Source organism: Agrococcus sp. GW821-FHT14H11 (genome assembly GCF_058803545.1).
Map to the genome: position 1 here is coordinate 224,279 of NZ_JBXAPA010000003.1, position 55,648 is coordinate 279,926.

The following is a 55,648-nucleotide window of genomic DNA, read 5'->3' on the forward strand; positions in this document are numbered from 1 at the left end:
CGTCGCGATCGCGTCGCAGCCGCCGGTGGGCGACGCGCTGCGGCAGACGTTCGTGCCGGACGAGCTGAACTTCGCCACGATCACGACCATCGTCGGCGGCACGGTCGGCGGCTACATCACGTACGCCGGCGCGCACCGCTACCTCGAGTCGGGCCTCGTCGGCCCGGACCACGTGCAGGGCGTGCACCGCGCGTCGATGCAGGGCATCCTCGTCACCGGCGTGATGCGCTACGTGCTCTTCCTCGCCATCCTCGGCGTGGTCGCGTCGGGCGTCACCCTCGACCTCTCGGGCCAGGCCGCCAACCCGGCCGGCCAGGCGTTCGGGGTCGTGCTCGGCGACGCGGGCCTGCGCATCTTCGGCTTCATCTTCTGGGCTGCCGCGATCACCTCCGTGATCGGCGCTGCGTTCACGTCGGCGACCTTCATGTCGGTCTTCTCGAAGCGCCTCGCCTCGGGCTGGCCGCTGCAGCTCGCGACGGTCTCGTTCATCGTCGTGTCGCTCATCGTCTACCTGCTCATCGGCACGGCGCCCGCGGCGATCCTGGTCTTCGTCGGGGGCTTCAACGGGCTCATCCTGCCGATCGGCCTCGCGATCTTCATGTACATCGGCTGGTTCCGCCAGCGCGACGTGCTCGGCGGCTACCGCTACCCGCGCTGGCTGCTGATCGTCGGCACGCTCGCGACGCTGCTCAGCCTCTACATGGGCATCATGTCCATCGGGCCGATCTTCGCCTTCCTGGGCGTCGGCGTCTGAGCGGGAGGAGCGGCATGACCACGATCGACCTCAACAGCGACCTGGGCGAGAACGTGCCCGACCGGGTCGTCGGCGACGACGAGGCGATGCTGCGCGTCGTCACGAGCGCGAACGTCTCCTGCGGGTTCCACGCCGGCAGCCCCCAGGGCATCCGCGCCACCCTCGCGGCCGCGGTCGCGCAGGGGGTCGCGATCGGCGCGCACCCCGGCTACCGCGACTACGAGGGCTTCGGACGGCTGCCGATGGACGTCGACTCGGCGACCCTGCAGGCCGAGGTCGAGTACCAGCTGGGTGCGCTGCAGGCGCTCGCGTCGGCGGTCGGCGGACGCACGGTCTACGTCAAGCCGCACGGCGCGCTCTACAACGCGATCGCGCGCGACGAGCGCCAGGCGCAGGACGTCGTCAACGCCATCCGCGCGATCGATCCCTCGCTCGTGCTGCTCGGCCTCGCGGGCGGCGTGCTGCTCGACGTCGCCGAGCGGGCCGGCATCGCCACCGCGGCCGAGGCGTTCGCCGACCGGGCGTACACGCCGGAGGGGCTGCTCGTGTCGCGCACCGAGCCGGGCGCGGTGCTGCACGACCCGGCGCTCGTCGCGGCCAGGATGGTGCGGCTGGCGCAGGAGGGCGTCGTGCGCGCCGTCGACGGCACCGACGTCGCCGTGCGGGCGGAGTCGATCTGCGTGCACGGCGACAGCGAGGGCGCGATCGCGATGGCCGAGGCCACCCGCTCGGCGCTCGAGGCGGCGGGCGTCGCGATCGCCCCGTTCGCCGGGGGCGCGCGATGAGCGCGCGCGCCTTCGAGGCGCAGCTCGCCGAGGCGCGCGCGGCGCGCGCCGCCTACCGCGGCGGCGCCGTCGCCCCGACGAGCGGCGTCGCGCACGGGCTCGTGCAGGCGAACCTCATCGCCGTGCCGGCCGACTGGGCGTTCGAGACCCTGCTGTTCGCGCAGCGCAACCCCAAGCCGTGCCCCGTGCTCGAGGTGCTGGAGGCCGGCCGCACCGAGTCGAGCCTCGCGCCGGGCAGCGACCTGCGCACCGACCTGCCCGCCTACCGCGTCTGGCGCGACGGCGAGCTCGCGGAGGAGACGACGGATGCGTCGGCGGCGTGGGAGGAGCACCCGGACCTCGTCTCGTTCCTGATCGGCTGCTCCTTCACCTTCGAGGCGGGACTCGCCGACGCCGGCATCCCGATCCGCCACCAGGAGCTCGGGCGCAACGTGCCGATGTACCGCACCTCGGTCGACTGCGCGCCTGCGGGTCGCCTGCGGGGCGAGCTCGTGGTGTCGATGCGGCCGATCCCCGCCGCGCGCGTCGCCGACGCCGTGGCGATCTCCGGCCGGTTCCCGGCCGTCCACGGCGCGCCCGTGCACGTCGGCGACCCGGCGTCGCTCGGGATCGCCGACCTCGGCGCGCCCGACTTCGGCGATGCGCCCGAGCTGCGCGACGGCGAGCTGCCGGTCTTCTGGGCCTGCGGCGTCACGCCGCAGGCGGCGATCATGGCCTCGCGCCCGCCGTTCGCGCTGACGCACGCGCCCGGCCACATGCTCATCACCGACGCGCCCGACGCGGCGTACGCGCTGTGAGCGCGGCGCAGGGGGCTCGGCGGTGAGGGTGCTGCCCGCCGCCGACACGGCGCTCCTGCTCGAGGCGGCCGACCTCGACGAGGCCATGCGGCTGCTGCCGGCGCTCGTCGCCGCCCGGCTCCCGGGCCTCACGGAGCTCGTGCCGGCCGCGCGCACGGTGCTCGTGCGCTTCGACCCCACGCTCGTCGACGCCCGGGCGCTCTCGGAGCGGCTGCTCGCGGTGGCCCCGGAGGAGTCGCGCGCAGCGGGCCTCGGTTCCGTGGTGATCCCGGTGCGCTACGACGGCGAGGACCTCACCGAGGTCGCGCAGGTGCTCGGCGTGAGCGAGGACGAGCTCGTCGCTCGGCACCAGGCGGCCACCTGGACCGTCGCCTTCACCGGCTTCGCGCCGGGCTTCGGCTACCTCGTCGGCGACGACCCGCTCTTCGACGTGCCGCGCCGTCCGTCGCCCCGCACGCGCATCCCCGCCGGCTCCGTGGCCCTCGCGGGCCGCTTCTCGGGCGTCTACCCGAAGGAGAGCCCGGGCGGCTGGCAGCTGATCGGCCGCACCGACGCGCAGATGTGGGACCTCGACCGCGACCCGCCCGCGCTGCTCGCGCCGGGCACGGCGGTGCGCTTCGAGCGCGTCGACCGCGAGCTCGCCGCACCCGCGGCGCCGCAGCGCGACGCCGTGACGGCCGCGCACGCTGTGGAGGTCGTGCGGCCCGGCGTGCAGCTGCTCGTGCAGGACCTCGGCCGGCCCGGCCTCGCGGCCCAGGGCGTCTCGGCCTCCGGCGCCGCCGATCGGGGCGCGCTGCGGGAGGCGAACCGCGCCGTCGGCAACCCGCCCGGCACCGCCGGGCTCGAGCTCGCCGGCGGGGGAGCGGTGCTGCGGTTCCGCGGCCCCGCCGTGGTCGCGCTCGCCGGCGCCCACGCCGTGGCGTCGCTCGAGACGCCGCACGGCCCGCACGCCGTCGAGCCCGAGCGTGCCGTCGCGGTCGACGACGGCGACGAGCTGCGCATCGGGGGCCTGCGCGACGGCCTGCGCACCGTGATCGCCATCCGCGGCGGCATCGCCCTCGACCCGGTGCTCGGCAGCCTCGCGACCGACACGCTCGCCGGGCTCGGCCCCGCGCCGCTCGCGGCGGGGGACGCGCTGCCCCTGCACGGCCCGGCCGGCGGCACCGCGGCGGTCGAGCGCACCCGGGCCCCCCGCATCCGCCTGCCCCGCCCGGGCGACGTCGTCGAGCTCGGCATCGTGCTGGGCCCGCGCACCGACTGGTTCGCCGACGACGCCCTCGCGGCGCTCGTCGAGCAGGAGTGGCTCGTGACGCCGCGCTCCGACCGGGTGGGCGTGCGCCTCGAGGGCGCGACGCCGCTCGAGCGCTCCCGCGAGGGCGAGCTCGAGAGCGAGGGAGCGGTGACCGGCGCCATCCAGGTGCCGCCCGACGGCCAGCCGGTGCTCTTCCTGCCCGACCACCCGCTCACGGGCGGCTACCCGATCATCGGCGCGGTCGTCGACCGCGACCTCGACCTCGCCGGGCAGCTGCCGCCGGGCGCCCGCATCCGGTTCCGCATCGCGGCGCCGCCCCACTGACCAGGAGGACGACGTGGAGAAGATCCTGATCGCCAATCGCGGCGAGATCGCCGTGCGCATCGCGCGCGCCTGCGCCGAGGCCGGCTACCGCTCGGTCGCCGTGTACGCCGACCAGGACGTCGACGCGATGCACGTGCGGCACGCCGACGAGGCCGTCGCGCTCGAGGGCACGACCGCCGCCGAGACGTACCTCAGCATCGACGCGCTGCTCGCGGCCGCCCGCACCGCCGGCGCCGACGCGGTGCACCCCGGCTACGGCTTCCTCTCCGAGAGCGCCGCGTTCGCGCGCGCCGTCGAGGAGGCGGGCCTCACGTGGATCGGGCCGACGCCCGAGAGCATCGACGCGCTCGGCGACAAGGTCACGGCGCGCCGCATCGCGCAGGAGGCGGGCGCGCCGCTCGCGGCCGGCACCGACCGGCCGCTGGCCGACGCCGACGAGGCGGTCGCGTTCGCGCGCGAGCACGGGCTGCCGGTGGTCGTGAAGGCGGCGTTCGGCGGCGGCGGCCGCGGCCTGAAGGTCGCGCGCACCATCGACGAGGTCGCGGATGCGTTCGGCTCGGCCACGCGCGAGGCGATCGCGGCGTTCGGCCGCGGGGAGTGCTTCATCGAGCGCTACCTCGAGCGGCCGCGGCACGTCGAGGCGCAGGTGCTCGGCGACGGCGCGGGCGGCGTGGTCGTGGTCGGCGACCGCGACTGCTCGCTGCAGCGGCGCAGCCAGAAGCTCATCGAGGAGGCGCCCGCGCCCGGTCTCACCGACGCGCAGCGGGCCCGCATCCACGACGCGTCGCGCGCGATCTGCGCCGCCGTCGACTACCGCGGCGCGGGCACGGTCGAGTTCCTCCTGGGAGCCGACGGCACCATCTCGTTCCTCGAGGTGAACACCCGGCTGCAGGTCGAGCATCCGGTCACCGAGGCCGTCACCGGGGTCGACCTCGTGCGCGAGCAGCTGCGCATCGCCGAAGGGCTCGGCCCGTCGATCCGCGAGACGCCCGCGCCGTCGGGCCACGCGATCGAGCTGCGGCTGAACGCCGAGGACCCGGGTCGCGGGTTCCTCCCCAGCCCGGGCCTCGTCGAGGCGCTGCGGGCGCCGGCGGGCCCGGGCGTGCGCTGGGACGCGGGCGTCGAGGCCGGCGACCGCGTCGAGGCGGCGTTCGACTCGCTCGCGGCGAAGCTCATCGTGCACGCGCCCGACCGCGACGCCGCCCTCGTGCGCATGCGCCGGGCGCTCCGCGAGCTCGAGGTCGTCGGCGTCGCCACCGTGGCGCCGTTCGCCGAGGCGGTGCTCGACGAGCCGGCCTTCTCGACCGAGGGCTTCGCGGTCTCGACGCAGTGGATCGAGGCCGATCTCATGCCGCGCCTCGAGCCCCAGCTGCGGCCCGCGCCCGTCCCCGGCGCCCGGCTGCGCCGCGTGGCGATCGAGGTCGACGGCCGCCGCGTCGTGCTCGGGCTGCCCGACGGGCTGCTCGCGGCGCCCGGCGGCTCGGCGTCGGCTGCGGAGCCCGCCGCGCCGGCCGCGGACGCCTCGGCGGTGACGGCGCCCGTGCCGGGCACGCTCGTGCGCTGGCTCGTGGAGGACGGGGCTGCGGTGGAGTCCGGCCAGGCCGTCGCGGTCGTCGACGCGATGAAGATGGAGACGCGCGTCGCCGCGCACCGCGCGGGCACGCTGCGGCGCCTCGCCGAGGAGGGCGCGTCGGTGGCCCTCGACGAGGCGATCGGGCGCATCGAGGGGTGAGCAGGGACGCCGTCGGGGGATGAGCCGAGCGCGAACACGGGCCGCCGTGTGGGTGGCCGCTCGTAGACTCGTCGGGTGACGACCAGGACCACGAACACCTCCGAGCTGCACGTGCGCGGCGCGCGCGAGCACAACCTCAAGGACGTCGATCTGCGCATCCCGCGCGACGCGCTGGTGGTGTTCACGGGGCTCTCCGGCTCCGGCAAGTCGTCGCTCGCGTTCGACACCATCTTCGCCGAGGGGCAGCGCCGCTACGTCGAGTCGCTGTCGGCCTACGCGCGTCAGTTCCTCGGCCAGGTCGACCGCCCCGACGTCGACTTCATCGAGGGGCTGAGCCCGGCGGTGTCGATCGACCAGAAGTCGACCAACCGCAACCCGCGCTCGACGGTCGGCACCATCACCGAGGTGTTCGACTACATGCGCCTGCTGTGGGCGCGCATCGGCGTGCCGCACTGCCCCGTCTGCGGGGAGCGCATCCAGCGCCAGACGGTGCAGCAGATCGCCGACGAGCTCATGGAGCTGCCCGAGCGCACGCGCTTCCAGATCCTCGCGCCGGTCGTCCAGCAGAAGAAGGGCGAGTTCGTCGACCTGGTGCGCAACCTCGTCGCCACCGGCTACTCGCGCGCCGTCATCGACGGCGAGCTCGTGCAGCTCGCCGACGCCCCGGCGCTCAAGAAGCAGCAGAAGCACGACATCGCCGTGGTCGTCGACCGCCTCGTGGCCGAGCCCGGCATGCTGACGCGCCTCACCGACTCGCTCGAGACCGCCCTGCGGCTCGCCGACGGGCTCGCGACGATCGACTACGTCGACCTCGAGGAGGACGACGAGGGCCGGCGCCGCACCTTCAGCGAGAAGCTCTCGTGCCCGAACCGGCACCCCGTCGCGCTCACCGAGATCGAGCCGCGCACCTTCTCGTTCAACGCCCCGTTCGGCGCGTGCCCCGAGTGCACCGGCATCGGCACGCGCATGGCCGCCGACGCCGACCTCGTGATCGCCGACGAGGCGCTGTCGCTGCGCGAGGGCGCGATCCTGCCGTGGACGCAGTCGGGCAAGGGGCTCTACACCTACTTCGAGCGGCTGCTCGGCGGCCTCGCGCGCGAGATGGGCTTCTCGCTCGACACCCCCTGGCGCGACCTCGACAGCGACGTGCGCCACGTCATCCTGCACGGCACCGAGGGCAACGTCATGGTCCAGTGGCGCAACCGCTACGGCCGGCAGCTGAAGTACGCGTCGGGCTACGAGGGCGTCATGCCCTACATCCAGCGCAAGCACACCGAGGCCGACAGCGACTGGGCGCGGTCGAAGCACGGCGAGTTCCTGCGCGAGGTGCCGTGCCCCGAGTGCGGCGGCGCGCGCCTGCGCCCCGAGGTGCTGGGCGTGCTCGTGCACGGCAGCTCGATCGCCACCGTCGCCGACATGAGCCTCGACGACGCGCACGCGTACATGCACGGCCTCGAGCTCGACGAGCGCGAGGCGCACATCGCGGCCGCGGTGCTGCGCGAGATCCGCGCGCGGCTCGACTTCCTCATCCGCGTCGGGCTCGGCTACCTGTCGCTCTCGCGCGCGGCCGCGACGCTCTCGGGCGGCGAGGCCCAGCGCATCCGCCTCGCCACGCAGATCGGCGCCGGCCTCACCGGCGTGCTGTACGTGCTCGACGAGCCCTCGATCGGCCTGCACCAGCGCGACAACCGCAAGCTCATCGGCACGCTCGAGACGCTCCGCGACCTCGGCAACACGCTCATCGTCGTCGAGCACGACGAGGACACCATCCGCACCGCCGACTGGGTGGTCGACATCGGCCCGGGCGCGGGCGAGCGCGGCGGCGAGGTGGTGCACTCGGGCACCTACGAGTCGCTGCTCGAGCACCCGACGTCGCTCACCGGCGCCTACCTCGCCGGGCGCGAGTCGATCCCGGTGCCCGAGCGCCGCCGGCCGCTCGACCCCGGCCGCAAGCTGCGCATCGAGGGCGCGCGGGCCAACAACCTGCAGGGCATCGACGTCGACATCCCGCTCGGCGTGTTCGTCGCCGTCACGGGCGTCTCCGGCTCCGGCAAGTCGACGCTCGTCAACGACATCCTCTACAAGGTGCTCGCCAACGCGCTCAACGGCGCCCGCCAGGTGCCCGCGAAGCACACGCGCGTCACCGGGCTCGGCCACCTCGACAAGGCGATCCACGTCGACCAGGGGCCGATCGGCCGCACGCCGCGCTCCAACCCCGCGACCTACACGGGCGTGTTCGACAAGATCCGCAACCTGTTCGCCGAGACCTCCGAGGCGAAGGCCCGCGGCTACCTCGCCGGCCGCTTCTCCTTCAACGTCAAGGGCGGCCGCTGCGAGGCGTGCCAGGGCGACGGCACGCTCAAGATCGAGATGAACTTCCTGCCCGACGTCTACGTCGAGTGCGAGGTGTGCCACGGCGCGCGCTACAACCGCGACACGCTCTCGGTGCACTACAAGGGCAAGTCGATCGCCGACGTGCTGGCGATGCCGATCGAGGAGGCCGCCGAGTTCTTCCAGCCGATCTCGTCGATCCACCGCTACCTGAAGACCCTGGTCGACGTCGGCCTCGGCTACGTGCGGCTCGGGCAGTCGGCGACGACGCTCTCCGGCGGCGAGGCGCAGCGCGTGAAGCTCGCGACCGAGCTGCAGCGGCGCACCTCCGGCCGCGCCATCTACGTGCTCGACGAGCCCACCACAGGCCTGCACTTCGACGACGTGCGGAAGCTGCTCGAGGTGCTCGACGGCCTGGTCGAGAAGGGCAACACGGTGCTCACGATCGAGCACTCGCTCGACGTGATCAAGAGCGCCGACTGGATCATCGACCTCGGTCCCGAGGGCGGCTCCGGGGGCGGCACCATCGTGGCGACCGGCACCCCCGAGGAGGTGGCGGAGGTCGAGGCCAGCCACACGGGCGGCTTCCTGAAGGAGATCCTGGGCGCGGGAGTGCGATGAGCCGCGCCCCCGGCTCACGCACGGTCGCGTACAAGCCGGCGCCCGGCACGATCCCCACCGCGCCCGGCGTGTACCGCTTCCGCGACGAGCACGAGCGCGTGCTCTACGTCGGCAAGGCGAAGAACCTGCGGCAGCGGCTCGCGAACTACTTCCAGCCGCTCGAGACGCTGCACGAGCGCACCCGCCGGATGGTGCTGACGGCCGTGCGCGTCGAGTGGACGATCGTCGCGAGCGAGTTCGAGGCGCTGCAGCTCGAGTTCACCTGGATCAAGGAGTACGAGCCGCCCTTCAACGTGCAGTTCCGCGACGACAAGTCGTACCCGTACCTCGCCGTGACGATGCGCGACGACGTGCCGCGGGCGCTCATCACGCGCAACCGCGGCATCCGCGGGGCGCGCTACTTCGGGCCCTACACGAAGGTCTGGGCGATCCGCGAGACGCTCGACCTGCTGCTGAAGGCCTTCCCGATGCGCTCGTGCAGCCAGTCGGTCTACGACCGGGCAGAGCGCACCGGCCGGCCGTGCCTGCTGGGCGACATCGGCAAGTGCTCGGCGCCGTGCGTCGGGCGCGTCACGCTCGAGGAGCATCGCGCGACGGCCAACGACCTCGTCGCCTTCATGAACGGCGGCGACCAGGAGTTCGTCGACCGGGTGCGGGAGCAGATGCAGCGCGCGAGCGCGCGGCTCGAGTTCGAGCGGGCCGCGCGCCTGCGCGACCAGCTCTCGGCGCTCGAGACGGTGCTGGCGCGCACGAGCGTCGTGCTCTCCGACAAGGTCGACGCCGACGTCTTCGGCCTCGTGCACGACGAGCTGAGCGCGGCCGTGCACCTGTTCGCGGTGCGGGGCGGCCGCATCCGCGGCACGAAGTCGTGGGTGGTCGACACCGAGATCGACCTCACCGAGGGCGAGCTCGCCACCCAGGTGCTGCGCATCGCCTACGAGACGGGCGACCCGCCCGCGCGCGAGGTGCTCTTCCCGAAGCAGCCCGAGAGCGTGCACGAGCTCGAGGCGTGGCTCACCGACCGCCGCGCCGACCAGGGGCTCGGCGGTCGCGTCGCGGTGCGCGTCGCGCAGCGCGGCGAGAAGCGCCGGCTCGCCGACTCCGCGGCGGTCAACGCGGCCCACGCGCTGCAGGTGGCCCGCACGAAGCGCACGAGCGACTACGTCACCCGCTCGCAGGCGCTCGCCGACCTGCAGGAGGCGCTCGGCATGGGCGAGGCGCCGCTGCGCATCGAGTGCTTCGACGTCTCGCACCTCGGCGGCACCGGCGTCGTCGCGTCGATGGTGGTGTTCGAGGACGGGCTGCCGCGCAAGGACCAGTACCGCAAGTTCGCGATCGCGCAGACGACCGACGACACCGACTCGATCCACCAGATCATCACCCGCCGCGCGCGCTACCTCGTCGAGGGCGACCCGGAGGACACCGGGTCGCGGTTCGCCTACACGCCGCAGCTGCTGCTCGTCGACGGCGGCCGTCCGCAGGTGCAGGCGGCGAAGCGCGCGCTCGACGAGGCGGGCGTGCGGGGCGTCGCGCTCGCCGGCATCGCCAAGCGGCTCGAGGAGCTGTGGCTGCCCGACGAGGAGTTCCCGGTGATCCTGCCGCGCTCGAGCGAGGCGCTCTACCTCGTGCAGCGCCTCCGCGACGAGGCGCACCGCGTCGCGATCGGCTACCAGCGGCAGAAGCGCTCGAGCGCGATCGAGTCGCAGCTGAGCGGCATCCCTGGGCTCGGGCCGTCGCGCGTGCGCGCGCTGCTCAAGCACTTCGGCTCGGCGAAGCGCGTGCGCGCGGCGAGCCCCGAGCAGCTGCAGGAGGTGGCGGGCGTCGGGCCGGCGCTCGCGCTGGCCGTGGCGCGAGCGCTCAGCGCCGATACGATGGTCGCCGAACCCCAGCGACAGGAATCGGAACCGTGAACGCAAGAGAGATCGTGATCATCACCGGCATGTCCGGCGCGGGTCGCACCACGGTCGCCAATGCGCTCGAGGACCTCGGCTGGTTCGTGGTCGACAACCTGCCGCCCACCATGCTCCGCGCGCTGGTGCGCACCGCCGCCACCAGCGCATCCACCGAGTCCCGCCTCGCGATCGTCGTCGACGTGCGCGGCGGCGCCCTCTTCGACGACGCGAAGCGCTTCGTCGAGATGCTGCGCGCCGAGCACTCCGTGCGGGTGCTCTTCCTCGAGGCGAGCGACGCCGAGCTCGTGCGCCGCTACGAGCAGGTGCGCCGGCCCCACCCGCTGCAGGGCGACGGCACGATCCTCGACGGCATCCGCATGGAGCGCACGCGCCTCGAGGCGCTGCGCGGCATGGCCGACGACCTGCTCGACACGACCGGCCTCAACCCCCACCAGCTGACGCGCCGGGTGGGGGAGCGCTTCGCGCCCGGCGGCGAGCTCGAGGTGACGCTGACGGTGATGAGCTTCGGCTTCAAGTACGGCATCCCCGTCGACGCCGACCTGATCGCCGACATGCGGTTCCTGCCGAACCCGTTCTGGAAGCCCGAGCTGCGGGGCCACGACGGCACCGAGCAGCTCGTGGCCGACTACGTGCTCGAGCAGGAGGGCGCGGCGGAGTTCGCCGATCGCTACCTCGAGGCGCTGCGGCCGGTGCTGGCCGGCTTCGCGCGCGAGAACAAGCTGCACGCCGTGCTGGGCGTCGGCTGCACCGGCGGCAAGCACCGCTCGGTGGCGATGGCCGAGCACCTGGCCTCGCGGCTGTCGGGCACGCCCGGGCTGCGCGTGGCCGTGAAGCATCGAGACCTGGGGCGCGAATGACGAAGGGAGCAGGTGTGGCATTGACCGACGACGTCAAGGAGGAGCTCGCGCGGGTGCGCGTGACGCGACCCCAGACGAAGGCGGCAGAGGTCGCGACCCTCCTGCGCTTCGCCGGCGGCCTGCACGTGATCTCGAACCGCGTCGCGGTCGAGAGCGAGCTCGACTCCGCCGCCGCCGCCGCGAGGCTCGCGCGCAGCATCCTCGAGCTCTACGGCGTGAAGGCCGAGATCGCCCGCATCTCGTCCTCCTCGTCGAGCCGCTCGAGCGGCGCCTACCTCGTGCGGGTCATCGCCGAGGGCGAGACCCTCGCGCGGCAGACGGGGCTGATGGATGCGCGGCGCAAGCCGGTCCGCGGCCTGCCCAACAAGGTCACCACGGGCTCGCTCGAGGACCTCGCGGGCGTCTGGCGCGGCGCCTTCCTCGCCCAGGGCACGCTCTCCGACCCGGGGCGCTCCGCGGCGCTCGAGGTGGCCTGCCCGGGCAACGAGGCGGCGATGGCGCTCGTCGGTGCCGCCGGCCGGCTCGGCGTGCCCGCGAAGTCGCGCGAGGTGCGCGGCACGCACCGCGTCGTCATCCGCGAGGGCGAGCCGATCTCACGCATGCTCACCACCATGGGCGCCCACGAGACCGTGCAGGCGTGGGCCGAGCTGCGGCAGCGGCGCGAGGTGCGCGCCACCGCCAACCGGCTCGTGAACTTCGACGACGCCAACCTGCGCCGGAGCGCGCAGGCGGCCGTCGCGGCGTGCGCGCGGATCGAGCGCGCGCTCGAGATCCTCGGCCCCGACGTGCCCGAGCACCTCGCCTACGCCGGCAGGCTGCGCGTCGAGCACCGCGACGCGAGCCTCGACGAGCTCGGCCACCTCGCCACCCCGACGATGACGAAGGACGCCGTGGCGGGCCGCATCCGACGCCTGCTCGCGATGGCCGACCGCGCCGCGCAGGACCGCGGCATCCCCGACACCGAGGCCGCCGTGCCGGAGGACATCGACGTGTGACGCCCGGCATCCGCGCTCCTGACTCGTGCAGGGGCCGTGGATAGGATCGAGATCGACCAATCGGCGCGCGACGCGCGCAAGAGAGGAGAGCCCCATGGCCGTCTACACCCTTCCCGATCTGCCCTACGACTACGCGGCACTCGAGCCCCACATCTCCGCGAAGATCATGGAGCTCCACCACGACAAGCACCACAAGGCGTACGTCGACGGCGCGAACACCGCGCTCGAGAAGCTGCAGGCCGCGCGCGACGCCGACGACCTGACGAACGTCAACAAGCTCGAGAAGGACCTCGCGTTCAACCTCGGCGGGCACACGAACCACACCGTGTTCTGGAACAACCTCTCCGGCGACGGCGGCGGCGAGCCCGAGGGCGAGCTGCAGGCCGCGATCGGCGAGTTCTTCGGCGACTTCTCGAAGTTCCAGGCGCACTTCACCGCGAACGCCACGGGCATCCAGGGCTCCGGCTGGTCGGTGCTCGCGTGGGACTCGATCGCCTCGCGACTCAACGTCTTCCAGCTCTTCGACCAGCAGGGCAACGTGCCGGTCGGCGCGCACCCGATCCTCATGCTCGACATGTGGGAGCACGCCTTCTACCTCGACTACCTCAACGTCAAGGCCGACTACGTCAAGGCGTTCTGGAACATCGTCAACTGGCAGGACGCCCAGGCCCGGTTCGACGCCGCCAAGGCGCAGACCGCGGGACTCATCGTCCGCTGACCCGAAACGTCACCATGTGACCGGGGCCCCGGGCACGTCGCCCGGGGCCTCTTCTCCACCCCGACAGTCAGGAAACCCATCCCATGACTCTGAAGGTCGCCATCAACGGCTTCGGCCGGATCGGCCGCAACTTCGTCCGTGCAGCGCTTGCCCAGGGCGCTGACATCGACGTCGTCGCGGTCAACGATCTGACCGACAACAAGACCCTCGCCCACCTGCTGAAGTACGACTCGGTCTCCGGGCCGATCGACGCGCCGGTGAGCTTCGACGAGAGCCACATCCGCGTCGGCGACGACGACTTCCGCGCCTTCGCCGAGAAGGACCCGTCGAAGCTGCCCTGGGGCGAGCTCGACGTCGACGTCGTCATCGAGTCGACCGGCCGCTTCACGAAGGTCGAGGAGGCCTCCGCGCACCTGACGGCCGGTGCGAAGAAGGTCATCCTCTCCGCTCCCGCGAAGGGCCCCGCGCCCACGTTCGTGATGGGCGTCAACCACGAGCAGTACGACCCCGAGAACGACCACGTCATCTCGAACGCGTCGTGCACGACGAACTGCCTCGCGCCGCTCGCGAAGGTCTTCCACGAGTCCTTCGGCATCGAGCGCGGCCTCATGACGACGGTGCACGCCTACACGGCCGACCAGAACCTCCAGGACGGCCCGCACAGCGACCTGCGCCGCGCCCGCGCTGCAGCGCTCTCGATCATCCCGACCTCGACCGGCGCCGCGAAGGCCATCGGCCTCGTGCTGCCGGAGCTCAACGGCCTGCTCGACGGCTACGCGCTGCGCGTGCCGACGCCGACCGGCTCGATCACCGACCTGACGGTGCAGACCCGCGACGGCCTCACCGTCGACGAGATCAACGCCGCCTACAAGGCCGCCGCCGAGTCGGGCCCGCTCAAGGGCTACCTGCAGTACACCGAGGACGAGATCGTCTCGAGCGACATCGTCGGCAACCCGTTCTCGTCGATCTTCGACTCCGGCCTCACCAAGGTGATGGGCGACCAGGTCAAGATCTCGTCGTGGTACGACAACGAGTGGGGCTACTCCTGCCGCCTCGTCGACCTCGCCGAGCACGTGGGCTCGAAGCTCTGATCCGCATGGCGATCCGCACGCTCGACACCCTCGGCGACCTCGCCGGCAGGACCGTCCTCATCCGGTGCGACTTCAACGTGCCGCTGCAGGACGGCGAGATCACCGACGAGGGGCGCATCGTCGCATCGCTGCCGACCCTCCGCACCCTGCTCGAGCAGGGCGCGAGGGTCGTGGCGATCTCGCACCTCGGCCGCCCGAAGGGCGCGCCGGAGGCGAAGTACTCGCTCGCGCCGGTGGCGCGGCGGCTGGAGGAGCTGCTCGGCTCGCCGGTCGCCTTCGCCGCCGACACGGTGGGCGAGGATGCGCAGCGCGTGCGGATCGCCCTGCAGGACGGGCAGCTCGCGCTGCTCGAGAACCTGCGCTTCGACCCACGGGAGACCAGCAAGGACGCCGCCGAGCGCGCGGCCCTCGCCGCCGAGCTCGCGACCGGGGCCGACGCGTTCGTCTCCGACGGCTTCGGCGTCGTGCACCGCGAGCAGGCGAGCGTCTTCGAGCTCGCCCAGGCGCTCCCGAGCGCCGCCGGCCTGCTCGTCGAGCGCGAGCTCGACGTGCTCTCGCGCCTGACCGAGTCGCCCGAGCGGCCGTACGCGGTCGTGCTCGGCGGCTCGAAGGTGAGCGACAAGCTCGGCGTCATCGAGCACCTGCTGCCGCGCGTCGACCGCCTGCTCATCGGCGGCGGGATGCTCTTCACGTTCCTCGCCGCGCAGGGCCACGGCGTCGCCGCGAGCCTCCTCGAGGAGGAGCAGCTCGAGCGCGTGCGCGGCTACATCGCGCAGGCCGAGGAGCTGGGGGTCGAGCTGCTGCTGCCGACCGACGTCGTCGTCGCCGAGTCCTTCGCCGCCGACGCGGCGCACGAGACCGTCGCGTCCGACGCGATCGAGCAGTCCCGCTTCGGTGCCTCGGGCATCGGGCTCGACATCGGGCCCGACTCCGCCGCGGCGTTCGCCGACGCCATCCGCGGTGCGCGCACCGTCTTCTGGAACGGCCCGATGGGCGTGTTCGAGATGGAGGCGTTCGCGGCCGGCACGAAGGCCGTCGCCCAGGCGCTCACCGAGGTGGACGGCCTCGCGGTCGTCGGCGGCGGCGACTCCGCCGCCGCGGTGCGCCAGCTCGGCTTCGCCGACGACGACTTCGTGCACATCTCCACCGGCGGCGGCGCGAGCCTCGAGTTCCTCGAGGGCGCACGGCTGCCGGGCCTGGAAGCACTGGGCTGGTGACGAGAGGAATGGCCATGACCACGAGCCGCACCCCGCTGATCGCGGGCAACTGGAAGATGCACCAGGACCACCTGCAGGCGATCGCGCTCGTGCAGAAGCTCGCCTGGACGCTGCAGGACGCGAAGCACGACCACGCGGCGGTCGAGGTGGCGGTCTTCCCGCCCTTCACCGACCTGCGCAGCGTGCAGACGCTCATCTCGGCCGAGCGCTTCGAGCTGCGGCACGGCGCCCAGGACGTCTCGGAGCACGACGCGGGCGCCCACACGGGCGAGGTGTCGGCCGCGATGCTCGCGAAGCTCGACTGCGCCTACGCGATCGTCGGCCACTCCGAGCGCCGCCAGGACCACGGCGAGACCGACGCGATCGTCGGCCGCAAGGCCGCCGCGGCGCTCCGCCACGGCGTCACGCCGGTCATCTGCGTCGGCGAGACGGCTGAGGACCTCGAGCAGCACGGCGCGTCGGCGGTGCCCGTGCAGCAGCTGCGCGACGTGCTCGCCGAGCTGCCCGCGGCCGGCGAGATCGTCGTCGCGTACGAGCCCGTCTGGGCGATCGGCTCGGGCCAGGCGGCCACGGCCGACCAGGCGCAGCAGGTGTGCCAGGCGCTGCGCCAGGCGCTCGCCGAGGTGCGCGGCGACGAGGCGGCGGCGGCGACCCGCATCCTCTACGGGGGCAGCGTGAAGTCGGGCAACATCGCCGGCTTCATGCGCGAGCCCGACATCGACGGCGCGCTCGTCGGCGGGGCGAGCCTCGACGCGGCGGAGTTCGCGGCCATCAGCCGCTTCCAGCACCACGTCGGCACCTGAGCCGCCGCCGCAGCACCCGGCCGCCGGGAATCCCTGCGGTAGGATGCTCGTTGGACTTCCCGTGGCCTGCGCCACGGCATCGACCTCGGTCGAGGATTCGGAAAGAGGGCTAGTGGAGATTCTCCAGATCATCATGCAGGTGATCCTCGGCATCACGTCTGTGCTGCTGACGCTGTTCATCCTGCTGCACAAGGGCCGCGGAGGCGGCCTGTCCGACATGTTCGGCGGCGGCGTCGGCTCGTCGCTCGGCTCGTCGGGCGTCGCGGAGCGCAACCTCAACACCATCACCGTCGTGGTCAGCCTCGCCTGGCTCGCGTCGATCGTGGTGCTCGGCCTCATCACCAAGATCGCGGGCATCTGATGGCCTCCGGTGGCAGCGCGATCCGCGGCTCGCGCGTCGGCGCGGGCCCCATGGGCGAGCAGGACCGCGGCTTCCACGCCGAGCGCGTGGCGGTCTCGTACTGGGACGCGATGGGCAACGAGACGGTCCGCTACTTCGCGGCCGACCTGCCCGAGGACGAGATCCCCGAGGTGATCGACTCGCCGTCGACGGGCCTGCCCGCCGGCCGCGACAAGGAGCACCCGCCGCAGCTCTCGAAGAACGAGCCGTACAAGACGCACCTCGCCTACGTGAAGGAGCGCCGCACGCCCGAGGAGGCCGTGCAGCTGCTCGACGAGGCGCTGCAGAAGCTGCGCTCCGCGGAAGGCCGCGGCTGATCCGCGACCGCCTCGCCTAGCGGCCGTCTTGCTCCAGCAGGGCGGCCGCTTCCTCGTCGAGCAGCCAGAGCGTCTCGACCCGGCCGTGCGCCGCGGCCGCCGGAGCGGCGTCGGGCGAGGCGCCCGACCGCGCGAGCGCGACCGCCTCGGCCTTGTCGGCGCCCGCGACGACGAGCCAGACGCGATCGGATGCGCCGATCGCGCCGACCGTGAAGCTCAGCCGCTCGGGCGGGGGCTTGGGGGAGTCGCGCACCGCGATCACGCCGGTGCCCGGCTCCGCCACGCCCGGCAGGCCGGGGAAGAGCGACGCGACATGCGCATCCGGGCCCATGCCCAGCAGCGTCAGGTCGACGGTGCCGAGCTCGGCCAGCATCGCCGTCGCCGCCTCGGCGGCCTCGTCGAGGGACGCGGAGCCCGCCGCGGGCAGCTCGTGCACGTTGCCCGCGGGGATCGGCACGCGGTCGAGCAGCGCCTCGCGCGCCTGCCGCGCGTTGCGGTCGGGGGAGTCGGCGGCGACGAACCGCTCGTCGCTCCACGTCAGGTGCACGCGCGACCAGTCGACCTCGCGGTCGACGAGCGCCGCGAGCAGCTCGATGCCGACGCTGCCGCCGGTGAGCGCGACGGTCGCGCGCCCCCGGGCCTCGACGAGCTCGGCCAGGAGCGCGACGAGGCGGTCGGCGGTGGCCCCGACGAGCGCGGCGCGGCCCTCGTGCACGACGACGCTCATGCCGCGTGCTCCAGCGTCGACAGCAGCACCTGGCGGTACATGTCGTCGGGCGCGAGCTTGCGGAGCTCCTCCGCGAGCTGGTCCTCGAGCCCGCGGGTCGAGAGCGCGACGTGGTGCTCGGGCTGCCCGGGCTGGCGCAGCACGCCCACCGAGTCGCGCAGGCGCGTGAGCGACGAGTCGCCGCTGTCGCGCTGCAGCTCGACCGCGTGCAGGCCGCTCGAGCCGGTGGGGGTCTCGCCCGCCTCGACCTTCTCGATCGGCACGCCGAGGCGCAGGTGCAGCCACGCGGCCATGAGGTGCACGCTCGGGTTGCCGAGGTCGCCCGAGACGCGGCCGCCGTGCACCGGCTCGAAGGGCGGCTGGTCGAGCAGCGCCGCGAGATGCGCGCGCCAGTTCGTCAGCCGCGTCCACGCGAGGTCGGTGTCGCCGGGCGTGTAGCAGCCGGCGAGCGACAGGATCGCCGCGTGCGGGTCCGCCTGCCTGCCGGAGTCGGTGATGCGGCGCTGCGAGATCTGGCCGAGCTGCGCGGCGGAGGGCGTCTCGGGCATGAAGCTCGGCCACCACGCGACCACGGGCGCGTCGGGCAGCAGCAGGCCCTGCACGATGCCGAGCAGGTGCGAGCCGAGCTCGCCGTAGCACTGCAGCAGCACGACCTCGCTCGCGCCGGCGTCGGCGCCCACGCGCAGCTCGGCGTCGAGGCGCGGCTCCTCGCCGGCATTGACGTGGTCGGGGTTCCGCGAGACGACGATGACGCGCATCGGGTGCTCGCGGGAGGCGGCGTTGGCGGCGCGGATCGCCTCCTCCTCGCCCCCGATCTGCGTGTGGATGACGAGCGTCAGCACGCGCCCGAGCGCGACCACGCCGCCCTCATCGCGGATCTCGAGCATCCGTCGCTGCACCTCTGCGGTGTTCGTGCGGGAGAGTCGGATGATCACGGTCGCCTCCAGTGCCGTCCGTCGCGCGCGAGGAGCTCGTGCGCGCTGCGCGGGCCCCACGAGCCCGGCTGGTACTGCTCCACGGGGCCGCCCTGCGCCTCCCAGTGCTCCTCGATCGGGTCGAGGATCTTCCAGGAGAGCTCGACCTCCTCGTGGCGGGGGAACAGGGGCGGGTCGCCGAGCAGCACGTCGAGGATGAGCCGCTCGTACGCCTCGGGGCTCTCCTCGGTGAACGCGTGCCCGTAGCCGAAGTCCATCGTCACGTCGCGCACGTGCATGCCGGGGCCCGGCACCTTCGAGCCGAAGCGCATCGAGACGCCCTCGTCCGGCTGCACGCGGATGACGAGCGCGTTCTCGCTCATCGTGCGCATGTCGGATGCGTCGAAGAGGTACTGCGAGGCGCGCTTGAAGACGATCGCGATCTCGGTGACGCGGCGGCCGAGCCGCTTGCCGGCGCGCAGGTAGAAGGGCACGCCCGCCCAGCGGCGCGTGTCGACCTCGAGCCGCACGGCCGCATAGGTCTCGGTGCCGGAGTCGGGGCGCATGCCCTCCTCCTCGAGGAAGCCCTTCACGAGCGCCCCGCCGTGCCAGCCGGCGGCGTACTGGCCGCGTGCGGTCGACTCGTCGAGGGGGAGCGGCACGCGCGCGGCGCGCAGCACCTTCTCCTTCTCGACCCGCAGGTCGGCGGCGTCGAACGAGACCGGCTCCTCCATGGCGGTGAGCGCGAACAGCTGGAGCAGGTGGTTCTGGATGACGTCGCGCGCGGCGCCGATGCCGTCGTAGTAGCCGGCGCGGCCGCCGACGCCGATGTCCTCGGCCATCGTGATCTGCACGTGGTCGATGTGGTTGGCGTTCCAGATCGGCTCCCACAGCGCGTTGGCGAAGCGCAGCGCGAGGATGTTCTGCACCGTCTCCTTGCCGAGGTAGTGGTCGATGCGGAAGACGCTGTCGGGCGGGAACACCGACTCGACGACGGCGTTCAGCTCGCGCGCGGAGGCGAGGTCGTGCCCGAAGGGCTTCTCGATGACGACGCGGCGCCAGCGGTCGCCGTCGTCCTCGGCGAGGCCGGAGCGCTTCAGCTGCTGCGTGACGAGCGGGAAGGCGTTCGGCGGGATCGAGAGGTAGAAGGCGTGGTTGCCCATGGTGCCGCGCGTGCGGTCGAGCTCGTCGAGCACCTCGGCAAGCCGGTCGAAGGCCGCGTCGTCGTCGAAGTCGCCCTGCACGAAGCGGATGCCCTCGGAGAGCTGGCGCCAGACCGACTCGCGGAACGCGGTGCGCGCGTGCTGCTGCACGGCCTCGCGGACGACGTCGGCGAACTGCTCGTGCGTCCAGTCGCGGCGGCCGAAGCCCACGAGCCCGAAGCCGGGCGGCAGCAGGCCGCGGTTGGCGAGGTCGTAGACGGCGGGCAGCAGCTTCTTCCGCGCGAGGTCGCCGGTGACGCCGAAGAACGTCATCGCGTTCGGCCCGGGGATGCGCGTGAGGCGCTGGTCGGACGGGTCGCGCAGCGGGTTGGCGCCGGGACCGATCGGCACCGGCTGCACCGCGCCGCCGGCGCCGACTGCCGGGCCGACGCCGGTCGGGGCCGCGTGCGCGGCCCCGACCTCGGTGTCCGTCATCGGCCTGCCAGGGCGAGGAGCCGGTCGAGCCCCTCGTCGAGGTCGCTGAGCGTGAGCGACAGCACGGGCCGGCCGTGCTCGGCGAGCACGCTCGCGTCGCCGGAGGCCTGCGCCTGCAGCAGCTGGCCGAACGTGAAGGGCCTGCCGGGGATGTCGAGGTCCTCGTGCGGCTGGCCGAGCAGCTGCAGGAAGACGCCGTTCGGCGTGCCGCCCTTGTGGTACTGGCCGGTCGAGTGCAGGAAGCGCGGCCCCCACCCGAAGGTGACCGGGCGCCCCGTGCGCGCCGCGAGGGCAGCGCGGAGCCGCTCGAAGCGCGGCTGGCCGATGCGGTCGAGGTAGGCGTGCACCGCGACGTAGCCGCCCTCGCCGAGCTGCGCGAGCAGCGCGTCGACGGATGCCTCGAGGGAGTCGCGCACGACGCCCGCGGTGCCGCGCACCTCGATGCCCGCGTCGACGACGTCGGCGGGGCGCTGCGGCTCGAGCGCGTCGAGCAGGCCGCGGGCGGCGACCTTCGCCGACTCGACGTCGGGCTGGTCGAAGGGGTTGATGCCGAGCAGGCGCCCGGCGACCGCGGTCGCGAACTCCCACACGAGCAGCTGCGCGCCGAGCGTGCCGGCGACCTCGACCTCGCCGTGCTCCACGTGGCTCGCCTCGCGGGCGGAGCCGACGAGGCGCACGACCTGCAGGTCGGGCAGGTCGGCCGAGAGCTCGGGTGCCGACTTCTCGAGCACGACGGGCAGGATGCCCACGCCGTCCTTGCCGGTCGACTCGGCGATGAGCTGCTCGGCCCAGTCGCCGAGGCCCACGATGTGCGTGCCGTCGGCGACGATGCCGAGCTTGTCGCGCAGCGGCCGGGTGCCCGCGATCGCCGCCGCGAGCATCAGGCCGGGGTTGTCGTCGGCGTCCTCGCTGATCTCGGGCAGGGCCGCCACGGCCTCGTCGAGCAGCTCGCGCACGTCGACGCCCGCGAGCCCCGACGGCACGATGCCGAAGGCCGTGAGCGCCGAGTAGCGGCCGCCGACGTTCGGGTCGGCGTTGAAGACCCGGTAGCCGGCGCGCCGGGCGTCCTGGTCGAGCGGGGAGCCGGGGTCGGTGACCACGATGATGCGCTCGGTCGGGTCGATCCCGGCGTCGCGGTACGCGGCCTCGAACGCCCGCCGCTGGCTGTCGGTCTCGAGCGTCGAGCCCGACTTCGACGACACGACGAGCGCGGTGCGCTGCAGGCCGTCGCGGAGCGCGCGACGCACCTGGCCGGGCTCCGTGGAGTCGAGCACGGTGAGGTTGACGCCCGCGGTGCGCGTGATGACCTCCGGCGCGAGCGACGAGCCGCCCATGCCGGCGAGCGCGATGCGGTCGACGCCGTGCTGGCGCAGCTGCTTGCAGAGCGCCTCGATGTCGTCGACGAGCCCGCGTGTCGACGCGGCGGCCTCGACCCATCCGAGCCGGATCGACGCCTCGGGCTCGGCGGCCTCGCCCCAGAGCGTGGCGTCGCCCGAGACGAGGCGGCCGGCCACGCCGTCGACGACGAGCTGCGGCACGATGCGCTCGATGGCCTCGAGCGCGGCGCCCGAGGCGGTGATCGTGAAGGTCATCGCCCCGCTCCCGCCTGGTCGAGGTGGCCCTGCACGGTCTGGACGAGCTCGGCCCACGAGGCGTCGAACTTCTCGAGCCCCTCGGTCTCGAGCAGCTCGACGACCTCGACGTACGAGACGCCGACCCGCTCGAGCTCGTCGAGCAGCGCGCTCGACTCGTCGGCGCGGCCCGTCACGGTGTCGCCCGTGATCGTGCCGTGGTCGGCGAGCGCCTCGAGCGTCTTCTCGGGCATGGTGTTCACCGTCTGCGGGGCGACGAGCTCGGTCACGTAGAGCGTGTCGGGCAGCGACGGGTCCTTGACGCCCGTCGAGGCCCACAGCGGCCGCTGCGTGTTGGCGCCCGCCTCGAGCAGCGTGAGCGCGCGCTCGGTCGCGAACGTCTCCTGCCACGCGCGGTAGGCGAGGCGCGCGTTGGCGAGGCCCGCCTTGCCCTTGAGCGCGGCGGCCTCCTCGGTGCCGATCGCGTCGAGGCGCTTGTCGATCTCGGTGTCGACGCGCGAGACGAAGAACGACGCGACCGAGTGGATCCTCGACAGGTCGTGGCCCGCCTGCTGGGCGCGCTCGAGGCCCGTGAGGTAGGCGTTCATGACGTCGCGGTAGCGGTCGAGCGAGAAGATCAGCGTGACGTTGACGCTGATGCCCGCGCCGATCGTCGCGGCGATCGCCTCGAGACCCTCGCGGGTCGCCGGGATCTTGATGAGCACGTTCTCGCGCCCGACCCGCTCGTGGAGCTGCTTCGCCTGGGCGATCGTGCCCTCGGTGTCGCGGGCGAGCCCGGGCTCCACCTCGATCGACACGCGGCCGTCGCGGCCGCCCGTCGCCTCGTAGACGGGGGCGAACAGGTCGCACGCGTCGGCCACGTCCTTCGTGGTGAGCGCCGTGATGACCTCGTCGACGCCGGCGCCGCGGCCGGCCTGCTCGACGACCGCGGCCTCGTAGCTGTCGCCGGCGGCGATCGCGTTGGCGAAGATCGTCGGGTTGGTCGTGACGCCGACGACGTTGCGCTCCTCGATGAGCGCCGCGAGCGAGCCGCTCGTGAGCCGCTCGCTCGAGAGGTCGTCGAGCCAGATGCTGACGCCAGCGTCGCTGAGCGCCTTGGTGTTCTCGTTCATGGGTGTGCCTCCTCGCCCGCTCAGCGGGCTGCGTCGATGGATGCGCGAGCGGCCTCGACCACGGCCTCCGCCGTGAAGCCGAACTCGCGGAACAGGGTCTGCCAGTCGGCGCTCGCGCCGAAGTGGTCGATCGCGACCGTGCGGCCGGCGTCGCCGACGATGCCGTGCCACGTGAGGGCGGAGCCGGCCTCGACCGACACCCGGGCGCGCACCGCGGACGGCAGCACCGACTCGCGGTACTCGGCCGACTGCTCGGCGAACCACTCGAGCGACGGCGCGGCGACGACCCGGGCGGGCACGCCGTCGGCCTGCAGCTGCTCGCGCGCGGCGAGCGCGAGCTGCACCTCGGAGCCGGTCGCGATGAGCAGCACCTGCGGCTCGCCGCCGGTCGCCTCGGCGAGCACGTACGCGCCCTTCGCGACATTCGACGCGTGGGCGAGCGTGTCGCCCTCTGCCGCGCCGTCGCCGCGCTCGAGCACGGGCAGGTTCTGGCGCGTGAGCGCGATGCCGACCGGGCGGTCGCGGCGCTCGAGGATCGTCTTCCACGCCCACGCGGTCTCGTTCGCGTCGGAGGGGCGCACGACCTCGAAGCCCGGGATCGCGCGGAGCGTCGCGAGCTGCTCGATCGGCTGGTGCGTCGGGCCGTCCTCGCCGAGCGCCACCGAGTCGTGCGTCCAGACGTGGATGGGATGCACGCCCATGAGCGCGGCCAGGCGCAGCGCCGGGCGCTGGTAGTCGCTGAAGATGAGGAAGGTGCCGCCGTAGGGCCGGGTCGGGCCGTGCAGCACGATGCCGTTCAGGATCGACGCCATCGCGTGCTCGCGGATGCCGAAGTGCATCGTGCGGCCGCTCGCGGAGGCGTTGGGCCACGCGTCGGTCGCGTGCTGCGCCGGCGCGAACGAGCCCTTGCCCTCGAGCGTGGTGTTGTTCGACTCGGCGAGATCGGCCGAGCCGCCCCAGAGCTCGGGGATCACGTCGGCGAGCGCGTTCAGCACCTTGCCGGACGCGGCGCGGGTCGACACCTCGGTGCCGGCCTCGAACACGGGGAGGGCCTCCTCGACGCCGTCGGGCAGCGCGCCCGAGAGCAGCCGGTCGAGCAGCGCCTTGCGCTCGGGGTGCGCGCTCGCCCACGCGTCGAAGCGCTCCTGCCACGCACCGCGCGCCGCGGCGGCGCGCTCCGCGGCGTTGCCGCGCGTGTACTCGATGACCGCGTCGTCGACCTGGAACGACTGCTCAGGGTCGAAGCCGAGCACCTCCTTGACGGCCGCGACCTCCTCGGCGCCGAGCTTGGAGCCGTGGATCTTGCCCGTGCCCTGCTTCTTGGGCGCCGGCCAGCCGATGATCGTCTTCAGGATGATGAGGCTGGGCTTGGCGGTCTCGCCCTGCGCCTCGAGGATCGCCGCGTGCAGCGCCTCGACGTCCTCGACGTACTCGGCCGAGGTGGGGTCGTCGCCCTGGCGCCACGAGACCTCGAGCACCTGCCAGCCATAGGCCTCGTAGCGGCCCTTGACGTCCTCGGTGAAGGCGATGTCGACGTCGTCCTCGATCGAGATGGCGTTGGAGTCGTAGATCGCGATCAGGCGGCCGAGCTGGTGGTGGCCCGCGAGCGAGCCAGCCTCGCTCGTGACGCCCTCCTGCAGGTCGCCGTCGCCGGCGATCACGTAGGTGTAGTGGTCGAACGGGCTCTCGCCCTCGGGCGTGCCCGGGTCGAGCAGCTCGCGCTCGAAGCGCTGCGCGTAGGCGAAGCCCACGGCCGAGGCGAGGCCCTGGCCGAGCGGGCCGGTGGTGATCTCGACGCCCTTCGTGTGCCCGTACTCGGGGTGGCCCGGCGTGAGGGAGCCCCACGTGCGGAGCGACTCGATGTCGTGCTTCTCGAGGCCCGAGCCCGTCAGGTAGAGCTGGATGTACTGCGTCAGCGACGAGTGGCCGACGGAGAGGATGAAGCGGTCGCGGCCGAGCCAGCGCTCGTCCGCCGGGTCGCGGTCCATGACCTTCTGGAAGAGCAGGTGCGCGACGGGCGCGAGGCTCATCGCCGTGCCGGGGTGGCCGTTGCCGACCTTCTCGACGGCGTCAGCCGCGAGCACTCGAGCCGTGTCCACGGCCTGCTGGTCGGTGGGGGTCCATGCGAATGCCAATGAGGCTCCTTGTTCGGGCGGCGCGGAGCCGCTGCGGTGCGGACGGATGCGACCCGTCCAGCATAGTGAGCAGGCACATCCGCGCCCGGGTCGGCTCCCGCACCATGACGCCGTGCGTCGGATAGGATGGTGGTCGGCCCTCGGGGCCGCGCCCCCACTCTCCGGAACGGAAGCAGCCGCATGTCGAACGCCACCTCGCACAGCGTGTCGGCGCCCGCGGCGGAGGCGGCGACGGGGGAGGGCGGCCGCTCGCGGCTCGCCCGCAAGGCGTCGGCCTACGTCGCGCTCACGAAGCCGCGCGTGATCGAGCTGCTGCTCGTGACGGCGCTGCCGACGATGTTCCTGGCTGCCGGCGGCGTGCCGCCGATCGGCGCGCTGCTCGCGACCCTGCTCGGCGGCTTCCTCTCGGCTGGCAGCGCGAACGCGTTCAACATGATCATCGACCGCGACATCGACCGCGTCATGCACCGCACGAAGCAGCGGCCGCTCGTCACCGGCGCGCTCTCGGTCGCCGAGGCGCACGTGTTCGCGTGGACCCTCGCGGTCGTCTCGACGCTCGTGCTGGGCTTCTTCGCCAACTGGCTCGCCGCAGGCCTCGCGATCGCCGCGATCGCCTTCTACGTGCTCGTCTACACGATGCTGCTGAAGCGCCGCACCGAGCAGAACATCGTGTGGGGCGGCATCGCCGGGTGCTTCCCCGTCGTGATCGGCTGGGCCGGCGTGACGGGCTCGCTCGACTGGCCCGCCTGGATCCTCTTCGCGCTCGTGTTCCTCTGGACGCCCGCGCACTACTGGCCGCTGTCGATGAAGTACCGCGACGACTACGAGGCGGCCGACGTGCCGATGCTCGCCGTCGTCCGCGGCCGGCCGATGGTCGGCATCCAGGTCATCCTCTACGCGTGGGCGTCGCTCGCGTGCACGCTGCTGCTCATCCCGGTCGCGGGCATGGGGCTGCTCTACGCCGCGGTCGCGGTGATCGCCGGCGCCTGGTTCGTCGGCGAGGCGCACGCGCTCTACGGCCGCGCGATCGCGGGCGCGCGCGAGATCCGCGCCATGCGGGTGTTCCACGCCTCGAACACCTACCTGACGCTCATCTTCCTCGCGGTCGGCGTCGACCCGCTGCTGCCGTTCTGAGCCGGCCCGGCCGGGCTACACCCGGTCGAGCATCTGCAGCAGCCGCCCCTCGCGCAGCGCCCACGGGCTCACGTCGAGCTGCTTGACGCCGAACGCGCGCATCGCCTCGGAGAGCACGATGCCGCCAGCGACGATCTGGAACGTGCGCTCGGGGGTGATGCCGGGCAGCGCCGCGCGCGACCGCGCGTCCATCTTCGCGAGCCGCGGCACCCAGTCGTCGAGCTGGCCGCGCGTGAGCACGGCGCGATCGGCGTCGCCGACGCCCGGCATGAGGTTGCCCGCGAGCCGGGCGAGCGAGCGGATGGTCTTCGACGAGCCGATCACGTGGTCCGGCTTGCCGTAGGGCCGCACCTGCGCGACCGCGTCGTCGAGCACCGCCTTGGCGTAGAGCCGCAGCGCGCGCTGATCGGCGATCGCGGGCGGGTCGGCGTGGAAGAACCCGACGGTGCTCCGGCCCGCGCCGAGCGGCACCGACAGCGCGATCGCGGGCTCCTCGTCGTCGCCGACCGCGACCTCGAGCGAGCCGCCGCCGATGTCGAGCAGCAGGATGCGCCCCGCCGACCAGCCGAACCAGCGGCGCACCGCGAGGAACGTCAGCCGCGCCTCGTCGGCGCCCGAGAGGATGTCGAGCGAGACGTCGGCCTCGCGCTCGATCCGCGCCACGACCTCCTCGCCGTTCGCGGCCTCGCGCAGCGCGCTCGTGGCCATCACGACGAAGTCGTCGAGGTGCTCGCTCCTGGCGATCTCGGCGCACTCGCCGATCGCGGCGACGAGCGCGTCGACGCCCTCGTCGCTGATCGCCCCGTCCTCGTCGAGGTAGCGCATGAGCCGCAGGGTCAGCTTGTGCGAGCGCTGCGGCACCGGGCGCCCGCCGAGCCGCACGTCGACGATCAGCAGGTGCACGGTGTTCGAGCCGATGTCGAGCACGCCGAGGCGCGCGCCGTGCCCGACGGCGCCGATCGCGCCGTCGACCGGACGCCCGCTCATGCCGCGGCCGCCGCGACCGGCTCGCGGAGCGCTCGCGCCGGCTGCGGCCGCAGCGACAGCACCACGGCAGCGCCGATGGCGGTCGCGATCACCGACAGCACCATGTGGATGCCGACGAGCAGGATCGGCAGGCCGAGGTTCGACTGCACGACCCCCACCAGGATCTGCACGAGGATGACGCCGAGGAGCGCGACCGCCCAGCGCAGGTGGGCGCGCGGCCCGCGCTTCGCCGCGACCGCGACGACCGCGAGCACGAGCGCGAGGAGCGCGTACCCGGGCCACGCGTGCACGTGCTGCATCACCGCAGGGTCGAGGCCGTTGCGGGCCGCGCCGCCGTCGCCCGCGTGCGGTCCCGAGCCGGTCGTGAGCACGCCGACGAAGACCACGACCGCGAGCGCGAAGGTCATCGCGTGCACGAGCGCCGACTGCCAGCGGGGAGCCACCCTCGGTCCGGGCGCCCCGACGACGACGCGCCACACGAGCACCGCCGAGAGCGCCACGAGGATGACCGAGAGGAAGAAGTGCACGCCGACGGTGTCGGGGCGCAGCGCCATCCAGACCACCACCGCGCCGATGAGCGCCTGCGTCACGGTCAGCCCCAGCACGAGCGCGGCGAGCGCGACGAGCGCGCGGCCGGCGCGGCTGCGCACCGCGAGCACGAGCATCACGACGGCGATCAGCACGACGATGCCGCCCCACACCCGGTTCGTGAACTCGATGATGCCGTGGATGCCCTGCTCGGGCACGGGCGTGAAGGACTCCGGCGTGCAGTTTGGCCACTCGGAGCAGCCGAGGCCGGATCCGGTCAGGCGCACGGCACCGCCGGTGCCGACGATGACGATCTGCGAGACCAGGGTGGCCCATGCAGCGACGACCAGGGCGCGGGAGCGCTCGAGCAAGATGCACCTCTCATGCCGTTCGCGATAGGATCGAGGGGAGCCCATCGGCTCCGAACCCCTGCGCCGCTCCAGCGGCGAGGCATGTGCGAAGGCCCTTCAAGTATGGCCGAGCGCCGCGGTTCGGGTGGTCGCGCGGAATGCCGAGGAGCACCGCCGGGTTGCACACGACGGATGGAAGGGGGAGCGATGTCCGACGTCCTGATCGACCGGCCCGAGCTCGAGAGCCTGGGACAGTACGAATTCGGCTGGCACGACTCCGACGAGGCGGGTGCCATCGCCAAGCGAGGGCTGAGCGAGCAGGTGGTCCGCGAGATCTCCGAGCTCAAGAGCGAGTCCGAGTGGATGCTCGAGCGCCGCCTCAAGGGGCTGCAGCTGTTCGAGCGCAAGCCGATGCCGACGTGGGGTGCCGACATCTCCGGCATCGACTTCGACAACATCAAGTACTTCGTGCGCTCCACGGAGCGCCAGGCGCAGTCCTGGGAGGACCTCCCCGAGGACATCCGCAACACCTACGACCGCCTCGGCATCCCGGAGGCGGAGCGCTCGCGCCTCGTCGCCGGCGTCGCGGCGCAGTACGAGTCGGAGGTCGTGTACCACCAGATCCAGGAGGAGCTGGAGGCGCAGGGCGTCATCTTCATGGACACCGACACGGCGCTGCGCGAGCACCCGGAGTTCTTCGAGGAGCACTTCGGCACCGTGATCCCGGCCGGCGACAACAAGTTCGCCGCGCTCAACACGGCGGTGTGGTCGGGCGGCTCGTTCGTCTACGTGCCCAAGGGCGTCCACGTCGAGATCCCGCTGCAGGCCTACTTCCGGATCAACACCGAGAACATGGGCCAGTTCGAGCGCACGCTCATCATCGCCGACGAGGGCTCGTACGTGCACTACATCGAGGGCTGCACGGCCCCGATCTACTCGTCCGACTCGCTGCACTCGGCCGTGGTCGAGATCATCGTGAAGAAGAACGCGCGCGTGCGCTACACGACGATCCAGAACTGGTCGAACAACGTCTACAACCTCGTCACGAAGCGCGCCATCGCCGAGGAGGGCGCGACGATGGAGTGGATCGACGGCAACATCGGCTCCAAGGTGACGATGAAGTACCCGTCGATCTACCTGGTCGGCGAGCGCGCCAAGGGCGAGACGCTGTCGGTGGCCTTCGCGGGCCCCGGCCAGCACCAGGACGCCGGCGCGAAGATGATCCACATGGCGCCGTACACGACGTCGTCGATCGTCTCGAAGTCGATCGCCCGCGGCGGCGGCCGTGCCGGCTACCGCGGGGAGGTGCGGGTCGACGCGAACGCCCACCACTCCGCCAACACGGTGCGCTGCGACGCGCTGCTCGTCGACACCATCTCGCGCTCCGACACCTACCCGGCCATCGACATCCGCGTCGACGACGTGGTGCTCGGGCACGAGGCGACGGTCTCGAAGGTCAGCGAAGAGCAGCTGTTCTACCTCATGTCGCGAGGCATGGCGGAGGACGAGGCGATGGCCATGATCGTCCGCGGCTTCATCGAGCCGATCGCCCGCGAGCTGCCGATGGAGTACGCGCTCGAGCTCAACAAGCTCATCGAGATGAGCATGGAAGGATCCGTCGGCTGATGACCGCGACTGACACGACCCCCGCTGCCCTGCGCACCGAGGCCGAGCCCGCCCGGCCCATCCAGACCCGGTCCGAGCGGCCGACGTCGTTCGACCCGGCCGACTTCGGCGCGCCCACGGGCCGAGAGGTCAACTGGAAGCTCTCCGACGTGCGCCGGCTCGCACCGCTGTTCGTCGACGAGGAGACCGAGGCAGGCGACGAGCCCGGCATCGCGTACGACGTCGACGGCATCGCCGAGCGCGGCCTGCTCGTCGAGTCGACCGGCCACGACGCGGCGCCGCGGGGAGAGATCTTCCGCCCCGAGGACGTCGTGAGCGCGATCGCCTGGAAGCGCTGCGCGAACGCGCTGCACATCCTCCTGCCCGAGGGGCAGGAGGTCGCCGAGCCGATCGTCGCCCGCCTGCACGGCCTCGGCGCCGACCGGCACGCGAACGCGCACATCGTGATCGAGGCGCAGCCCGGCTCGATCGGCACCGTCGTGCTGCACCACTCGGGCAGCGCCCGGTACGCGCAGAACGTCGAGATCCTCGTGCGCGCCGGTGCCCGGCTGACCGTCATCAGCGTGCAGGACTGGGACGACGACGCCGTGCACGCGTCGGCCCACCAGGCGGTCGTCGCCGACGGCGGCTACCTCAAGCACATGGTGGTCTCGTTCGGCGGCGGCGTCGTGCGCGTGAACCCCTCGGTGCGCCTCGCCGGGCACCGCGCGGAGGGCGAGCTCTACGGCCTGTCGTTCGCCGACGCCGGTCAGCACCTCGAGAGCCAGGTCTACCTCTTCCACGAGGGCGTCGAGACCCGCGGCGACGTGCTCTACAAGGGCGCGCTGCAGGGCACGGGCGCCCGCTCCGTCTGGATCGGCGACGTGCTGATCGGCTCCGGCGCGACCGGCACCGACAGCTACGAGAAGAACCAGAACCTCGTGCTCTCCGACGGCACGCGCGCCGACAGCATCCCGAACCTCGAGATCGAGACGGGCGACATCGCCGGAGCCGGCCACGCGTCGGCCACCGGCCGCTTCGACGACGAGCAGCTGTTCTACCTGCAGTCCCGCGGCATCGAGGAGGAGGAGGCGCGACGCCTCGTCGTCATCGGCTTCCTCATGGAGATCGTGCAGAAGATCGGCGTGGCCGAGATCGAGGAGCGCCTCGCCGAGGCGATCGACGAGGAGCTGCGCCGCGGCGCCGGCCTCGCGCCCGCGACGAGGGCTGGGGCATGACCGCGCAGCGCGCGTGCGGCGTCGACGACGTCTCCGTCAGCTCGGCCGTGATGGTCGAGCTCGACGGCATCGCCGTCGCGATCGTCAAGGACTCGGCCGGCGACATCCACGCGATCGGCGACACCTGCACCCACGGCGAGATCTCGCTGTCGGAGGGCTTCGTCGAGGGCGACACGATCGAGTGCTGGGCGCACGGCTCGCAGTTCGAGCTGCGCACGGGCACGCCGAAGAACCTGCCGGCCTTCGAGCCGGTGCCGGTGTTCCCGGTGACGATCGACGGCGACGACGTGCTCGTCGACGTGCAGAACCCTCTGATCAACGACTGACACAGCTGTGACGCGGCGTGACGCCGCGAAGGAAGGAAGCGCGATGAGCGTGCTGGACATCAAGGACCTGCGGGTCTCGATCGAGACCGAGCAGGGCAAGAAGGAGATCCTGCGGGGCGTCGACCTGTCGATCAGCTCCGACGAGATCCACGCGGTGATGGGGCCGAACGGCTCCGGCAAGTCGACCCTGGCGTACACGATCGCCGGTCACCCCCGCTACACCGTCGACGGCGGCTCGATCACGCTCGACGGCGAGGATGTGCTGGCGATGAGCGTCGACGAGCGCGCCCGCGCGGGCCTGTTCCTCGCCATGCAGTACCCGGTGGAGATCCCGGGCGTGACCGTGTCGAACTTCCTCCGCACGGCGAAGACGGCCGTGTCGGGCGAGGCGCCGCGCGTGCGCGAGTGGATCGGCGACGTGCGGAAGGCGATGGAGTCGCTGCGCATGGACTCCTCCTTCGGCGAGCGCAACGTGAACGAGGGCTTCTCGGGCGGCGAGAAGAAGCGCCACGAGATCCTGCAGATGGAGCTCCTGCGCCCCCGCTTCGCCGTGCTCGACGAGACCGACTCCGGCCTCGACGTCGACGCGCTGCGCATCGTGTCGGAGGGCGTCAACCGCATCAAGGCCGAGACCGGCCTCGGTGTGCTCCTCATCACGCACTACACGCGCATCCTGCGCTACATCAAGCCCGACCACGTGCACGTGTTCGTGAACGGCCGCATCGCCGAGCAGGGCGGCCACGAGCTGGCCGACCGGCTCGAGGAGGAGGGCTACGACCGCTACCTGAAGGCCGGCGTCTGATGGCGCTGGTCGAGGTCGACGCCACGAAGTTCGACCAGGTCACGGATGCCCTGAAGGACGTCGTCGACCCGGAGCTCGACGTCAACATCGTCGACCTGGGCCTCGTCTACGACCTCGCGTGGGACGACGAGCAGGACGCGCTCGTGATCTCGATGACGCTCACCTCGGCCGGCTGCCCGCTGACCGACGTGATCGAGACCGAGATCGCCGAGAAGCTCGACGGCGTCGTGGAGCGGTTCCGCATCAACTGGGTGTGGATGCCGCCGTGGGGTCCGGAGCGGATCACCGAGGACGGCCGCGAGATGATGCGGGCGTTGGGGTTCACGATCTGACCAGAGGTCAGATCGCGGACGATCCGGTGGATCGTCCGCCCCAACGCCGTCGCGAGCGCAAGCGAGCGAGCTCGGTTTCACAAGCCCTCTGTTGATTGGTCACGTTTCGTCACGGCACGCCGGTGCCCGCGACGAAACGTGACCAATCGGCGTTCCCGGGGGGGTCTGCAGGGGCGGATGTGGCGACGCCTCAGCCCGCCCGGCGCACCCGCGGCGCCCAGGCGCGCTCGGTCTCGACGACCGACAGCATCGACCAGACGGTCGGCGCGAGCGGCGGGTAGTCCTCCACGATGCGGCGCAGCACCTGGTCGCTCACGTCGTGGTCGGGGCGCACGGCGCCGGGCGGCAGGATGCGCTCGGAGCGCAGCAGCAGCACCACGATCTCGTCGACGCTCGGCAGCTCGGACATGAACTCCCACGGGTCCTCGCCCGCGCGCAGCCGCTCCTCGACGAGCACCGAGCGCTCGTCGAGCGCCTCCGCGCGCAGCACCTCGAGGCTCGCGTGCCTGCGCGGCGAGGGGTGGGGCGCTGGCTTCCGGGTCACCGATCCAGCCTAGGCGGAGGCCCCGCGGGCGCGCCCGGTCAGGGCCGGCCCTCGTGCCGCGGCTTGCGCGCGGGCCGCTCGTCGCGGTCGCGCCCGCCGCGGTCGTCGCGGCCGCGGCGCTCGCCGCGCTGCTCCCGCGCGCCCGTGTCGACGCGGATGTCGATGGGCACGCCCGAGATGCGGGTCTTCGAGAGCCGCTCGAGCTGCGAGCGGTCGAGCTCGGGCAGCTCGACGAGCGTGAAGTCCCAGCGGATCTGGATGCGGCCGAAGTCGTCGCGGCCGAGCCCGCCCTCGTTGGCGAGCGCGCCGACGATCTGGCGCGGCTCGACGCCCTTGCGGCTGCCGACGGCGAGGCGGTACGTGGTCGCGTCGGAGGGGCCGCGGCGGGCGCGCCGCTCGCCGGCCTGGCCGTCGCCCATGCGCTCCGGGCGGTCGCCGCGCGCGGGCCGCTCGCCTCGGTCGGCGCGCGACGCCTGGAGCGCGCGGTCCGCCTGCTCGTCGAGCAGCAGCGGCGCGTCGCCCTGCGCGACGACGGCGAGGGCCGCCGCGACGTCCTCCTGCGGCACGTCGTGGTGCTCGACGTAGTGCGCGACGATCTCGCGGAAGCGATCGATGCGATCGGTCTCGGCGAGCGCGGCGGTGATCGCGTCGTCGAAGCGCGTCAGGCGCGTCGCGTTCACCTCGCCGGCGCTCGGCATCGGCATGACGGCGACCGTGCCGCGCGTCGCCTTCTCGATCGCGCTCAGCATCCTCCGCTCACGGGCGGTCACGAAGCTGATCGCGTCGCCGGTGCGGCCCGCGCGGCCGGTGCGGCCGATCCGGTGCACGTACGACTCGGTGTCGATCGGCAGGTCGTAGTTGATGACGTGGCTGATGCGCTCGACATCGAGCCCGCGCGCGGCGACGTCCGTCGCGACGAGCACGTCGAGGTCGCCCGAGCGCAGCTGCTCGATGGTCTTCTCGCGCTGCGGCTGGGCGACGTCGCCCGAGATCGCAGCGGCGGCGTAGCCGCGGGCGCGCAGCCGCTCGGCCACGGTCTCGGTCTCGTTGCGGGTGCGCGTGAAGACGATCGCCGCCTCGAACGGCTCGACCTCGAGCACGCGCGTGAGCGCCTCGAGCTTCTGCTGGTAGGAGACCATGAGCGCGCGCTGCGTGATGCTCGGCGACGTCGCCGCGCTCCCGCGCACGGTGATCTCGGCGGGCTCGCGCAGGTGCTGCTGCGAGATCGCGCGGATCTGCCGCGGCATCGTCGCCGAGAACAGCGCGACCTGCTTCTCGGCGGGCGTCGCCTGCAGGATCTGGTCGACGTCCTCCGCGAAGCCCATCCGCAGCATCTCGTCGGCCTCGTCGAGCACGACGTGGGTGAGGCCCGACAGGTCGAGCGTGCCCTTCGCGAGGTGGTCCATGATGCGGCCCGGCGTGCCGACGACGACGTGGACGCCGCGGCGGAGCGCCGACAGCTGCACGCCGTAGCCCTGCCCGCCGTAGATCGGCAGCACGTGCACGCCGCCGAGGTGCGCGGCGTAGCGCTCGAAGGCCTCGCAGACCTGCACGGCGAGCTCGCGCGTGGGCGTCAGCACGAGCGCCTGGGGGCTGCGCCGCTCGACGTCGATGGCCGCGAGCACCGGCAGCGCGAACGCCGCGGTCTTGCCCGTGCCGGTCGACGCGAGGCCGATGAGGTCACGACCGCCGAGCAGCAGCGGGATCGTCTCGGCCTGGATCGCCGAGGGCGTCTCGTAGCCGACGTCGTCGAGCGCTCGGAGGATGTCTGCCGGCAGTCCGAGGCTCGCGAACGTGGTGCGCTCGCCGTCGGTGTCGGGCTCGGGAGTGGGCTGCGCGTCGGTCATGACTGCAACGCTACGCGCTGCGCGCCCCATCCGCCGCCGCCGGCCGGCGTTCCGACGACGGAGGGTCCGCACCGTCGCGGTGCGGACCCTCCGTCGTCCGGGGAGCGGATGCGGTCAGTCGGCCGCGCGGTCGAGGGCGCGGACGCCGGCCCACGCGGCGGGCATCGCCGCCGCGGCGATCGCCCACTTGACGATGCCGCCGACGATGAACGGCGTGAACCCGAAGGCGAGCGCCGTCGGCAGGTCGACGGGCGTGCCGAGCGCGGCGAGCACGGCGGCCATGTAGGGGATGCCGAACACGAACGGGATGAGGCTCGCGAGGCCGAAGAGCGCGATGGCGAGCAGCGGGCGGCGGTCCCAGCGCCGCTCGGCGAGCCAGCCGACGACCGCGGCGGTCGCGACGAAGCCGATGATGTAGCCGAAGCTCGGCGTGCCGACGGCGGCGATGCTGCCGGTGAAGCCGGCGAAGACGGGGGCGCCGGCGAGGCCGAGGCCCAGGTAGCCGGCGAGCGCGGCGACGCCGCGGCGGAAGCCGAGCGACGCGGCGACGAGCATGACGCCGAGCGTCTGGCCGGTGATCGGCACGGGCCACATCGGGATCTCGACCTGCGCGAGCGCGGCGACGACGGCGATGCCGGCGACGACGAGGAGCAGGTCCTTGACCAGGGTGCGCTGCCCGACGAGGGCGTCGGCGAGCACGGTGCGGCGCGAGAGGGCGGGGGCTGCAGTCATGGCGACAGCCTAGGACGACGCGGATGCCTGGGCGGCATCCCAGGCGGCCCGCCTAGCATCGCCGCATGAGCGATCTCGCACGCAAGGCCTCCACGCTGCTGTCGATGCACGACGAGCTCGTCGTGCTCCCCACCGTCTGGGACGCGTGGTCGGCGCGCGCCGTCGTCGACGCCGGCTTCGCCGCGCTGTCGATCGGCAGCCATCCCGTCGCCGAGTCGCGCGGGCAGGCGGACGGCGAGGGGATGTCGCTCACCGAGGCGCTCGAGTCCGTTGCGCGCATCGCCGCCGCCGTCGACGTGCCCGTCAGCGCCGACCTCGAGTCGGGCTACGGGGCGCCGCCCGCCGAGCTGATCGACCGCCTGCTCGAGGCGGGCGCCGTCGGCCTCAACGTGGAGGACACCGTGCACGGCGAGGACCGGATGCGCGAGCCGCAGGAGCACGCCGACTACGTCGCAGGCCTGCGCGCCGCCGCTGACGCCGCCGGCGTCGACGTGGTGATCAACGCGCGCACCGACGCGTTCGCCCGTCCGGAGCTGCACGGCGCCGACCCGCTCGAGCAGGCGATCGAGCGCTGCCTGCTCGCCGAGCAGGCGGGCGCGCGCTCGCTCTACCCCGTGAAGCCGCCGAGCCCGGAGGCCGTCACGAGCATCCTCGAGTGCGTGACCCTGCCCGTGAACGTCACCGCGCATCCGATCGACGGCTCGGTGTTCGGCGACCTCGCGTCGACCCGCGCGGCGGGCGTGCGGCGCGTGACCTTCGGGCCCCGGCTGCAGGCGGCGCTCACCGACGAGATCGGCTCGCTCCTGCACCGCTGGCGCTGACGCCGGGCCGCTCGGCGGGTAGCATGGAGGGCTGGGCGTGCCGCCCGCGACCCCCACCCCGACAGGACCGACATGATCGACGTGCGCGAATTCGAGCTCTCCGTGGGCCCGCGCACCCTGATGACCGACGTCTCGTTCCGCATCTCCGCGGGCGACAAGATCGGGCTCGTGGGGCGCAACGGCGCCGGCAAGACCACCATGACGAAGGTGCTCGCCGGCATCAGCGACGACCGCGACGGCCACACGTTCTCCGGCACCGTCGAGCGCTCGGGCGAGATCGGCTACCTGCCGCAGGACCCGCGCTCGGGCGACCCGAAGCAGACGGCCCGCCGCCGCATCCTCGACGCCCGCGGGCTCGGCGAGCTCGTCGAGGGCATGCGCCTGGCGACCGAGCAGATGGGGGAGGGCGGCAGCGTCGCCGACGACGCGATGCGCCGCTACAGCCGCCTCGAGGACCGCTTCCTCGCCCTCGGCGGCTACGCCGCCGAGGCCGAGGGTGCCGCGATCGCCTCGAACCTGCAGCTGCCCGACCGCATCCTCGACCAGCCGCTCGAGACGCTCTCGGGCGGCCAGCGCCGCCGCATCGAGCTCGCGCGCATCCTCTTCTCGGGCGCCGACACGATGCTGCTCGACGAGCCCACCAACCACCTCGACGCCGACTCGGTCGTGTGGCTGCGCGAGTTCCTGAAGGGCTACCAGGGCGGGCTGCTCATCATCAGCCACGACGTGCAGCTCGTCGAGGAGACCGTGAACCGCGTCTTCTACCTCGACGCCAACCGCCAGGTGATCGACATCTACAACATGTCGTGGAAGCTGTACCTGCGCCAGCGCGAGGCCGACGCCGAGCGCCGCAAGCGCGAGCGCGCGAACGTCGAGAAGCAGGCGAGCCAGCTCGAGCTGCAGGCGGCGAAGATGGGCGCGAAGGCCACGAAGGCCGTCGCGTCGAAGCAGATGGCGAAGCGGGCCGAGCGGATGCGCTCCGGGCTCGAGGACGTCCGTGCCGTCGACCGCGTGGCCAAGCTGCGCTTCCCGAAGCCGGCGCCGGTCGGGAAGACGCCCATCATGGCGCGCGACCTGTCGAAGTCGTACGGGTCGCTCGAGATCTTCACGGCCGTCGACCTCGCGGTGGACCGCGGCTCGCGCGTCGTCATCCTGGGCCTCAACGGCGCCGGCAAGACGACGCTGCTGCGCATCCTCGCCGGCGTCTCCGAGAGCGACACGGGCGAGATCGAGCGCGGCCACGGTCTGCGCGTCGGCTACTACGCGCAGGAGCACGAGACGCTCGACGTCGAGCGCTCGGTGCTCGCGAACATGCTCTCGGCATCGCCCGACATCACCTCGACCGAGGCGCGGCGCGTGCTCGGCTCGTTCCTCTTCACGGGCGACGACGCCGACAAGCCCGCGCGCGTGCTCTCCGGCGGCGAGAAGACGCGCCTGTCGCTCGCGATGCTCGTCGTCTCGAGCGCCAACCTGCTGCTGCTCGACGAGCCGACGAACAACCTCGACCCTGCGAGCCGCGAGGAGATCCTCGGCGCGCTCGGCGCCTACGAGGGCGCGGTCATCCTCGTCAGCCACGACGAGGGCGCCGTCGAGGCGCTCGACCCGGAGCGGGTGCTCATCATGCCCGACGGCACGGAGGACCTCTGGAGCCCGGAGTACCTCGACCTCATCGGGCTGGCGTAGCGGTGGAGGAGCCGACCGGCTGGCTCGCCGTCCTGCGCGACGGCTTCTCGGCGGTCGGCATCCTGGCGTTCGCCATCTCGGGTGCGCTGCTCGCCGTGCAGAAGCGCATGGACGTCGTCGGCATGGCGGGCCTCGCGGTCGTCACCGCGACCGGCGGCGGCATGATCCGCGACCTGCTCATCGGCGCGACGCCGGTCGCGGCGCTCGTGGACTGGTGGATGCTCGCGGTCGCCCTCGCGGGCGCGCTCGTGGTCTTCGTCCTCCACCGGTGGATCGAGCGCCTCGACCGCCCGGTGCTGGTGTTCGACGCGATCGGGCTCGGCATCTTCGCCGTCGAGGGCGCGAGGAAGGCGATCGACTTCGGCGTCGGACCGGTGGGGGCGGCGTTCGTCGGCATGCTCACCGGCATCGGCGGCGGCATCCTGCGCGACGCCCTCGCGAACGAGATCCCGGCCGTGTTCCGCCGCGAGTCGCGGCTCTACCTCCTGCCCGCGCTCGTCGGCTCGAGCGCCGCGGCGGCCGCGGTCGAGCTCGGCGTCGGCAACTGGCTCGTGCTGGGCCTGCTCGCGCTGCTCGTGTGCGGGCTGCGCATCGCGAGCGAGCTGCTGCACTGGCGGGTGCCGGCGCTGCGCACCGAGGCGATCCCGGTCGTGCGGCGCGACGACCCGGACGCCGGCGCCCGCTAGCGACGGCTCGCTAGCCGCGGTCGAGGATGTCGTCCTCGACGTCGGCGTCCGTGCGCCGCACGCGCTCGGGCCGGGGCGTCGCCGCGCCGCCGCGCAGCTCCTCGCGCAGGCCCCACGCGACGGCCGCGTAGCCGCCGAGCGCGAAGACGAACCACTGCAGCGTGTACGACAGGTGCGGGCCCTCGTCGAGCACGGGCCGCGCGGCGATCGCGACGTCGCCGGGCGCGGCGCCGGCCTCGCTCACGAGCAGGCCGTACGCCCCGGTGTAGGTCGGCGCGCCGAGGCCCTCGGCGATGGCCGGCAGGTTGACCGACGCGATCTGCCCCTCGGGCGCGCCGCGGCCCGCGATGTCGCCCTCGTTGGGGCGCAGCCGCGCCACGACCGTCGTCGGGCCCTCGGGCGTCGCCGGCGCGGTGACGGGCTCCTCGGCTCCCTCGGCCTGGTCGATCCAGCCGCGGTCGACGACGAAGACGGTGCCGTCGGCGGTGCGGAACGGCGCGATGACGTCGAAGCCCACCTGGCCGCCGCGCCAGCGGCCGCGCAGCAGGAGCTGCTCCTCCGTGAGGTACTCGCCCTCGAGCAGCACCGGCGTCCACTGCCGGTCGGGGTCGAACGCGCCCGGCTGGGGGAGCGCATCCGCCACCGGCACGGGCTGCCGGTCGTAGTTCGACTCGAGCCGCTCGATCGCGGCGAGCGCCTCCTCGCGGCGGTTCCACTGCCAGACGCCGAAGGCGCTGCACGCGATGGCGAAGGCGGTCGCCAGCGCGAGGTAGCCGAGCCAGCGCGGCTGGCGGAGCAGGCGGAGCATCAGGCGACCCGCTCCACGCTCTCGCCGAAGGGCGTCACCGCGACCGGGAAGCCGCGCGACGCGAGCCAGGCCTCGAGCTGCGCGCGGTGCTCGTCGCACGCCGCCCAGGTCTTCACGCGGTCGACGGGGTGGATGCGGGGGTTGCGCCAGTGCACCGCGTGCACCGCCTCGGCGGCGCAGCCGGCCGCAGAGCACGGCGTCGCCGTGCCGCCGCCGAGCATCGACAGCAGGCTCACGGGCGCTCGTCCGGGGACGGGCCGGGTGCGCCGGTGCTGCCGGTCGGGGAGCCGCCGGACGGACCCGCGGGCAGCGCGTTCGGCGCGACGCGGCCGACCTCGGGCCCGGTGCTGCCGACCTGGTTGGCGATGACGACGGCGAAGTAGGGGATGAACACGGCGAAGAACGCGGGGACGAGCTTCCACCAGTCGGGCACCACGAAGAAGATGCCGAGGCACGCGACCCGCACGAGCATGAGGATCAGGTACGTGCGGAAGCGCCTCTGACGATCCTCGTCAGGGGAGATCGGGAGGTCGGTGGTCGACGCGGATCGAGCTCGCATGGCTCTGGGCAGTCTACGCGCGGCCGCTATGCGCACGCCCTGCGACGTAGGCTGGCTCGCATGACCTCTCGCACCGTGCTCGTCACCGGCGGCAACCGCGGCATCGGCCGCGCCATCGCCCAGTCCTTCCTCGACGCCGGGCACCGCGTCGCGATCACCTCGCGCGACGGCTCCGGTCCCGAGGGGGCGCTGGCGGTCGCTGCCGACGTGACCGACGCCGCCTCGATCGACGCGGCGTTCACGCACGTCGAGGCCGAGCTCGGCCCCGTCGAGGTCGTGGTCGCGAACGCCGGCATCACCCGCGACACGCTGCTCATGCGGATGAGCGAGCAGGACTTCACCGACGTCGTCGACACCAACCTGGGCGGCGCGTTCCGCGTCGTGCAGCGCGCCTCGAAGGGCATGCTGCGCGCGAAGTGGGGCCGCATCGTGCTGATCTCGAGCGTCGTCGGGCTCTACGGCGGCCCCGGACAGGTCAACTACGCCGCGTCGAAGGCCGGCCTCGTCGGCATCGCGCGGTCGATCACGCGCGAGCTGGGCGCCCGCGGCATCACGGCGAACGTCGTCGCACCCGGGTTCATCGAGACCGACATGACCGCCGAGCTCGACGAGCAGACGCAGGCCGAGTACCGGAAGGCGATCCCGGCCGGCCGGTACGGCAGCGCCGCCGAGGTCGCCGGCGTGGTGCGGTGGCTCGCGGGCGACGAGGCCGCCTACATCTCGGGCGCGGTCATCCCCGTCGACGGCGGCCTCGGCATGGGGCACTGACGCCGCGATGGACAGCGGCCGGGCGATGGAGAGCCGGCACCTCTCCGTCGTGATCCGGCGCGACCGGCGCGAGGTCGCCGCGGTCGCGGGCGACCCGGAGCGGCTGCCGCAGTGGGCGGCGGGCCTCGCCTCCGGCGCCCTCCGCCGCGAGGGCGACGCGCTCGTCGTCGACTCGCCGATGGGCGAGGTGCGGGTGCGCTTCGCGCCGCCGAACGACCTCGGCGTGCTCGACCACGACGTGACCCTGCCGGGCGGCGCGGTGGTGCACAACCCGCTCCGCGTGCTCGCGCATCCGCTCGGCGCCGAGGTGGTCTTCACCCTGCGCCGGCTGCCCGGCATGTCGGCGGATGCGTTCGAGGCGGACGCGCGGGCCGTGGCCGCCGACCTCGAGCGGCTGCGGGCGCTGCTCGAGGACTGACGCCGCACGGATCGAGGATCCGTTGCGCATCGAGGACGATGGCTCCTCGATCCAGGACCGGGAGCGGGGGGAGTCCTCGCCTCGTGGCGGAGCGTCAGATCCGGCGCTGGTACTGCCCGATGCGGAGCTCCTCGATCCAGTGCTCGAGGAACGGGCTGCGCATGTCGCGCGCCACGTCGATCTCGGCGTCGACGTCGTAGGGCACGCGGACGAAGCGCACGGACAGCCGGCCGGGCCCGTCGTCGTCGAGGAGCACGTAGGCGGCGGTCGGGTCGCCGTCGAGCGCGTTGCCGGCGCTGCCGGTGTTGAGCAGCCGCCGGCCGCGGCGGATGTCGAGCCACTGGTCGTGCAGGTCGCCGTACACGACGACGTCGGCGTCGCCGACCGGGCCCGTCGCATCCGTCGCACGGAACATCGCGTCGAAGGTCGCGTCGTCGGCGCCCCAGCGCACCCGGTGGTGCACCGACGTCGACGACGCGTGGAAGAGCCGCACGCGGTGCCCGGCGAGCTGCGCGTCGTGGTGGAACGGCAGGGCGCCGAGCCACGCGACGCCCTCGGGCCCCACCTCGTCGCGGTACCACTCGGGCGCCGACCACGGCGCGGCCGAGGGGTCGGCGACCGCGTCGTCCCAGTTGCCGCGCACGACGACGTCGCACGCCTCGCGTGCCAGCTCGACGACGGCGCGGCCGCGCGGGCCCTTGCCGACGAGGTCGCCGCCGCACCACACCGCATCCGCGCCCCGCCCGCGGGCGTCGGCGAGCACCGCCTCGAAGGCGCCGAGGTTGCCGTGCATGTCCGAGACGATCGCGATGCGCTGGCCGGGCACGGTGCGCCTCAAGCGGGGAGCAGCGGGATGAGCAGGCGGAAGTCGGGCTCCTCGACGATCGCCGAGGCCTGCGCGCGCACGGCGGGCTTCGCGCAGAAGGCGACCGAGACGCCCGCGGCACCCATCATCAGCAGGTCGTTCGCGCCGTCGCCGACGGCCATCGTGCGCTCGCGCGGCACGCCGTAGTTGAGGCGCAGCGACTCGAGCGTGTCGCGCTTGGCGGCGCCGTCGATGACGGGGCCGCTCGAGCGGCCGGTCAGGAGCCCGTCGCGCACCTCGAGCCGGTTGGCGCGCGCGTGGTCGATGCCCAGGTCGGCGGCGATCGGGTCGAGCACCTCGTGGAAGCCGCCCGAGACCGCCGCGACGATGCCGCCGCGCTCGTGGACGGCGGCGATGAGCTCGGGCACGCCGTCGGTGACGGTGACCTGGGCGCGCGCCTCGTCGACGACCGACGCGGGCAGGCCGCGGAGGATGCTGAGGCGCTCGGCGAGCGAGGCGGCGAAGTCGAGCTCGCCGAGCATCGCGCGCTCGGTGACCTCGGCGACGTGGCGCTCGGCGGCCGGTCCGACGGCGCGCGCGAGCAGCTCGATCACCTCATCGCGGATGAGGGTCGAATCGACATCGGTGACGACGAGCAGCTGCGCCCCGGTCACTGATGGATCTTCTGGCCCTTGGGCACCGTGACGATGCCGGAGGCGGAGACCGAGAAGCCGCGGGCGCGGTCTGCGTCGTGGTCGACGCCCACCTGCACGCCCGGGCCGATCTCGACCTCCTTGTCGATGATCGCGCGGCGCACGACGGCGCCGGCGCCCACGCGCACCTGGTCGAACAGGATCGCGTCGGAGACGGTCGCGCCGGCGTCGACGACGCACCAGGGGGAGACGACGCTGCGCACGATCGACGCGCCCTGCACGACGGATCCCGCACCGACGATCGCCTCGTTGACGTCGGCGGCGCGACCCCACGCATCCCGCGTGAACTTCGCCGGCGGCGCGTTGACCGTCTGCGTGTAGATGGGCCACTCGCGGTTGTAGAGGTTGAAGATCGGCAGCGCCGAGATGAGGTCCATGTGCGCGTCGAAGAACGACTCGATCGTGCCGACGTCGCGCCAGTAGTACTTGTCGCGCTCGGTCGCGCCCGGCACGGTGTTGTTCTTCAGGTCGTACATGGCGGCCTCGCCGCGCTCGACGAACCAGGGCACGATGTCGCCGCCCATGTCGTGGTTCGAGCCCTCGAGCTCGTTGTCGGCCGTGACGGCCTCGACGAGGGCGTCGGCGTCGAAGACGTAGTTGCCCATCGAGGCGAGCACCTCGCCGGGGGCGACGACGAGGCCGGATGCGTCGGCGGGCTTCTCGTGGAAGGCGCGGATGATGCCGGGCCGGTCGGCGTCCTCCTCGATGACGCCGAACTGGTTGGCGAGCTCGAGCGGCTGGCGGATGCCGGCGACGGTGGCGCGCGCGCCGGAGGCGATGTGCGCGTCGATCATGTCGCGGAAGTCCATGCGGTAGACGTGATCGGCGCCGACCACGACGACGATGTCAGGCTTCTCGTCGGCGATGAGGTTGAGCGACTGGAAGATCGCGTCGGCGGAGCCGGCGAACCAGTGCTTGCCGGTGCGCTGCTGGGCGGGCACCGAGGTGACGTAGGAGTTCAGCATCGACGACATGCGCCACACCTGTGATACGTGGCGGTCGAGCGAGTGCGACTTGTACTGCGTCAGCACGACGATCTGCCGCAGGCTCGAGTTGATGAGGTTCGAGATCGCGAAGTCGATCAGGCGGTACGCGCCGCCGAACGGGACGGCGGGCTTGGCGCGGTCCGCCGTCAGCGGCATCAGCCGCTTCCCTTCGCCGCCGGCGAGCACGATCCCGAAGACCTTCTTGTCCATGTCGTCACCCTATGCGCCCGCCCTGGTCGCCACCAGGGAGCGCGCCGCCGCACGGGGGCGCTCGCGTACTGTGATGCCATGCGCGTCGACCTGGTCACCAAGGAGTACCCGCCGGCCATCTACGGAGGCGCCGGCGTGCACGTCACCGAGCTCGTGAAGGCGCTGCGGCGCTCGATCGAGGTGCAGGTGCGCTGCTTCGGGCAGCCGCGCGACGAGGCGGACACGACCGCCTACGACGTGCCGGCCGAGCTCGCCGACGCCAACGGGGCGCTGCAGACGCTCGCGGTCGACCTGCAGATCGCGGACGCGGTCGCCGGCTCCGACATCGTGCACTCGCACACCTGGTACGCGAACGAGGCGGGCAGGCTCGCGCAGGAGCTGCACGGGATCCCGCACGTGGTGAGCGCGCACTCGCTCGAGCCGCTGCGGCCGTGGAAGGCCGAGCAGCTCGGCGGCGGCTACCGCATCTCGAGCGACATCGAGCGCCGCGCGTACGAGGCGGCCGACCGCGTGATCGCGGTGTCGAACGGCATGCGCGCCGACATCCTGCGCTCCTACCCCGCGCTCGACCCGGAGAAGGTCGTCACGATCTACAACGGCATCGACCTCGACGGCTGGGCGCCGAACGTCGATCCCGACCGCGCCCGCGAGCTGGGCCTCGACCCGGACCGGCCCTCGGTCGTCTTCGTCGGGCGCATCACGCGGCAGAAGGGGCTGCCGCACCTGCTGCGCGCCGCCGCGGCGCTGCCGGAGGACGTGCAGCTGATCCTGTGCGCCGGCGCGCCCGACACGCCCGAGATCATGGCCGAGGTGAAGGGCCTGGTGCAGGAGCTGCAGCAGACCCGCGAGGGCGTCGTGTGGATCGACGAGGTGCTGCCGCGCGACGACCTGCGGGTGCTGCTCACGCACGCGACGACCTTCGTCTGCCCGAGTGTCTACGAGCCGCTCGGCATCGTGAACCTCGAGGCGATGGCGTGCGGCGCACCCGTCGTCGGGTCGGCGACCGGCGGCATCCCCGAGGTCATCGACGACGGCGTCACCGGCTTCCTCGTGCCGATCGACCAGGTGCAGGACGGCACCGGCACGCCCACGGATCCCGATCGCTACGTCGCCGACCTGGCGGACGCGCTCACCCGCATGGTCGCCGACCCCGAGGCCGCGCGCCGCATGGGCGAGGCGGGCCGCCGGCGCGCCGCCGAGCACTTCGACTGGGGGCGCATCGCCGAGCAGACGCGCGAGGTCTACGCGGCGGTGATCGCCGAGCGCGCTCGGTAGGCTCGCTCCCATGGCCAGCGTCCTCGAGCTCCACGACGTCTCGTTCGTCCGTGGCGGCAACCGCATCCTCGATCAGCTCTCCTGGACGGTCGACGAGGCCGACCGCTGGGTGATCCTGGGGCCCAACGGCGCGGGCAAGTCGACGATCCTGCAGATCGCGGCCGCCACGGCGCATCCGACCTCCGGCACGGCGCACGTGCTGGGGGAGCGGGTCGGCGGCGTCGACGTCTTCGAGCTGCGCACCCGCATCGGGCTCGCAGCCACGGGGCTCGCGCGACAGATCCCCGCGACCGAGCGCGTCGGCGACGTCGTGCTCACGGCCGCCTACGCGGTGACGGGCCGCTGGCGCGAGCGCTACGAGTCGTTCGACCTCGAGCGAGCGGCCGAGGTGATGGACGCGTGGGACCTCACGGGCCTCTCGACCCGCACCTTCGGCACGCTCTCCGACGGCGAGCGCAAGCGCGTGCAGATCGCGCGAGCGGTGATGACCGACCCCGAGCTCATGCTGCTCGACGAGCCGGCGGGCAGCCTCGACCTCGGTGCGCGCGAGTCGCTGCTGCAGTCGCTCGAGGAGTACGCGTCGAGCCCGCTCGCGCCCGCGATCATCATGGTGACGCACCACGTCGAGGAGATCCCGCCGGGCTTCACGCACGGCATGCTGCTGCGCGAGGGCCGCGTCGTCGCGGCCGGGCCGCTCGAGGACGTGCTGACGGATGCGCACCTCACCGAGACCTTCGGGCTGCCGCTCGAGATCGCCCACGAGGGTGGCCGGTGGGCCGCTCGCGCGACGCGCTGAGGCTCGCCCGCACCCCGACCACCTGATATACTCGTCAGTCGGCCCGCACGTTGGCCGAAGGACTTTCCGCGCTCGAGCGACACCAAGGACGACCATGAAGACCGAGATCCACCCCGACTACCAGCCGATCGTGTTCCGCGACCTCGCCTCGGGCGAGACGTTCCTCACGCGCTCGACGATCACCAGCGACAAGACGATCGAGCTGGACGGTGAGACGTACCCCGTCATCGACGTCGAGATCTCGAGCGCCTCGCACCCGTTCTACACGGGCAAGCAGCGCATCATGGACTCCGCCGGCCGCGTCGAGAAGTTCAAGAACCGCTACAAGGGCTTCGGCGGCTGATCGCATCAGCGACATCTCTGGCGCGCAGCGCCTGACACGCAGGGCGACGGGCTTCGGCTCGTCGCCCTTCGTCATGCCAGCGGACGGCTCCAGCCGTCAAGACACGCGCGGCGGAGCGAGGCCGCGCTCCCAGCGCATGCCTGTCGACTGCCCGCGCACGTAGCGCAGCAGCTCCGGATCCGGCTCGACCCGCGCGCTCCACCAGTCGTCCGGCGGCGGTGCCGGCTCGCCGGGCGGCGCTGCGGCCCGCAGGTCGGCGAACGTCGGTCCGACGGGCACGGGCTCGTCGACGAGCGTCGCGCCGAGCGGTGTCGTCCACTCGATGACGCCGTGGCCGAGCTGGCGCATGCGCCAGCCGGAGGCGTGCTTCAGCACGTGGTCTCCGCGGCACAGCGTGGCCAGGTTGTCGAGGCTCGTGGCGCCGCCCCTGGCCCAGTCGAGGGTGTGGTCGAGGTCGGCGCGCATGCCGGCGGCCGCGCAGAGCGGGAATCGGCAGCCGCCGTCGCGCGCGAGCAGCCACCTCCGCTGCGCGGCGCTCGGGCGGTAGGTGTCGACCGTGCTGGCCACGCCCGTGACCGGGTCGGTGAACAGGCGCTCCCAGGCGCTCGCGCCGCCGGCGAGCCACCGGGCGGTGGCGCGGTCGACGAGGATCCGCCCGTCGAGCGCCGCCGGGAAGGGCAGGTGCGGCGCGCCCTCGTCGCGCAGCAGCTCGGTGGCCGGGATCGTGATCGCGACGTGGGCGCGCAGCGGCGAGACGCCGTGCGCGTCGTCGGGGACGACGCCCACGAGCAGCACCTCGCACAGCGCGTCGGCCCGGAACTGGTCGGCGGTGCGCGGGTCGTCCTTCGGCTTGCCGCGCGCCGCCTGGGTGAGGCGGTCGAGGATGCCCGCGCCGAGCGCGGCGGGGATGTGCGCGACGAGGTCGCACATGCCGTCGCCGCGGTCGTGGAGCTCGACCGCCCGCCGCTCGCGCGCGACGTCGTGCCGCTGCTGGAGGGGCGCCGTCAGCACCCGCTGCACCGCGCGCTTCGCGCGAGCGCGGAGCCGACCGGGAGTCGTGGTCTCGGCGATGCGCACGAGCTCGGCCTCGACCGCCTCGCGCTCGTGGGGCTCGATCGCGGGGTCGAGCCGCACCGCGCGCGTCTCGGCCTCGATCACGCGCAGGTGGCCGACGGTGATGCGACCTGCGGCGGCGGACTCGTGCGCCGCCGGCAGCTCGCGCACGAGCTGCCAGGCCTCGGTCATGCGGCGCTCGAGCCCGCGGTGCGACACGCGCAGCTCGACCGCCGCGAGCGAGGCGAGCTCGCGGATCGCGACACCCGAGTCGCGCCCGTCGTCGAGCGCGCGCTGCAGGTGCTGGGCCATGAGCGCCCGGCGCTCGCCCTCGATGCGCGCCGACTGCTGCTCGAGTGCCCGCATGCGGCCCGCGAACTCGGCGTCGAGGCGCAGCTGCTGCTCGGCCGCGCCCTCGACCACCGTCGTCATGGGCGGCAGCGGCGAGCCGGAGCGCGCGAGCTCGTCGACCTCGGCATCGGAGAGCGCGAGGAGCCGCTCCCGCCACTCGCGGTCGAAGGCCTCCAGCGATGCCTCGAGCTCGAGCGCCGTCGCGCCCTGCGGGTCGATGGCGCCCGCGCGCACGGCGGCGATGTACTCCTCCGCGTCGATGCCGAAGCCCTCCATGCAGCAAGACAACACCCGGCCACTGACATGGTCGCTCGACACCGCGGCTGCTACGCCCTGCGCTCCGCGCGCGTCTTCGCGTACATCAGCATGTCGCGACGCTCGTCGCCGACGCGCTCCCACGAGCGGAGCAGGCCCTCGCGCTCGTAGCCCGCGCGCTCAGCGGTGCGCCAGGACCCGATGTTCGCGGGCTCGATGTACAGCTGCAGGCGCTCCACCGCAGGCAGCTCGAACGCCCGGTCCGTGAGCGTGCGCAGCGCGTCGGCCGCGTGACCGCGATGGCGGCGGCTCGGCCTGATCCAATAGCCGATGCTCGCGCGGCCGTGGTCGAGGTCGCGGGGCCACAGCCCGATCTGGCCGACGCACTCACCGTGCGCCGCGATCGCGAAGGACCAGCCGGTCGCCGTCGCGGCGCGCTCGTGCTGGCGGGCGATGAAGGCCGCTGCACCGTCGGGATCCGCGTACGCCGGCACGGTCGTGATCCGCGGGATCAGGGGGTCGAGCGATGCATCGAGCACGGCATCGATGTCGCCATGCTCGAACGGGCGGAGCACGACCGCGTCGCCGGCGAGTACCGGCACGATGAGCGGCGCGACCGGCAGCGGCCTCTCAGCCTCTCGCACCGGCTCAGGACCGCAGCGGCCAGCCGCGCCCGGCGCTGAAGGAGGGGTCGGTGCGGCGGCGGTACTCCTCGAAGCCCGCGGCCTGCTCGTCGGCCCAGCCGGCCGTCAGCTCGTGCAGCGAGATCGGGTCGATGCGCAGCTCGGGGAACCGCATCGCCATCGCCTGCGCGATGCGGCCGGCGGCGATCGCGTCGGCGCTCGCGTCGTGCGCGTCGAGCAGCTCGACGCCGTACACCTCGCTCGCGACGGTGAGCGTCCGCTTGCCGCGGCGGAACCGGTCGAGCTGCTTGTCGAGCACCATCGGGTCGATCACCGGCATCGCGGCGAGCGGCTCGTGGCCGTGCCGGCGGCACTCGGCGTCGAGCAGCGAGATGTCGTAGGCGGCGTTGAACGCGCACACCGCGAGCCCCTGCGCCCAGTAGCCGGCCAGCACGTCGCGGATCTCGCAGACCGCCACCGCCGCCTGGGCGCCCTCGGCGCGGGCGCGCTCGGTGGTGATGCCGTGCACGGCGACCGATCCCTCGGGGATCTCGATGCCGGGGTCGACGATCCAGGAGCGCTCCTCGACGACCGCGCCCGACGCATCCAGTACGCCGACGTACGCGGTGACGATGCGCGCCTCGGACGGGTCGACGCCGGTCGTCTCGAGGTCGAAGACCACCAGTCGGTCGATCCAGCGGTCGGGTGCGTGGGGGCTCACGGCGAGGATCGGGCGGTGGAGGTGCGGCGCAGCCGCGACCGGCTGCCCGGCCGACGCCGCGACCGGCTCGGCCGTCGCCCGCTCGACCGGGAGGGGGAGCTGCTGCACGTTCGTTCCGACCATGCGCCCACGGTAGCCGCGGCCGCCCACACCCGCCGGTAGGCTCGGCGGGTGCCGATCGAGTCCCCGTACGCCGCGCTGCTCGATGCGCTGCCGCAGCGCCGGTACGACGCGGTGGTCGACGGCACGCGCACCGCGGTCTTCGAGTACGGCGACCCCGCCGCCCCGCCGCTCGTGCTGGTGCATGGGTTCCGGGGCGACCACCACGGGCTCGAGCCGATCGTCGCCCACCTGCCGGGCATGCGCACGATCGTGCCCGACCTGCCCGGGTTCGGGGAGTCGGATGCGCTCCCGCACGCCACGATCGACGCGTACGCCGCGTGGCTGCGTGCGCTCGTCGCCGTCGTGGCGCCCGGCGCCGCGGTGCTCGGCCACTCCTTCGGCTCCATCGTCGTCGCGCACGCCGCGGCCGGCGGCATCGAGGCCCCGCGCATCGTGCTCGTCAACCCGATCGCGACGCCTGCGCTCGAGGGCGGCGACCGGCTCGGGTCGCTCCTCGCCCTCGGCTACTACCGCGCCGCCGCGGCGCTCCCCGAGCGCGCGGGGCTCGCGCTGCTCGGTGCGCCGCCGATCGTGCGCGGCATGAGCGCCTTCATGGCGAAGACGCGCGACCGCCGGCTGAAGCGCTGGATCCACGACCAGCACGACCGCTACTTCTCGCGCTACGCCTCGCGCCGCTCGGTGCTCGAGGCCTTCGACGCCTCGATCCGCCACACGGTCGGCGAGGTCGCGCACCGCATCGCGCAGCCGGTGCAGCTGATCGCCGCCGACCGCGACGACATCACCCCCATCGCCGAGCAGCACCGACTCCGCACCCGCTTCCGCGACGCGCGGCTGTCGGTGCTGCACGGCGTCGGCCACCTCGTGCACTACGAGCAGCCCCGCGAGGCCGCCGCGATCATCCGCCGCTTCCTCGCCGAGGCGCGGTAGCCGCGTGCGCATCCTCTTCGACTGCCGCTACGTGCGCCTCGAGCACCACGACGGCATCTCCCGCTACTCGGCCGAGCTCGTGCGCGAGCTCGCGCGCGACCACGACGTGACGATGCTCGTGAGCGACGAGCGCCAGCTGCGCATGCTGCCGGCGCTGCCGCACCTGCTGGGGCCGTCGCCGGCCGGCGTGCTCGAGCCGCTCACCGCCTGGCGGCTGCGGCGCGTGCCCGCCGACATCGCCTTCTCGCCCATGCAGACGATCGGCTCGCTCGGGCGGGCCTGGCCGCTCGTGACGACCGTGCACGACCTCATCTACTACCGCCACCGCACGCCGCCGCGCGACCAGTCGCCGCTCGTGCGGGGGCTGTGGCGGCTCTACCACCTGTCGTTCGCGCCGCAGCGGATGCTGCTGAACGCCGTCGACGGCGTCGTCACGATCTCCGAGACGACCCGCCGGCTGCTCGAGCGCCACCGCCTCACGCGGCGGCCCGTCGCGGTGGTCGGCAACGCGCCCTCGTCGCTCGGGGCGCCCGTCGCGCACGAGCAGCCGCCCACGCGGCGGCTCGTCTACATGGGCTCGTTCATGCCCTACAAGGACGTCGAGACGCTCGTGCGGGCGGCCGCGCTGCTGCCCGGGCACGAGCTGCACCTGTGCAGCCGCGTCGACCCCGCCACCCGCGCGCGCCTGACCGCGCTCGCGCCCGGCGCATCCCTCGTCTTCCACGACGGCATCTCGGACGCCGACTACGCCGACCTGCTGCGCAGCGCCACCGCCTTCGTGCACGCGTCCCGCGACGAGGGCTTCGGCATCCCGGTGCTCGAGGCGATGAGCCTCGGCGTGCCCGCGGTGATCGCCGACACCGAGATCTTCCGCGAGATCGGCGGCGACGCCGCGCGCTTCTTCCCGGTCGGGGACGCGGATGCGCTCGCCCGCGCCGTGCGGGCGCTCGAGGGGGAGTGGGCGGCCGTCTCGCGCGCCTCGCTCGCCCAGGCGGCGAAGCACACCTGGCGCGAGTCGGCGGTGCGGCTGGGCGCGTTCCTGGAGCGGATCGCGGCCGAGGCGAGGCGTTAAAAAGGTGCGATGAGGGCGTCGGCGATCGCCGACAGCGTCTCGCTCGTGCCGCCCTCGACGCGCACCGCCGAGCGCGCGTCCCAGCGCGTCTCGCCGCGGTTCACGATCACGATCGGCACGTCGGCGCGGCGGGCGACCTCGAGCAGCCGCGTGCCGGAGTTCACCACGAGCGACGAGCCGGCGACGAGCACCGCGTCGCCCGCGGCGATGATGTCGCGCGCCTCGGCGAACACCTGCGGCGGCACGGTCTCGCCGAAGAAGACGACGTCGGGCTTCAGCATGCCGCCGCACACGGGGCACGACGGCACCTCGAACTCCTGCGACGCGTCGATCTCGACGTCGCCGTCGGGCTGCAGCCGCACCTGCTCGGGCATCGCGATCCAGGGGTTGAGCCGCTCGATCTCGTCGGCGATGCGGTGCCGGTCGAAGGTGCGCCCGCAGCGCAGGCACGACACGGTGTGCAGCCGCCCGTGCACGTGCGTGACGTTGGCCGAGCCGGCCCGCTCGTGCAGGTCGTCGACGTTCTGGGTGGCGATGCCGGTGATGAGGCCCGCCTCCTCCATGTGCGCGAGCGCCCGGTGGCCGTCGTTCGGGTGCACCGACGCGAAGCTGCGCCAGCCCAGGTGGCTGCCGGCCCAGTAGCGCCGGCGGGCGTCCTCGCTGCTCAGGAAGGTGTCGAACACCATCGGCGTGCGGCGCGGAGCGCCCTCGCCCCGGTAGTCGGGGATGCCGGAGTCGGTCGAGATGCCCGCGCCCGTGAGCACCGCGATGCGGCGGCCGCGGAGCAGGTCGATGGCGGTGTCGAGCACGGTCCCCACCGTAGTCGCCGGTAGGCTTGGCGACCGGCGGAGGAGGTCGGCGGCACATGCAGGTCATCGCGATCGACTCCCTCGACGACCCCCGCCTGCACGACTACGTGGGGCTCACCGACGTCGCGCTCCGTCGCCGCACGGAGCCCGAGCGGGGCCTCTACATCGCCGAGTCGCAGACCGTGCTCGCCCGCGCGCTCCGCGCCGGCCACGAGCCGCGCTCGGTGCTCGTCGCGCCCCGTTGGCTTCCGGAGGTCGAGGAGCTCGTCGCCGACCGCGACGTGCCGGTGTTCGTCGGCGAGGAGCCCGTGCTCGAGCGGCTCACCGGGTTCCACCTGCACCGCGGCGCGCTCGCCGCCATGCAGCGGCCCGTGCTGCCGGATGCGTCGGCGCTGCTCGCGAGCGCACGTCGCGTCGTCGTGCTCGACGGGCTCGTCGACCACACGAACGTGGGCGCCGCGTTCCGCTCCGTCGCCGGCATCGGTGCCGACGCGGTGCTCGTCACCGGCACGTGCGCCGACCCGCTGTACCGCCGCAGCGTGCGCGTCTCGATGGGCACGGTGCTCCAGGTGCCATGGACCCGCATCGACGCGCTCGAGACCGCGATGCCGGTCTTCCGCGATGCCGGCTTCGAGGTGGTCGCGATGGCGCTCGCCGACGACGCGGTCGACCTCGCCGAGTACGCGCTCGCACCCGCCGACCGGGTCGCGCTCGTCTTCGGCTCCGAGGGGCCGGGCCTGTCGCGGCGCGCGATCGCCGCCGCCGACCGGGTCGTGCGCATCCCGATGCACCACGGCGTCGACTCGCTCAACGTCGCGGCCTCCGCGGCGGTGGCGATGTGGGCGCTGCGATGACGCACCGCGCGGTCACCGCCGCCTCCCAACGGGCCAGCCGGCCGCATCCGCTCGTCGTGCTCGTGCGCGCGCTCGTCGTCGCGCTGCTGGCGGCGGCCGCGATCCTCGGCGTCGCGCTCGCCTTCGCGCCGCCGCCCGCCGTCGCCGCGACGCCCGTGCCGATCGAGGCCGCGGAGCCCGGCGCCGCGTCGGTCGCGTGGCCCGAGACGGCGCGAGCCGCCGGCTACGCCGTCGTCGGCGTCGACGGCGCCGCCGAGGCGTGGGGCAGCGACCAGGCGCACCCGATGGCGAGCATCACGAAGCTCGTCACCGTGCTCGTCGTGCTCGACGCGCACCCGATCGAGGGCGACGACCGCGGCGCCGAGATCACGCTCGGCCGGCCCGACCTCGTCGCGCTCGGCGAGGCGCTCGCCGACAACGCGCCCATCGCGCCCGTCTACGACGGCATGGTCGTCACGCAGCGCGACCTCATGGAGTGGGCGCTCGTCGACTCCGCCGGCAACGCCGCGTGGTCGCTCGCGAACTGGGGCTTCGGCTCGATCGACGCGTTCCTCGATGCGTCGGCCGCGTGGGCCGAGCGGCACGGGCTCGAGCAGACGTCGCTCGCCGATCCCATCGGGCTCTCCGCCCGGAGCGTCTCGAGCGCCGCCGACCTCACCCGCATCGGGCTGCTCGCCGTCGCCGACCCGGTCGTGCTCGCCACGCTGCAGCTCGAGGAGGTGGCGATCCCGGGCATCGGCATCGCGCCGAGCACCAACCGCATCCTCGGCGAGGGCTTCGTCGACGGCGGCAAGACCGGCACCCTCAAGGTCTGGGGGCGCAACCTCTTCGTCACGGCCGAGCGCGTCGTCGACGGCGAGCCGCGCCGCATCGTCGCGGTCGTGATGGGCACGATCGCCGCTGACGAGACCGACGAGGCGATGCTCACCCTGCTCGACAGCCTCTGGGACGACTTCCAGCGGCGCACGATCGTGCCCGCCGGCACCGTCGTCGCCGAGTTCCGGGCGCCGTGGGGCGCGACCACGACCGCGTCGACCCTCAGCGACCTCGACGCCGACGTCTTCGGCGCGCAGCAGCCGACCGCGACCGCCGAGGCGGGCGCGGTCGAGCCGGGCGCCCCGCGCTCAGAGGTGGGGCAGGCGTCGCTCACCGACCACGACGGCGAGACGTCGAGCACGCCGGTGCGGGCCGACGGCATGCTCGCCGCACCCGACCTCGCGTGGCGCCTCACGCATCCGGTCGACGTCGTGGGCTGGTACTTCGACTGAGCCGGCCGTCGTCCCGGCGACGCATCGCCTCAGCCGTCGATCGGCTCGGCCGGCCGCACCGGCCCCGGCACCGGCCGCTTCGGCAGGATCGCGTCGCCCGACGACTGCCCGCGCAGCCGCCGCACGACCCACGGCGCGAGGTGCTCGCGCGCCCAGTGCAGGTCGTCGAGGCGCATGCGCTGCCAGTTGCGCGCCGGCAGCGGCTCGGGCTCCGTGGCGGTGAGGTCGTGGTGCACGCCGAGCGCGTCGAGCACGAGCATCGCGATCGCGTGGTGGCCGTAGGGGGAGAAGTGGAGCCGGTCGGGCGCCCACATCTGCGGCTGCTGCAGGTGCCGGGCCGACCACATGTCGGCGACGATCGCGCCGTGCTTCGCGGCGACGCCGAAGAGGTTGGCGTTGTAGATGCCGACCTTGCCGCGGATGGAGCGCAGCACGGGCGTCATCGCGATGTCGGGGCCGTTGAAGAGCACGACCTCGGCGCCGGTCGCGCGCAGGCGCCCCACGACCTCGTCGAGCCGGGCTGCGAGCAGGTCGGGGTCGCCGCCGGGCCGGATGAGGTCGTTGCCGCCGGCCGAGATGGTGACGAGGTCGGGCTCGAGCGCGATGGCGGGCTCGAGCTGCTCGTCGACGATCTGCCCGAGCAGCCGCCCGCGGATCGCGAGGTTGGCGTAGGCGAAGTCGGGGCGGGTGCGCGCGAGCTCCTCGGCGACGCGGTCCGCCCAGCCGCGCACGCCGTTGGGCAGGTCGGGCTCCTCGTCGCCGACGCCCTCCGTGAAGCTGTCGCCGAGGGCGACGTAGCGGGTGTACGGATGCTCCATGCCGGCGTGCTGCATGCCTCCCATCCTGCCTGCTCCCGCCGCTCGCCGCAGGCCGCGTGGGCGGCGCGTGGGACGATGGGGGAGTGAGCAAGCAGGACGGCTCGAACCGCCTCGTGTCGGGGCCCGAGGTCGACGACACGACCGCGACGATCCTCCACGTCGACCTCGACGCGTTCTTCGCCTCCGCGTCGCTGCTCGCCCGCCCCGACCTCGTCGGCCTCCCGGTGGTGATCGGCCACGACTCGAGCCGCTCCGTCGTCACGGCCGCGACCTACGAGGCCCGCAGGTACGGCGTGCACTCGGCGATGCCGATGGCCCGCGCCCGCCAGCTGTGCCCGCGCGCGATCATCCTCGAGCCCGACTTCCGGCTGTACCAGCGCCTCTCGAGCCAGGTGATGGGCATCCTCGACGACGTCTCTCCCGAGGTCGAGCGGCTCGGCATCGACGAGGCGTT

56 protein-coding genes (2 of these 56 cut by a window edge) are annotated in these 55,648 nt (G+C 73.3%); 34 read left to right on the forward strand and 22 right to left on the reverse strand.

Annotated features, from left to right (window positions below; genetic code table 11):
- From AC1RNL_RS04995 to AC1RNL_RS05065, 15 genes are all read left to right on the forward strand, one after another.
- Nucleotides 1–754: the 3' portion of an NRAMP family divalent metal transporter gene (locus AC1RNL_RS04995; protein ID WP_435869482.1), read on the forward strand. The gene continues 527 nt to the left of window position 1, outside the view; 754 of the gene's 1,281 nt are visible here — the last part of the coding sequence; its start codon lies beyond the left edge, outside the window; the stop codon is at nt 752–754.
- Nucleotides 755–768: 14 nt separating this feature from the next.
- Nucleotides 769–1,539, forward strand: a complete 771-nt coding sequence (locus AC1RNL_RS05000; protein ID WP_128190438.1) for a LamB/YcsF family protein — start codon at nt 769–771, stop codon at nt 1,537–1,539.
- Nucleotides 1,536–2,336 (forward strand): putative hydro-lyase, encoded by an 801-nt coding sequence (locus tag AC1RNL_RS05005; RefSeq protein WP_128190437.1) that lies wholly within the window; start codon nt 1,536–1,538, stop codon nt 2,334–2,336. Before AC1RNL_RS05000 ends, AC1RNL_RS05005 begins: the two co-directional genes overlap by 4 nt.
- 22 nt (nt 2,337–2,358) lie before the next feature.
- Nucleotides 2,359–3,912 carry a 5-oxoprolinase subunit B/C family protein gene (locus AC1RNL_RS05010; protein ID WP_492934607.1) on the forward strand — a complete coding sequence of 518 codons (1,554 nt, stop codon included), beginning with the start codon at nt 2,359–2,361 and terminating at the stop codon, nt 3,910–3,912.
- Between the two features lie 13 nt (nt 3,913–3,925).
- Nucleotides 3,926–5,644, forward strand: a complete 1,719-nt coding sequence (locus AC1RNL_RS05015; RefSeq protein WP_492934608.1) for an acetyl/propionyl/methylcrotonyl-CoA carboxylase subunit alpha — start codon at nt 3,926–3,928, stop codon at nt 5,642–5,644.
- A 75-nt stretch (nt 5,645–5,719) separates the two neighbouring features.
- Entirely contained in the window at nt 5,720–8,596 is a 2,877-nt protein-coding gene (uvrA, locus tag AC1RNL_RS05020; protein ID WP_146356132.1) for an excinuclease ABC subunit UvrA, read from the forward strand.
- Nucleotides 8,593–10,506 carry an excinuclease ABC subunit UvrC gene (gene uvrC, locus AC1RNL_RS05025; protein WP_364193907.1) on the forward strand — a complete coding sequence of 638 codons (1,914 nt, stop codon included), beginning with the start codon at nt 8,593–8,595 and terminating at the stop codon, nt 10,504–10,506. The genes uvrA and uvrC overlap by 4 nt, the downstream gene beginning before the upstream one ends.
- Nucleotides 10,503–11,366 carry an RNase adapter RapZ gene (rapZ, locus tag AC1RNL_RS05030; protein WP_225792723.1) on the forward strand — a complete coding sequence of 288 codons (864 nt, stop codon included), beginning with the start codon at nt 10,503–10,505 and terminating at the stop codon, nt 11,364–11,366. The genes uvrC and rapZ overlap by 4 nt, the downstream gene beginning before the upstream one ends.
- A 14-nt stretch (nt 11,367–11,380) precedes the next feature.
- Entirely contained in the window at nt 11,381–12,361 is a 981-nt protein-coding gene (gene whiA, locus AC1RNL_RS05035) for a DNA-binding protein WhiA (RefSeq protein ID WP_146356128.1), read from the forward strand.
- A gap of 94 nt (nt 12,362–12,455) precedes the next feature.
- The gene (locus AC1RNL_RS05040) at nt 12,456–13,079 is read left to right on the forward strand and encodes a superoxide dismutase (protein ID WP_310125216.1); all 624 of its coding nucleotides are present in this window, start codon (nt 12,456–12,458) and stop codon (nt 13,077–13,079) included.
- Between the two features lie 83 nt (nt 13,080–13,162).
- A complete protein-coding gene (gene gap, locus AC1RNL_RS05045) occupies nt 13,163–14,170 on the forward strand; it encodes a type I glyceraldehyde-3-phosphate dehydrogenase (RefSeq protein ID WP_146356124.1) in 1,008 nt (335 codons plus the stop codon).
- 5 nt (nt 14,171–14,175) lie between these two features.
- Nucleotides 14,176–15,387, forward strand: coding sequence for a phosphoglycerate kinase (locus AC1RNL_RS05050; protein ID WP_492934609.1), 1,212 nt, complete (start codon nt 14,176–14,178; stop codon nt 15,385–15,387).
- 8 nt (nt 15,388–15,395) lie between these two features.
- On the forward strand, nt 15,396–16,190 hold the full coding sequence (gene tpiA / locus AC1RNL_RS05055) for a triose-phosphate isomerase (protein WP_128189679.1): 795 nt from the start codon (nt 15,396–15,398) through the stop codon (nt 16,188–16,190).
- A 112-nt stretch (nt 16,191–16,302) separates the two neighbouring features.
- Complete coding sequence (gene secG / locus AC1RNL_RS05060) at nt 16,303–16,551, forward strand: preprotein translocase subunit SecG (RefSeq protein WP_128189698.1); 249 nt, start codon at nt 16,303–16,305, stop codon at nt 16,549–16,551.
- Nucleotides 16,551–16,907, forward strand: coding sequence for an RNA polymerase-binding protein RbpA (locus tag AC1RNL_RS05065; RefSeq protein ID WP_128189680.1), 357 nt, complete (start codon nt 16,551–16,553; stop codon nt 16,905–16,907). Before secG ends, AC1RNL_RS05065 begins: the two co-directional genes overlap by 1 nt.
- Nucleotides 16,908–16,923: 16 nt before the next feature.
- Here AC1RNL_RS05065 and pgl read toward each other — a convergent pair whose 3' ends face one another.
- The 6 genes from pgl to tkt form a co-directional block, all read right to left on the reverse strand.
- The gene (gene pgl / locus AC1RNL_RS05070; RefSeq protein ID WP_492934610.1) at nt 16,924–17,634 is read right to left on the reverse strand and encodes a 6-phosphogluconolactonase; all 711 of its coding nucleotides are present in this window, start codon (nt 17,632–17,634) and stop codon (nt 16,924–16,926) included.
- Entirely contained in the window at nt 17,631–18,569 is a 939-nt protein-coding gene (locus tag AC1RNL_RS05075; protein ID WP_246991004.1) for a glucose-6-phosphate dehydrogenase assembly protein OpcA, read from the reverse strand. The genes pgl and AC1RNL_RS05075 overlap by 4 nt, the downstream gene beginning before the upstream one ends.
- Nucleotides 18,566–20,110: a glucose-6-phosphate dehydrogenase gene (gene zwf, locus AC1RNL_RS05080; RefSeq protein ID WP_246993537.1), complete on the reverse strand. Its 1,545-nt coding sequence runs from the start codon at nt 20,108–20,110 to the stop codon at nt 18,566–18,568. The genes AC1RNL_RS05075 and zwf overlap by 4 nt, the downstream gene beginning before the upstream one ends.
- Before the next feature lie 71 nt (nt 20,111–20,181).
- Nucleotides 20,182–21,777, reverse strand: a complete 1,596-nt coding sequence (locus AC1RNL_RS05085; RefSeq protein WP_492934611.1) for a glucose-6-phosphate isomerase — start codon at nt 21,775–21,777, stop codon at nt 20,182–20,184.
- Nucleotides 21,774–22,889, reverse strand: a complete 1,116-nt coding sequence (gene tal / locus AC1RNL_RS05090) for a transaldolase (protein WP_128189684.1) — start codon at nt 22,887–22,889, stop codon at nt 21,774–21,776. Before tal ends, AC1RNL_RS05085 begins: the two co-directional genes overlap by 4 nt.
- A 20-nt stretch (nt 22,890–22,909) precedes the next feature.
- A complete protein-coding gene (tkt, locus tag AC1RNL_RS05095; protein WP_492934612.1) occupies nt 22,910–25,024 on the reverse strand; it encodes a transketolase in 2,115 nt (704 codons plus the stop codon).
- Nucleotides 25,025–25,204: 180 nt separating this feature from the next.
- Here tkt and AC1RNL_RS05100 point away from each other — a divergent pair, with 180 nt between their 5' ends.
- A complete protein-coding gene (locus tag AC1RNL_RS05100; protein ID WP_492934613.1) occupies nt 25,205–26,158 on the forward strand; it encodes a heme o synthase in 954 nt (317 codons plus the stop codon).
- A 15-nt stretch (nt 26,159–26,173) separates the two neighbouring features.
- Here the strand turns inward: AC1RNL_RS05100 and AC1RNL_RS05105 are convergent, their stop codons facing one another.
- Together AC1RNL_RS05105 and AC1RNL_RS05110 are read right to left on the reverse strand one after the other, a co-directional pair.
- Nucleotides 26,174–27,145, reverse strand: a complete 972-nt coding sequence (locus AC1RNL_RS05105) for a Ppx/GppA phosphatase family protein (protein ID WP_146356106.1) — start codon at nt 27,143–27,145, stop codon at nt 26,174–26,176.
- Nucleotides 27,142–28,044, reverse strand: coding sequence for a COX15/CtaA family protein (locus tag AC1RNL_RS05110; protein WP_492934614.1), 903 nt, complete (start codon nt 28,042–28,044; stop codon nt 27,142–27,144). Before AC1RNL_RS05110 ends, AC1RNL_RS05105 begins: the two co-directional genes overlap by 4 nt.
- A 186-nt stretch (nt 28,045–28,230) precedes the next feature.
- Between AC1RNL_RS05110 and sufB the strand changes: the two genes are divergently transcribed.
- From sufB to AC1RNL_RS05135, 5 genes are read left to right on the forward strand one after another with little or no spacing between them, the layout of a single operon-like run.
- Nucleotides 28,231–29,649 (forward strand): Fe-S cluster assembly protein SufB, encoded by a 1,419-nt coding sequence (gene sufB, locus AC1RNL_RS05115; RefSeq protein ID WP_492934615.1) that lies wholly within the window; start codon nt 28,231–28,233, stop codon nt 29,647–29,649.
- On the forward strand, nt 29,649–30,866 hold the full coding sequence (gene sufD, locus AC1RNL_RS05120; protein WP_492934616.1) for a Fe-S cluster assembly protein SufD: 1,218 nt from the start codon (nt 29,649–29,651) through the stop codon (nt 30,864–30,866). Before sufB ends, sufD begins: the two co-directional genes overlap by 1 nt.
- Nucleotides 30,863–31,192, forward strand: coding sequence for a non-heme iron oxygenase ferredoxin subunit (locus AC1RNL_RS05125; RefSeq protein WP_146356100.1), 330 nt, complete (start codon nt 30,863–30,865; stop codon nt 31,190–31,192). Before sufD ends, AC1RNL_RS05125 begins: the two co-directional genes overlap by 4 nt.
- 43 nt (nt 31,193–31,235) lie before the next feature.
- A complete protein-coding gene (gene sufC / locus AC1RNL_RS05130; RefSeq protein WP_128189692.1) occupies nt 31,236–31,994 on the forward strand; it encodes a Fe-S cluster assembly ATPase SufC in 759 nt (252 codons plus the stop codon).
- A complete protein-coding gene (locus AC1RNL_RS05135; protein ID WP_128189693.1) occupies nt 31,994–32,326 on the forward strand; it encodes a metal-sulfur cluster assembly factor in 333 nt (110 codons plus the stop codon). Before sufC ends, AC1RNL_RS05135 begins: the two co-directional genes overlap by 1 nt.
- A 190-nt stretch (nt 32,327–32,516) precedes the next feature.
- Here the strand turns inward: AC1RNL_RS05135 and AC1RNL_RS05140 are convergent, their stop codons facing one another.
- The 3 genes from AC1RNL_RS05140 to AC1RNL_RS05150 all read right to left on the reverse strand — a co-directional run bounded on the left by AC1RNL_RS05140 (nt 32,517) and on the right by AC1RNL_RS05150 (nt 35,449).
- On the reverse strand, nt 32,517–32,870 hold the full coding sequence (locus AC1RNL_RS05140; protein WP_128189694.1) for a tryptophan synthase subunit alpha: 354 nt from the start codon (nt 32,868–32,870) through the stop codon (nt 32,517–32,519).
- 38 nt (nt 32,871–32,908) lie between these two features.
- Nucleotides 32,909–34,717, reverse strand: coding sequence for a DEAD/DEAH box helicase (locus AC1RNL_RS05145; protein ID WP_128189695.1), 1,809 nt, complete (start codon nt 34,715–34,717; stop codon nt 32,909–32,911).
- Nucleotides 34,718–34,831: 114 nt separating this feature from the next.
- A complete protein-coding gene (locus tag AC1RNL_RS05150; RefSeq protein WP_128189696.1) occupies nt 34,832–35,449 on the reverse strand; it encodes a biotin transporter BioY in 618 nt (205 codons plus the stop codon).
- Between the two features lie 65 nt (nt 35,450–35,514).
- Between AC1RNL_RS05150 and AC1RNL_RS05155 the strand changes: the two genes are divergently transcribed.
- The 3 genes from AC1RNL_RS05155 (at nt 35,515) to AC1RNL_RS05165 (ending at nt 38,639) form a co-directional block, all read left to right on the forward strand.
- A complete protein-coding gene (locus tag AC1RNL_RS05155) occupies nt 35,515–36,270 on the forward strand; it encodes an isocitrate lyase/PEP mutase family protein (protein WP_364193868.1) in 756 nt (251 codons plus the stop codon).
- 72 nt (nt 36,271–36,342) lie between these two features.
- Nucleotides 36,343–37,953: an ABC-F family ATP-binding cassette domain-containing protein gene (locus tag AC1RNL_RS05160; RefSeq protein WP_281440005.1), complete on the forward strand. Its 1,611-nt coding sequence runs from the start codon at nt 36,343–36,345 to the stop codon at nt 37,951–37,953.
- 2 nt (nt 37,954–37,955) lie between these two features.
- Nucleotides 37,956–38,639 (forward strand): trimeric intracellular cation channel family protein, encoded by a 684-nt coding sequence (locus AC1RNL_RS05165; protein ID WP_492934617.1) that lies wholly within the window; start codon nt 37,956–37,958, stop codon nt 38,637–38,639.
- Between the two features lie 10 nt (nt 38,640–38,649).
- Here AC1RNL_RS05165 and AC1RNL_RS05170 read toward each other — a convergent pair whose 3' ends face one another.
- The 3 genes from AC1RNL_RS05170 to AC1RNL_RS05180 are packed head-to-tail and all read right to left on the reverse strand — an operon-like array spanning nt 38,650 to nt 40,006.
- Entirely contained in the window at nt 38,650–39,447 is a 798-nt protein-coding gene (locus tag AC1RNL_RS05170) for an SURF1 family cytochrome oxidase biogenesis protein (RefSeq protein WP_492934618.1), read from the reverse strand.
- On the reverse strand, nt 39,447–39,683 hold the full coding sequence (locus tag AC1RNL_RS05175; RefSeq protein ID WP_492934619.1) for a hypothetical protein: 237 nt from the start codon (nt 39,681–39,683) through the stop codon (nt 39,447–39,449). Before AC1RNL_RS05175 ends, AC1RNL_RS05170 begins: the two co-directional genes overlap by 1 nt.
- Entirely contained in the window at nt 39,680–40,006 is a 327-nt protein-coding gene (locus AC1RNL_RS05180) for a DUF3099 domain-containing protein (protein WP_492934620.1), read from the reverse strand. The genes AC1RNL_RS05175 and AC1RNL_RS05180 overlap by 4 nt, the downstream gene beginning before the upstream one ends.
- A 60-nt stretch (nt 40,007–40,066) precedes the next feature.
- On the opposite strand from AC1RNL_RS05180, the gene fabG reads away from it, so the two are divergent.
- On the forward strand, nt 40,067–40,774 hold the full coding sequence (gene fabG, locus AC1RNL_RS05185) for a 3-oxoacyl-ACP reductase FabG (protein WP_492934621.1): 708 nt from the start codon (nt 40,067–40,069) through the stop codon (nt 40,772–40,774).
- A 25-nt stretch (nt 40,775–40,799) separates the two neighbouring features.
- A complete protein-coding gene (locus AC1RNL_RS05190; protein WP_205649664.1) occupies nt 40,800–41,192 on the forward strand; it encodes an SRPBCC family protein in 393 nt (130 codons plus the stop codon).
- Between the two features lie 94 nt (nt 41,193–41,286).
- Here the strand turns inward: AC1RNL_RS05190 and AC1RNL_RS05195 are convergent, their stop codons facing one another.
- From AC1RNL_RS05195 to glgC, 3 genes are read right to left on the reverse strand one after another with little or no spacing between them, the layout of a single operon-like run.
- A complete protein-coding gene (locus tag AC1RNL_RS05195; protein ID WP_492934622.1) occupies nt 41,287–42,018 on the reverse strand; it encodes a metallophosphoesterase family protein in 732 nt (243 codons plus the stop codon).
- Nucleotides 42,019–42,026: 8 nt separating this feature from the next.
- Complete coding sequence (gene serB / locus AC1RNL_RS05200; RefSeq protein ID WP_492934623.1) at nt 42,027–42,671, reverse strand: phosphoserine phosphatase SerB; 645 nt, start codon at nt 42,669–42,671, stop codon at nt 42,027–42,029.
- The gene (gene glgC, locus AC1RNL_RS05205; protein ID WP_246990975.1) at nt 42,668–43,906 is read right to left on the reverse strand and encodes a glucose-1-phosphate adenylyltransferase; all 1,239 of its coding nucleotides are present in this window, start codon (nt 43,904–43,906) and stop codon (nt 42,668–42,670) included. Before glgC ends, serB begins: the two co-directional genes overlap by 4 nt.
- A 78-nt stretch (nt 43,907–43,984) precedes the next feature.
- Between glgC and glgA the strand changes: the two genes are divergently transcribed.
- The 3 genes from glgA (at nt 43,985) to AC1RNL_RS05220 (ending at nt 46,320) form a co-directional block, all read left to right on the forward strand.
- Complete coding sequence (gene glgA, locus AC1RNL_RS05210) at nt 43,985–45,181, forward strand: glycogen synthase (RefSeq protein WP_492934624.1); 1,197 nt, start codon at nt 43,985–43,987, stop codon at nt 45,179–45,181.
- A 10-nt stretch (nt 45,182–45,191) separates the two neighbouring features.
- Nucleotides 45,192–45,977, forward strand: a complete 786-nt coding sequence (locus AC1RNL_RS05215; RefSeq protein ID WP_128190199.1) for an ABC transporter ATP-binding protein — start codon at nt 45,192–45,194, stop codon at nt 45,975–45,977.
- A 94-nt stretch (nt 45,978–46,071) separates the two neighbouring features.
- A complete protein-coding gene (locus AC1RNL_RS05220; RefSeq protein ID WP_128190198.1) occupies nt 46,072–46,320 on the forward strand; it encodes a type B 50S ribosomal protein L31 in 249 nt (82 codons plus the stop codon).
- A 96-nt stretch (nt 46,321–46,416) separates the two neighbouring features.
- Here AC1RNL_RS05220 and AC1RNL_RS05225 read toward each other — a convergent pair whose 3' ends face one another.
- The 3 genes from AC1RNL_RS05225 to AC1RNL_RS05235 are packed head-to-tail and all read right to left on the reverse strand — an operon-like array spanning nt 46,417 to nt 49,446.
- Nucleotides 46,417–48,000, reverse strand: a complete 1,584-nt coding sequence (locus tag AC1RNL_RS05225) for an HNH endonuclease signature motif containing protein (protein WP_492934625.1) — start codon at nt 47,998–48,000, stop codon at nt 46,417–46,419.
- A gap of 50 nt (nt 48,001–48,050) precedes the next feature.
- Nucleotides 48,051–48,623, reverse strand: a complete 573-nt coding sequence (locus tag AC1RNL_RS05230; RefSeq protein WP_492934626.1) for a GNAT family N-acetyltransferase — start codon at nt 48,621–48,623, stop codon at nt 48,051–48,053.
- A gap of 4 nt (nt 48,624–48,627) precedes the next feature.
- A complete protein-coding gene (locus AC1RNL_RS05235; RefSeq protein ID WP_492934627.1) occupies nt 48,628–49,446 on the reverse strand; it encodes a 3'-5' exonuclease in 819 nt (272 codons plus the stop codon).
- Nucleotides 49,447–49,494: 48 nt separating this feature from the next.
- Here AC1RNL_RS05235 and AC1RNL_RS05240 point away from each other — a divergent pair, with 48 nt between their 5' ends.
- Nucleotides 49,495–50,373 (forward strand): alpha/beta fold hydrolase, encoded by an 879-nt coding sequence (locus tag AC1RNL_RS05240; protein WP_492934628.1) that lies wholly within the window; start codon nt 49,495–49,497, stop codon nt 50,371–50,373.
- Nucleotides 50,374–50,377: 4 nt separating this feature from the next.
- The gene (locus tag AC1RNL_RS05245; protein ID WP_492934629.1) at nt 50,378–51,445 is read left to right on the forward strand and encodes a glycosyltransferase family 4 protein; all 1,068 of its coding nucleotides are present in this window, start codon (nt 50,378–50,380) and stop codon (nt 51,443–51,445) included.
- On the opposite strand, the gene AC1RNL_RS05250 is transcribed toward AC1RNL_RS05245, so the two are convergent.
- Nucleotides 51,442–52,254 (reverse strand): Sir2 family NAD-dependent protein deacetylase, encoded by an 813-nt coding sequence (locus AC1RNL_RS05250; RefSeq protein WP_225792721.1) that lies wholly within the window; start codon nt 52,252–52,254, stop codon nt 51,442–51,444. The genes AC1RNL_RS05245 and AC1RNL_RS05250 overlap by 4 nt on opposite strands.
- 56 nt (nt 52,255–52,310) lie before the next feature.
- Between AC1RNL_RS05250 and AC1RNL_RS05255 the strand changes: the two genes are divergently transcribed.
- Together AC1RNL_RS05255 and AC1RNL_RS05260 are read left to right on the forward strand one after the other, a co-directional pair.
- On the forward strand, nt 52,311–53,108 hold the full coding sequence (locus tag AC1RNL_RS05255) for a TrmH family RNA methyltransferase (RefSeq protein WP_492934630.1): 798 nt from the start codon (nt 52,311–52,313) through the stop codon (nt 53,106–53,108).
- Nucleotides 53,105–54,376 (forward strand): D-alanyl-D-alanine carboxypeptidase family protein, encoded by a 1,272-nt coding sequence (locus tag AC1RNL_RS05260; RefSeq protein ID WP_128190557.1) that lies wholly within the window; start codon nt 53,105–53,107, stop codon nt 54,374–54,376. Before AC1RNL_RS05255 ends, AC1RNL_RS05260 begins: the two co-directional genes overlap by 4 nt.
- 29 nt (nt 54,377–54,405) lie before the next feature.
- Here the strand turns inward: AC1RNL_RS05260 and AC1RNL_RS05265 are convergent, their stop codons facing one another.
- Nucleotides 54,406–55,209: an SGNH/GDSL hydrolase family protein gene (locus tag AC1RNL_RS05265; protein ID WP_492934631.1), complete on the reverse strand. Its 804-nt coding sequence runs from the start codon at nt 55,207–55,209 to the stop codon at nt 54,406–54,408.
- Between the two features lie 68 nt (nt 55,210–55,277).
- On the opposite strand from AC1RNL_RS05265, the gene dinB reads away from it, so the two are divergent.
- Nucleotides 55,278–55,648: the beginning of a DNA polymerase IV gene (gene dinB / locus AC1RNL_RS05270; RefSeq protein WP_128189381.1), read on the forward strand. It continues 874 nt past the right edge of the window; only the first 371 of its 1,245 coding nucleotides appear in the window; it begins with the start codon at nt 55,278–55,280; its stop codon lies off the right edge, out of view.

Bases quoted from the DNA above. Each gene is read 5' to 3' on its own strand.
- fabG (WP_492934621.1), top strand. From the start codon at position 40,067: ATGACCTCTCGCACCGTGCTCGTCACCGGCGGCAACCGCGGCATCGGC.
- AC1RNL_RS05220 (WP_128190198.1), top strand. From the start codon at position 46,072: ATGAAGACCGAGATCCACCCCGACTACCAGCCGATCGTGTTCCGCGAC.
- sufB (WP_492934615.1), top strand. From the start codon at position 28,231: ATGTCCGACGTCCTGATCGACCGGCCCGAGCTCGAGAGCCTGGGACAG.
- pgl (WP_492934610.1), bottom strand. From the start codon at position 17,634: ATGAGCGTCGTCGTGCACGAGGGCCGCGCCGCGCTCGTCGGGGCCACC.
- glgC (WP_246990975.1), bottom strand. From the start codon at position 43,906: ATGGACAAGAAGGTCTTCGGGATCGTGCTCGCCGGCGGCGAAGGGAAG.
- AC1RNL_RS05215 (WP_128190199.1), top strand. From the start codon at position 45,192: ATGGCCAGCGTCCTCGAGCTCCACGACGTCTCGTTCGTCCGTGGCGGC.
- gap (WP_146356124.1), top strand. From the start codon at position 13,163: ATGACTCTGAAGGTCGCCATCAACGGCTTCGGCCGGATCGGCCGCAAC.
- tal (WP_128189684.1), bottom strand. From the start codon at position 22,889: ATGAACGAGAACACCAAGGCGCTCAGCGACGCTGGCGTCAGCATCTGG.
- AC1RNL_RS05180 (WP_492934620.1), bottom strand. From the start codon at position 40,006: ATGCGAGCTCGATCCGCGTCGACCACCGACCTCCCGATCTCCCCTGAC.
- AC1RNL_RS05065 (WP_128189680.1), top strand. From the start codon at position 16,551: ATGGCCTCCGGTGGCAGCGCGATCCGCGGCTCGCGCGTCGGCGCGGGC.
- AC1RNL_RS05265 (WP_492934631.1), bottom strand. From the start codon at position 55,209: ATGCAGCACGCCGGCATGGAGCATCCGTACACCCGCTACGTCGCCCTC.
- AC1RNL_RS05145 (WP_128189695.1), bottom strand. From the start codon at position 34,717: ATGACCGACGCGCAGCCCACTCCCGAGCCCGACACCGACGGCGAGCGC.
- AC1RNL_RS05235 (WP_492934627.1), bottom strand. From the start codon at position 49,446: ATGGTCGGAACGAACGTGCAGCAGCTCCCCCTCCCGGTCGAGCGGGCG.
- AC1RNL_RS05225 (WP_492934625.1), bottom strand. From the start codon at position 48,000: ATGGAGGGCTTCGGCATCGACGCGGAGGAGTACATCGCCGCCGTGCGC.
- AC1RNL_RS05050 (WP_492934609.1), top strand. From the start codon at position 14,176: ATGGCGATCCGCACGCTCGACACCCTCGGCGACCTCGCCGGCAGGACC.
- tpiA (WP_128189679.1), top strand. From the start codon at position 15,396: ATGGCCATGACCACGAGCCGCACCCCGCTGATCGCGGGCAACTGGAAG.
- AC1RNL_RS05255 (WP_492934630.1), top strand. From the start codon at position 52,311: ATGCAGGTCATCGCGATCGACTCCCTCGACGACCCCCGCCTGCACGAC.
- AC1RNL_RS05005 (WP_128190437.1), top strand. From the start codon at position 1,536: ATGAGCGCGCGCGCCTTCGAGGCGCAGCTCGCCGAGGCGCGCGCGGCG.
- AC1RNL_RS05125 (WP_146356100.1), top strand. From the start codon at position 30,863: ATGACCGCGCAGCGCGCGTGCGGCGTCGACGACGTCTCCGTCAGCTCG.
- AC1RNL_RS05100 (WP_492934613.1), top strand. From the start codon at position 25,205: ATGTCGAACGCCACCTCGCACAGCGTGTCGGCGCCCGCGGCGGAGGCG.
- glgA (WP_492934624.1), top strand. From the start codon at position 43,985: ATGCGCGTCGACCTGGTCACCAAGGAGTACCCGCCGGCCATCTACGGA.
- AC1RNL_RS05170 (WP_492934618.1), bottom strand. From the start codon at position 39,447: ATGCTCCGCCTGCTCCGCCAGCCGCGCTGGCTCGGCTACCTCGCGCTG.
- AC1RNL_RS05160 (WP_281440005.1), top strand. From the start codon at position 36,343: ATGATCGACGTGCGCGAATTCGAGCTCTCCGTGGGCCCGCGCACCCTG.
- uvrC (WP_364193907.1), top strand. From the start codon at position 8,593: ATGAGCCGCGCCCCCGGCTCACGCACGGTCGCGTACAAGCCGGCGCCC.
- sufC (WP_128189692.1), top strand. From the start codon at position 31,236: ATGAGCGTGCTGGACATCAAGGACCTGCGGGTCTCGATCGAGACCGAG.
- AC1RNL_RS05150 (WP_128189696.1), bottom strand. From the start codon at position 35,449: ATGACTGCAGCCCCCGCCCTCTCGCGCCGCACCGTGCTCGCCGACGCC.
- AC1RNL_RS05105 (WP_146356106.1), bottom strand. From the start codon at position 27,145: ATGAGCGGGCGTCCGGTCGACGGCGCGATCGGCGCCGTCGGGCACGGC.
- AC1RNL_RS05190 (WP_205649664.1), top strand. From the start codon at position 40,800: ATGGAGAGCCGGCACCTCTCCGTCGTGATCCGGCGCGACCGGCGCGAG.
- AC1RNL_RS05085 (WP_492934611.1), bottom strand. From the start codon at position 21,777: ATGACCTTCACGATCACCGCCTCGGGCGCCGCGCTCGAGGCCATCGAG.
- AC1RNL_RS05000 (WP_128190438.1), top strand. From the start codon at position 769: ATGACCACGATCGACCTCAACAGCGACCTGGGCGAGAACGTGCCCGAC.
- AC1RNL_RS05040 (WP_310125216.1), top strand. From the start codon at position 12,456: ATGGCCGTCTACACCCTTCCCGATCTGCCCTACGACTACGCGGCACTC.
- sufD (WP_492934616.1), top strand. From the start codon at position 29,649: ATGACCGCGACTGACACGACCCCCGCTGCCCTGCGCACCGAGGCCGAG.
- AC1RNL_RS05135 (WP_128189693.1), top strand. From the start codon at position 31,994: ATGGCGCTGGTCGAGGTCGACGCCACGAAGTTCGACCAGGTCACGGAT.
- AC1RNL_RS05155 (WP_364193868.1), top strand. From the start codon at position 35,515: ATGAGCGATCTCGCACGCAAGGCCTCCACGCTGCTGTCGATGCACGAC.
- AC1RNL_RS05260 (WP_128190557.1), top strand. From the start codon at position 53,105: ATGACGCACCGCGCGGTCACCGCCGCCTCCCAACGGGCCAGCCGGCCG.